The organism is Catellatospora sp. KI3 (assembly GCF_029948125.1).
In the GTDB taxonomy this organism is placed as follows: domain Bacteria; phylum Actinomycetota; class Actinomycetes; order Mycobacteriales; family Micromonosporaceae; genus Catellatospora.
In genome coordinates this window covers 56,527-112,125 of record NZ_JASAMB010000007.1, presented here as the reverse complement: position 1 = coordinate 112,125, position 55,599 = coordinate 56,527, and the positions used below count along the sequence as shown (strand labels likewise).

At 72.6% G+C, this 55,599-nt stretch carries 55 protein-coding genes and 3 pseudogenes (2 of these 58 cut by a window edge); 30 read left to right on the top strand and 28 right to left on the bottom strand.

From position 1 onward, the window contains the following. Positions 1-582 carry the 3' end of a bifunctional diguanylate cyclase/phosphodiesterase gene (locus tag QEZ54_RS13975; protein ID WP_281305009.1) on the top strand. Its footprint begins 1,716 nt before the window's first position, so the window shows 582 of its 2,298 coding nt (coding positions 1,717-2,298); its start codon lies beyond the left edge, outside the window; the stop codon is at positions 580-582. Positions 583-646: 64 nt separating this feature from the next. After that, entirely contained in the window at positions 647-1,144 is a 498-nt protein-coding gene (locus tag QEZ54_RS13970; RefSeq protein ID WP_281305008.1) for a DUF6232 family protein, read from the top strand. Positions 1,145-1,366: 222 nt separating this feature from the next. On the opposite strand, the gene QEZ54_RS13965 is transcribed toward QEZ54_RS13970, so the two are convergent. The 5 genes from QEZ54_RS13965 to QEZ54_RS13945 all read right to left on the bottom strand — a co-directional run bounded on the left by QEZ54_RS13965 (position 1,367) and on the right by QEZ54_RS13945 (position 8,495). Further along, on the bottom strand, positions 1,367-4,114 hold the full coding sequence (locus QEZ54_RS13965) for a PEP/pyruvate-binding domain-containing protein (RefSeq protein WP_281305007.1): 2,748 nt from the start codon (positions 4,112-4,114) through the stop codon (positions 1,367-1,369). Positions 4,115-4,202: 88 nt separating this feature from the next. Next, positions 4,203-5,183, bottom strand: coding sequence for an L-histidine N(alpha)-methyltransferase (egtD, locus tag QEZ54_RS13960; protein WP_281305006.1), 981 nt, complete (start codon positions 5,181-5,183; stop codon positions 4,203-4,205). Next, positions 5,180-5,914, bottom strand: a complete 735-nt coding sequence (gene egtC, locus QEZ54_RS13955) for an ergothioneine biosynthesis protein EgtC (RefSeq protein WP_281305005.1) — start codon at positions 5,912-5,914, stop codon at positions 5,180-5,182. Before egtC ends, egtD begins: the two co-directional genes overlap by 4 nt. Next, positions 5,914-7,233 (bottom strand): ergothioneine biosynthesis protein EgtB, encoded by a 1,320-nt coding sequence (gene egtB, locus QEZ54_RS13950; RefSeq protein ID WP_281305004.1) that lies wholly within the window; start codon positions 7,231-7,233, stop codon positions 5,914-5,916. Before egtB ends, egtC begins: the two co-directional genes overlap by 1 nt. After that, positions 7,230-8,495 carry a glutamate-cysteine ligase family protein gene (locus tag QEZ54_RS13945; protein ID WP_281305003.1) on the bottom strand — a complete coding sequence of 422 codons (1,266 nt, stop codon included), beginning with the start codon at positions 8,493-8,495 and terminating at the stop codon, positions 7,230-7,232. The genes egtB and QEZ54_RS13945 overlap by 4 nt, the downstream gene beginning before the upstream one ends. 308 nt (positions 8,496-8,803) lie before the next feature. On the opposite strand from QEZ54_RS13945, the gene QEZ54_RS13940 reads away from it, so the two are divergent. Further along, entirely contained in the window at positions 8,804-8,986 is a 183-nt protein-coding gene (locus QEZ54_RS13940) for a hypothetical protein (protein WP_281305002.1), read from the top strand. 172 nt (positions 8,987-9,158) lie between these two features. Here the strand turns inward: QEZ54_RS13940 and QEZ54_RS36380 are convergent. The 3 genes and pseudogenes from QEZ54_RS36380 to QEZ54_RS13930 all read right to left on the bottom strand — a co-directional run. Further along, positions 9,159-10,355, bottom strand: a pseudogene (locus QEZ54_RS36380) (chitinase); the annotation flags it as partial. A 690-nt stretch (positions 10,356-11,045) separates the two neighbouring features. Next, a pseudogene (locus QEZ54_RS36375) lies at positions 11,046-11,399 on the bottom strand (carbohydrate binding domain-containing protein); the annotation flags it as partial. Between the two features lie 182 nt (positions 11,400-11,581). Continuing rightward, positions 11,582-12,355, bottom strand: a complete 774-nt coding sequence (locus QEZ54_RS13930) for a hypothetical protein (RefSeq protein WP_281305000.1) — start codon at positions 12,353-12,355, stop codon at positions 11,582-11,584. 254 nt (positions 12,356-12,609) lie between these two features. Between QEZ54_RS13930 and QEZ54_RS13925 the strand changes: the two genes are divergently transcribed. Further along, the gene (locus QEZ54_RS13925; RefSeq protein ID WP_281304999.1) at positions 12,610-13,146 is read left to right on the top strand and encodes a hypothetical protein; all 537 of its coding nucleotides are present in this window, start codon (positions 12,610-12,612) and stop codon (positions 13,144-13,146) included. A gap of 88 nt (positions 13,147-13,234) precedes the next feature. On the opposite strand, the gene QEZ54_RS13920 is transcribed toward QEZ54_RS13925, so the two are convergent. The 4 genes and pseudogenes from QEZ54_RS13920 to QEZ54_RS13905 all read right to left on the bottom strand — a co-directional run bounded on the left by QEZ54_RS13920 (position 13,235) and on the right by QEZ54_RS13905 (position 15,806). Continuing rightward, entirely contained in the window at positions 13,235-14,221 is a 987-nt protein-coding gene (locus tag QEZ54_RS13920) for an aldo/keto reductase (protein ID WP_281304998.1), read from the bottom strand. A gap of 60 nt (positions 14,222-14,281) precedes the next feature. Beyond that, a complete protein-coding gene (locus tag QEZ54_RS13915; RefSeq protein ID WP_281304997.1) occupies positions 14,282-14,779 on the bottom strand; it encodes a GNAT family N-acetyltransferase in 498 nt (165 codons plus the stop codon). 74 nt (positions 14,780-14,853) lie between these two features. Further along, a pseudogene (locus tag QEZ54_RS13910) lies at positions 14,854-14,988 on the bottom strand (cation transport regulator ChaB); the annotation flags it as partial. 83 nt (positions 14,989-15,071) lie between these two features. Beyond that, on the bottom strand, positions 15,072-15,806 hold the full coding sequence (locus QEZ54_RS13905; RefSeq protein WP_281304996.1) for a CBS domain-containing protein: 735 nt from the start codon (positions 15,804-15,806) through the stop codon (positions 15,072-15,074). Positions 15,807-15,947: 141 nt separating this feature from the next. Here QEZ54_RS13905 and QEZ54_RS13900 point away from each other — a divergent pair, with 141 nt between their 5' ends. Continuing rightward, complete coding sequence (locus QEZ54_RS13900) at positions 15,948-16,199, top strand: DUF6158 family protein (protein ID WP_281304995.1); 252 nt, start codon at positions 15,948-15,950, stop codon at positions 16,197-16,199. Here QEZ54_RS13900 and QEZ54_RS13895 read toward each other — a convergent pair. Then, positions 16,180-16,413, bottom strand: coding sequence for a LuxR C-terminal-related transcriptional regulator (locus tag QEZ54_RS13895; protein WP_217396832.1), 234 nt, complete (start codon positions 16,411-16,413; stop codon positions 16,180-16,182). The genes QEZ54_RS13900 and QEZ54_RS13895 overlap by 20 nt on opposite strands. Positions 16,414-17,105: 692 nt before the next feature. On the opposite strand from QEZ54_RS13895, the gene QEZ54_RS13890 reads away from it, so the two are divergent. Then, complete coding sequence (locus QEZ54_RS13890) at positions 17,106-18,362, top strand: cytochrome P450 (protein ID WP_281304994.1); 1,257 nt, start codon at positions 17,106-17,108, stop codon at positions 18,360-18,362. A gap of 12 nt (positions 18,363-18,374) precedes the next feature. Here the strand turns inward: QEZ54_RS13890 and QEZ54_RS13885 are convergent, their stop codons facing one another. Further along, on the bottom strand, positions 18,375-18,608 hold the full coding sequence (locus tag QEZ54_RS13885; protein WP_281304993.1) for a hypothetical protein: 234 nt from the start codon (positions 18,606-18,608) through the stop codon (positions 18,375-18,377). 117 nt (positions 18,609-18,725) lie between these two features. On the opposite strand from QEZ54_RS13885, the gene QEZ54_RS13880 reads away from it, so the two are divergent. Next, positions 18,726-19,553, top strand: coding sequence for a hypothetical protein (locus QEZ54_RS13880; protein ID WP_281304992.1), 828 nt, complete (start codon positions 18,726-18,728; stop codon positions 19,551-19,553). A gap of 220 nt (positions 19,554-19,773) precedes the next feature. Here the strand turns inward: QEZ54_RS13880 and QEZ54_RS13875 are convergent, their stop codons facing one another. Further along, positions 19,774-20,253: a GNAT family N-acetyltransferase gene (locus tag QEZ54_RS13875; RefSeq protein WP_281304991.1), complete on the bottom strand. Its 480-nt coding sequence runs from the start codon at positions 20,251-20,253 to the stop codon at positions 19,774-19,776. Positions 20,254-20,310: 57 nt separating this feature from the next. On the opposite strand from QEZ54_RS13875, the gene QEZ54_RS13870 reads away from it, so the two are divergent. From QEZ54_RS13870 to QEZ54_RS13845, 6 genes are all read left to right on the top strand, one after another. Beyond that, complete coding sequence (locus QEZ54_RS13870; protein ID WP_281304990.1) at positions 20,311-20,556, top strand: DUF5522 domain-containing protein; 246 nt, start codon at positions 20,311-20,313, stop codon at positions 20,554-20,556. Positions 20,557-20,830: 274 nt separating this feature from the next. Then, on the top strand, positions 20,831-21,340 hold the full coding sequence (locus QEZ54_RS13865) for an O-acetyl-ADP-ribose deacetylase (protein ID WP_281304989.1): 510 nt from the start codon (positions 20,831-20,833) through the stop codon (positions 21,338-21,340). 63 nt (positions 21,341-21,403) lie between these two features. After that, positions 21,404-21,760 carry a helix-turn-helix transcriptional regulator gene (locus QEZ54_RS13860; protein ID WP_281304988.1) on the top strand — a complete coding sequence of 119 codons (357 nt, stop codon included), beginning with the start codon at positions 21,404-21,406 and terminating at the stop codon, positions 21,758-21,760. Positions 21,761-21,847: 87 nt separating this feature from the next. Next, positions 21,848-22,210 carry a VOC family protein gene (locus QEZ54_RS13855; protein ID WP_281304987.1) on the top strand — a complete coding sequence of 121 codons (363 nt, stop codon included), beginning with the start codon at positions 21,848-21,850 and terminating at the stop codon, positions 22,208-22,210. 184 nt (positions 22,211-22,394) lie between these two features. Next, positions 22,395-22,757: a YciI family protein gene (locus QEZ54_RS13850; RefSeq protein ID WP_281304986.1), complete on the top strand. Its 363-nt coding sequence runs from the start codon at positions 22,395-22,397 to the stop codon at positions 22,755-22,757. Continuing rightward, positions 22,754-23,989, top strand: coding sequence for a DUF6596 domain-containing protein (locus QEZ54_RS13845; protein WP_281304985.1), 1,236 nt, complete (start codon positions 22,754-22,756; stop codon positions 23,987-23,989). The genes QEZ54_RS13850 and QEZ54_RS13845 overlap by 4 nt, the downstream gene beginning before the upstream one ends. Before the next feature lie 142 nt (positions 23,990-24,131). Here QEZ54_RS13845 and QEZ54_RS13840 read toward each other — a convergent pair whose 3' ends face one another. The 4 genes from QEZ54_RS13840 to QEZ54_RS13825 all read right to left on the bottom strand — a co-directional run bounded on the left by QEZ54_RS13840 (position 24,132) and on the right by QEZ54_RS13825 (position 28,884). Continuing rightward, complete coding sequence (locus QEZ54_RS13840; RefSeq protein WP_281304984.1) at positions 24,132-25,736, bottom strand: glycoside hydrolase family 43 protein; 1,605 nt, start codon at positions 25,734-25,736, stop codon at positions 24,132-24,134. Further along, positions 25,733-26,608: a carbohydrate ABC transporter permease gene (locus QEZ54_RS13835; protein WP_281304983.1), complete on the bottom strand. Its 876-nt coding sequence runs from the start codon at positions 26,606-26,608 to the stop codon at positions 25,733-25,735. Before QEZ54_RS13835 ends, QEZ54_RS13840 begins: the two co-directional genes overlap by 4 nt. Positions 26,609-26,618: 10 nt before the next feature. Further along, positions 26,619-27,518, bottom strand: coding sequence for a sugar ABC transporter permease (locus QEZ54_RS13830; RefSeq protein ID WP_281304982.1), 900 nt, complete (start codon positions 27,516-27,518; stop codon positions 26,619-26,621). A 76-nt stretch (positions 27,519-27,594) separates the two neighbouring features. After that, a complete protein-coding gene (locus QEZ54_RS13825) occupies positions 27,595-28,884 on the bottom strand; it encodes an extracellular solute-binding protein (protein ID WP_281304981.1) in 1,290 nt (429 codons plus the stop codon). Positions 28,885-29,078: 194 nt separating this feature from the next. Here QEZ54_RS13825 and QEZ54_RS13820 point away from each other — a divergent pair, with 194 nt between their 5' ends. Next, a complete protein-coding gene (locus QEZ54_RS13820; RefSeq protein WP_281304980.1) occupies positions 29,079-30,146 on the top strand; it encodes a LacI family DNA-binding transcriptional regulator in 1,068 nt (355 codons plus the stop codon). A gap of 89 nt (positions 30,147-30,235) precedes the next feature. Further along, positions 30,236-33,229: a carbohydrate-binding protein gene (locus QEZ54_RS13815; RefSeq protein WP_281304979.1), complete on the top strand. Its 2,994-nt coding sequence runs from the start codon at positions 30,236-30,238 to the stop codon at positions 33,227-33,229. Between the two features lie 74 nt (positions 33,230-33,303). Here the strand turns inward: QEZ54_RS13815 and QEZ54_RS13810 are convergent, their stop codons facing one another. Next, complete coding sequence (locus QEZ54_RS13810; RefSeq protein ID WP_281304978.1) at positions 33,304-33,504, bottom strand: DUF397 domain-containing protein; 201 nt, start codon at positions 33,502-33,504, stop codon at positions 33,304-33,306. A gap of 19 nt (positions 33,505-33,523) precedes the next feature. Continuing rightward, positions 33,524-34,384, bottom strand: coding sequence for a helix-turn-helix transcriptional regulator (locus QEZ54_RS13805; protein ID WP_281304977.1), 861 nt, complete (start codon positions 34,382-34,384; stop codon positions 33,524-33,526). Positions 34,385-34,456: 72 nt separating this feature from the next. Between QEZ54_RS13805 and QEZ54_RS13800 the strand changes: the two genes are divergently transcribed. Continuing rightward, positions 34,457-35,116: a DUF4253 domain-containing protein gene (locus QEZ54_RS13800; RefSeq protein ID WP_281304976.1), complete on the top strand. Its 660-nt coding sequence runs from the start codon at positions 34,457-34,459 to the stop codon at positions 35,114-35,116. 65 nt (positions 35,117-35,181) lie between these two features. Here the strand turns inward: QEZ54_RS13800 and QEZ54_RS13795 are convergent, their stop codons facing one another. Beyond that, the gene (locus QEZ54_RS13795) at positions 35,182-36,447 is read right to left on the bottom strand and encodes an FAD-dependent oxidoreductase (RefSeq protein WP_281304975.1); all 1,266 of its coding nucleotides are present in this window, start codon (positions 36,445-36,447) and stop codon (positions 35,182-35,184) included. A gap of 105 nt (positions 36,448-36,552) precedes the next feature. Between QEZ54_RS13795 and QEZ54_RS13790 the strand changes: the two genes are divergently transcribed. The 3 genes from QEZ54_RS13790 to QEZ54_RS13780 all read left to right on the top strand — a co-directional run bounded on the left by QEZ54_RS13790 (position 36,553) and on the right by QEZ54_RS13780 (position 39,221). Further along, the gene (locus QEZ54_RS13790; RefSeq protein WP_281304974.1) at positions 36,553-37,119 is read left to right on the top strand and encodes a sigma-70 family RNA polymerase sigma factor; all 567 of its coding nucleotides are present in this window, start codon (positions 36,553-36,555) and stop codon (positions 37,117-37,119) included. Further along, complete coding sequence (locus tag QEZ54_RS13785; RefSeq protein WP_281304973.1) at positions 37,116-38,192, top strand: hypothetical protein; 1,077 nt, start codon at positions 37,116-37,118, stop codon at positions 38,190-38,192. The genes QEZ54_RS13790 and QEZ54_RS13785 overlap by 4 nt, the downstream gene beginning before the upstream one ends. A gap of 105 nt (positions 38,193-38,297) precedes the next feature. Further along, positions 38,298-39,221 (top strand): dienelactone hydrolase family protein, encoded by a 924-nt coding sequence (locus QEZ54_RS13780; protein ID WP_281304972.1) that lies wholly within the window; start codon positions 38,298-38,300, stop codon positions 39,219-39,221. 13 nt (positions 39,222-39,234) lie between these two features. Here the strand turns inward: QEZ54_RS13780 and QEZ54_RS13775 are convergent, their stop codons facing one another. After that, on the bottom strand, positions 39,235-39,510 hold the full coding sequence (locus QEZ54_RS13775; protein ID WP_281304971.1) for an acylphosphatase: 276 nt from the start codon (positions 39,508-39,510) through the stop codon (positions 39,235-39,237). A gap of 23 nt (positions 39,511-39,533) precedes the next feature. Here QEZ54_RS13775 and polX point away from each other — a divergent pair, with 23 nt between their 5' ends. The 4 genes from polX to QEZ54_RS13755 all read left to right on the top strand — a co-directional run bounded on the left by polX (position 39,534) and on the right by QEZ54_RS13755 (position 43,497). Further along, a complete protein-coding gene (gene polX, locus QEZ54_RS13770) occupies positions 39,534-41,261 on the top strand; it encodes a DNA polymerase/3'-5' exonuclease PolX (protein ID WP_281304970.1) in 1,728 nt (575 codons plus the stop codon). A gap of 71 nt (positions 41,262-41,332) precedes the next feature. Continuing rightward, positions 41,333-41,995, top strand: coding sequence for a DUF3105 domain-containing protein (locus tag QEZ54_RS13765; RefSeq protein WP_281304969.1), 663 nt, complete (start codon positions 41,333-41,335; stop codon positions 41,993-41,995). Positions 41,996-42,012: 17 nt separating this feature from the next. Continuing rightward, entirely contained in the window at positions 42,013-42,513 is a 501-nt protein-coding gene (gene def, locus QEZ54_RS13760; RefSeq protein ID WP_348650546.1) for a peptide deformylase, read from the top strand. A gap of 120 nt (positions 42,514-42,633) precedes the next feature. Continuing rightward, entirely contained in the window at positions 42,634-43,497 is an 864-nt protein-coding gene (locus tag QEZ54_RS13755; protein WP_281304967.1) for a hypothetical protein, read from the top strand. 63 nt (positions 43,498-43,560) lie between these two features. Here the strand turns inward: QEZ54_RS13755 and QEZ54_RS13750 are convergent, their stop codons facing one another. After that, positions 43,561-44,790 (bottom strand): ATP-grasp domain-containing protein, encoded by a 1,230-nt coding sequence (locus QEZ54_RS13750; RefSeq protein WP_281304966.1) that lies wholly within the window; start codon positions 44,788-44,790, stop codon positions 43,561-43,563. A gap of 275 nt (positions 44,791-45,065) precedes the next feature. After that, positions 45,066-46,319 carry an SGNH/GDSL hydrolase family protein gene (locus QEZ54_RS13745; protein ID WP_281304965.1) on the bottom strand — a complete coding sequence of 418 codons (1,254 nt, stop codon included), beginning with the start codon at positions 46,317-46,319 and terminating at the stop codon, positions 45,066-45,068. Positions 46,320-46,526: 207 nt separating this feature from the next. On the opposite strand from QEZ54_RS13745, the gene QEZ54_RS13740 reads away from it, so the two are divergent. Further along, positions 46,527-47,102 carry a TIGR03086 family metal-binding protein gene (locus QEZ54_RS13740; protein ID WP_281304964.1) on the top strand — a complete coding sequence of 192 codons (576 nt, stop codon included), beginning with the start codon at positions 46,527-46,529 and terminating at the stop codon, positions 47,100-47,102. Here QEZ54_RS13740 and QEZ54_RS13735 read toward each other — a convergent pair. Beyond that, on the bottom strand, positions 47,063-48,691 hold the full coding sequence (locus QEZ54_RS13735) for an MFS transporter (RefSeq protein ID WP_281304963.1): 1,629 nt from the start codon (positions 48,689-48,691) through the stop codon (positions 47,063-47,065). The two genes, QEZ54_RS13740 and QEZ54_RS13735, sit on opposite strands and share 40 nt — an antisense overlap. Before the next feature lie 126 nt (positions 48,692-48,817). Between QEZ54_RS13735 and QEZ54_RS13730 the strand changes: the two genes are divergently transcribed. After that, complete coding sequence (locus QEZ54_RS13730; RefSeq protein WP_281304962.1) at positions 48,818-49,777, top strand: LysR family transcriptional regulator; 960 nt, start codon at positions 48,818-48,820, stop codon at positions 49,775-49,777. Positions 49,778-49,977: 200 nt separating this feature from the next. Here the strand turns inward: QEZ54_RS13730 and QEZ54_RS13725 are convergent, their stop codons facing one another. Both QEZ54_RS13725 and QEZ54_RS13720 read right to left on the bottom strand, forming a co-directional pair. Further along, positions 49,978-50,781 carry an ATP-grasp domain-containing protein gene (locus QEZ54_RS13725; protein ID WP_281304961.1) on the bottom strand — a complete coding sequence of 268 codons (804 nt, stop codon included), beginning with the start codon at positions 50,779-50,781 and terminating at the stop codon, positions 49,978-49,980. Between the two features lie 70 nt (positions 50,782-50,851). After that, positions 50,852-51,385 carry a PaaI family thioesterase gene (locus QEZ54_RS13720; RefSeq protein WP_281304960.1) on the bottom strand — a complete coding sequence of 178 codons (534 nt, stop codon included), beginning with the start codon at positions 51,383-51,385 and terminating at the stop codon, positions 50,852-50,854. A gap of 54 nt (positions 51,386-51,439) precedes the next feature. Here QEZ54_RS13720 and QEZ54_RS13715 point away from each other — a divergent pair, with 54 nt between their 5' ends. From QEZ54_RS13715 to QEZ54_RS13695, 5 genes are all read left to right on the top strand, one after another. Next, the gene (locus tag QEZ54_RS13715; RefSeq protein ID WP_281304959.1) at positions 51,440-51,913 is read left to right on the top strand and encodes a helix-turn-helix domain-containing protein; all 474 of its coding nucleotides are present in this window, start codon (positions 51,440-51,442) and stop codon (positions 51,911-51,913) included. Between the two features lie 195 nt (positions 51,914-52,108). After that, a complete protein-coding gene (locus tag QEZ54_RS13710; RefSeq protein ID WP_281304958.1) occupies positions 52,109-53,119 on the top strand; it encodes a LacI family DNA-binding transcriptional regulator in 1,011 nt (336 codons plus the stop codon). Between the two features lie 23 nt (positions 53,120-53,142). Then, entirely contained in the window at positions 53,143-54,489 is a 1,347-nt protein-coding gene (locus tag QEZ54_RS13705; RefSeq protein ID WP_281304957.1) for an NAD(P)/FAD-dependent oxidoreductase, read from the top strand. A 20-nt stretch (positions 54,490-54,509) separates the two neighbouring features. Beyond that, entirely contained in the window at positions 54,510-54,926 is a 417-nt protein-coding gene (locus tag QEZ54_RS13700; RefSeq protein WP_281304956.1) for a hypothetical protein, read from the top strand. 30 nt (positions 54,927-54,956) lie between these two features. Then, positions 54,957-55,599, top strand: partial view of a GNAT family N-acetyltransferase gene (locus QEZ54_RS13695; protein ID WP_281304955.1) — the 5' portion only. The gene runs 275 nt beyond the window's last position; 643 of the gene's 918 nt are visible here — the first part of the coding sequence; the start codon lies at positions 54,957-54,959; its stop codon lies off the right edge, out of view.

Genomic DNA, 55,599 nt, shown 5'->3' with positions numbered 1-55,599 from the left:
TGCGCCCAGCTGCACGCCTGGCACCAGCTCCCGCACGGGCGCGGCATCGGGATGAGCGTGAACCTGTCACCGGTGCAGCTGCACCAGCCGCAGGCGGCCGAGCGGACGATCGACATAATCCGCGCCTCCGGGCTGCACCCCACCGACATCTGGCTGGAGATCACCGAGCACAGCTACCTGCGCCACGACGTCACCGACTACGTCACCGCGCTCGGGGTGGCCGGGGTGCACCTGGTGCTGGACGACTTCGGCACGGCGTACTCGAACCTGGCCTACCTCAAGCGGCTGCCGATCGAGATCCTGAAGATCGACAAGTCGTTCGTGAGCGGGGTCGTCGGCGGCGAGCTGGACCTCAGCATCGTGCGGGCGATCCTGGCCATCGCCGACTCGCTCGGCCTGGTCGCCATCGCCGAGGGCATCGAGACCGAGGAGCAGGGCGCCGCGCTGCGGCGGCTGGGCTGCCGCCTGGGGCAGGGCTACCTGCTGTCCCGCCCGCTGCCGCCCGACGCCGCCGCCCGGCTGCTCCAGCCGCGCCTGCCCGCCCCGCCCGCGTACACCGCGGCCACCCCGCCACCCGCCTGATTCATTCACGATCGTCGTGGCGCCCATGCGCCAGGCTGTAGGTGTACCCGGCGCGGAGGCGTTTGTGATCACCTACTATCGCGACGACACAGTGCTCGTGACCTCGTCGTACGTCCACATCGGCGACCGCCGCCTCGCCCTGGCGGACCTGCACTACGTGTGGCACAAGCGGGTCCGCCCCGACTGGCGGGTGCGCGGCCGCACCGCCGGACGCGGCGTCCTCAACCTCCTCATGATCCTCTCCGTCTTCGCCGGGTTCATCCTGCTGGTCGCCTTCGCCGCCGCCGCGTACGGCGAATCCCAGGTCGCCTCGGCCGTCGGCAGGCTGCACGTCCCCCGCAACACGCTGCTCCTGCTCGCCGTGGTGCTGCTGCTGCTCGGCTTCGCCCCCGCGCTCTGGGAGTGGATGCTGCACCGCATCGACGACAGCTACGACCGCGGCGACGCCATCCACGAGATCTGGGCGCAGACCGCCCAGGGCCAGATCCTCCTGCTCCGCCTCGACAACGCCACCCGCTTCGGCCAGATCTACCGCGCCCTCGAACGCGCCCTCGACCGCTGACCCCCACCGCCGCGCGGTAAGGAAGGGCCCCTTCTTATCGCTTTCCGTAGTAGAAGGGCCCCTTCTTAACCACGCCGCCGCGCGACGTGGTGCCCGCCGCCGACCGGGCTGATTGTGCCGCCCGCAGCTAGGGTTCGACGGCGGCGCGGCATGCGTTAAGAAAGGGCCCTTCTACTACACATTGCGATAAGAAGGGACCCTTCCTTACCTCCGGCGGCGGCGTCAGGTGGGGGTGGGGGTGGGGGTGGGGGTGGGGGTGGGGGTGATGGTGGGGGTGATGGTGGGGGTGATGGTGCCGAGGGTGCCGTTGACGGTGATGTGCTGGCCGGTGGTGAGGGTGGCGACGGCGTCGGGGACGCCGACGACGGCGGGGATGCCGTACTCCCGGGCGACCACGGCCCCGTGGGAGTTGGCGCCGCCCATCTCCATGACCAGGCCGCCCGCGGTCAGGAACAGCGGCGTCCAGCCCGGGTCGGTGGACGGGCAGACCAGGATCTCGCCGGGCTCCAGATGCGCCCCGACCGGATCGAGGACCACCCGGGCGGTGCCGGTGACCGTGCCCGCCGAGGCGGGGGTGCCGGTCAGCGACCCGTCGGGCGCGGCCGTGTGCATGCCCGCCTCCGGCTCGGTGCCGTCGGACAGCAGTACGCGCGGGAGGTGGCGGCGGCGGAGTTCCTCGTCGTAGCCCTGCCGGGCGGCCGCGACCGCCTCGCGCAGGTCGGTGCCGCGCAGCCCGGCCCGCGCCTGGGCGAGGTCGAGGAAGTACACGTCCCCGGGCGCCTCGATGCGCCCCTGGGCGCTCAGCTGCTCGCCGACCAGCCCGAGCTGGGCCCGCGCGGCGGCGATGATGCGGACCAGGTAGTACTTGGGCAGCTCCCGTACCCCCGCCAGCGCTCTGGCCCGGCCCAGCAGCCCGCGCACCAGCCGGGCCCGCAGCCGGCCGCGGCGGCGGGCCCGCCCCGCCAGCGTCCCGATCATCGCCTCGGCCTCGGCGGCGCCCTGTGCGAACAGCCGGTCCGGGGACGCCTGCGCGCTGTCCTCGGGGCTCATCCGCAGGTAGTTGGCGAGCACGCCGAGCAGGTAGCGGGGGTCGTCGGACCAGCGGGGCATGCCGAGGTCGATCTCGGCGACGGCGCGGTGGCCGTACCGGCGCAGGAAGTCCCCCAGCTCGCGCTGGGCCAGGTCCGGCAGCGTCCCGGCGGCATAGCGGGCGGCGAGCTCACCGGAGTCGCCGGTACGCAGCACCCGCGCCGACGCCCCGTCGGCGCGCAGCCGCACGGCCACGTGCCACAGCTCCAGGTCCATCTCCGTGGTGACGTTGTGCGGGATGCCCCGCAGCACCGCCTGCACATCCCCGACCTGCGCGTCCGCACCCAGCAGCCGATCGGCCAGCCCGAGCGCGAGGAACCCGGCGCCCGCCACCGGCAGGATCGTGGGCAGCATCGGCGCCGTCTCCTGCAGCAGCCGCTCGATCCAGTCCAGCCGCTGCTCGGCGGTGAGGTCGGCGGGCGCGGCCAGCCGGACGTCGAGCCGCCCGTCGATCCGCTGCACCCGGGCCCGTGCCGCGTCCGGCTTGACCAGGGCGTGCACCAGGTACGGCGGAATCCGGTACCGGAGCGCGACCCGCCCCACCCGGCGCAGGAACGGCAGCCGCGACGGCCGGGTCACCGACAGGCGCGGGTCGGTGAACAGCTCGCGCAGCACCGCCGCCGAGCGCGCCTCCATCACGCCCAGCACCTTCGGGATCAGCGCCTGCCCGACCCGGCTGCGCGCGGCCGTGGTGATGTCGAGGAAGACGCGCCGCCCCGCCTCGGTGAGCAGCGGCGGCCCGGCCAGCGGGTCGGCGACGGCGAAGCCGAACAGGCGCGCGGCACCCGAGCCGATCAGCCGGAACGCGGCCATGCCCGCCGGGGTGACCGGGCGGAACACGCCCTGCGCGACGCTGAAGCAGAAGTAGACGCGCAGGTCGTCCTCGGCCGCGGGGGCGGTCGCGGGCAGCGGGAACAGGGTCGTGATGGGACGGGCCTGGGTCAGCCACAGGACCCCGTCGCCGTCGACGGCCCACTCGGTGTCCTGCGGCGCGCCGTAGTGCGCCTCGACGCGGTCGCCGAGCGCGGCCAGCGCCAGCACCTGCGCGTCGGTGAGGCAGGCGGCGTCGGCCCCGTCGGCCTGCGCGACGTGCTCGGTGCCGCCGCCGGGCAGCGACCGTACGGCCAGGCGCTTGTCGCCCAGGCGCCGGTGCGCGATCGCCGCGTGCGCCGTGTCGACCACGAAGTGGTCGGGGTTGACGGCACCGGACACGACCGCCTCGCCAAGTCCCGGGGCGGCGTCGACGACCGCCTGGCGGCGGCGGCCGGTGACGGGGTTCGCCGTGAACAGCACGCCGGCCACGGCCGAGTCGACCATGAGCTGCACGACCACGGCCAAACGGACCGTCCGGTCCTCGATGCCGTTGCCCGCCCGGTAGACCACGGCCCGGTCGGTCCACAGCGAGGCCCAGCAGCGCCGTACCGCGTCCAGCACCGCCGCCTCGCCGACCACGTTCAGGTAGGTGTCCTGCTGCCCGGCGAAGCTGGCGAAGGGCAGGTCCTCGGCGGTGGCCGACGAGCGGACCGCGACCGGGGCGTCCGCGCCCAGTCGGGCGTACCCCTCGGCCACCGCCGCGGCGATGCCGGGCGGGACCGGCGCGGCCAGCACCGCGGCGCGGGCGCGGGCGGCCAGCGCGGTCAGCGCCGCGACGTCGGTCGGCTCGGCGCGCTCCAGCGCGTCGAACACCCCGCCGAGGTCGGCGGCCTCGGTGGCCTGCCGGTACGCCTCGGTGGTGAGGCAGAAGCCGGGCGGCACCGGCAGCCCGGCCCGGGTCAGCTCGCCCAGGTTGCCCGCCTTGCCGCCGACCGCGGCGAGCATGCCGCCGTCGATGTCGGCGAAGTCGAGGACGAGGGCGGTGGCGGGGGTCAGCGTCGCACTCACCCCATAAGTCAACACCCAATGAAATCCGCGCGCGAGAGGAAGGGGCCCTTCTTTCCGCGCGGCGTACCGGAAGGGCCCCTGGGACGGTTCAGTGGCGGGCGGGGCGTTCGGTGGTGCGGGAGAGGCTGAGGCCGAAGCGCTGCCGCGGGTCGGTCCACCACTGGCGCATGGTGAACCCGGCTGCGGCCAGCTCCGTGGCGACCGTCTGCCGGTCGAACTTCGCCGAGATCTCGGTCCGCAGCTCCTCACCCGGCTTGAACTCGATCTCCAGGTCGAGGGCGGGCAGGTGCACCCGCATCTCGCGCTGGGCCCGCAGCCGCATCTCGATCCAGCGGTGCTGGGCGTCCCACAGCGCCACGTGGTCGAACCCGGTCAGGTCGAAGTCGGCGCCCAGCGAGCGGTTGAGCACCCGCAGCACGTTGGTGTTGAACTCCGCGGTGATGCCCTGCTCGTCGTCGTACGCCGCGACCAGGGTCTGCTCGTCCTTGACCAGGTCGGTGCCGAGCAGCAGCCACTCCCCCGGCTCCAGCGCCCCGCGCAGCTCGCGCAGGAACGCCGCGCGCTCGCCCGGGTCGAGGTTGCCGATGGTGCTGCCCAGGAAGACGACCATCCGGCTGCCCCCGCCCGGGATGCGGTCCAGGTCGCGGGTGAAGTCGCCGACGATCGCGTGCACCTCGATGTCGGGGTAGTCGGCGGCGATGGCCTCGGTCGCGGCCGCCAGCGCCGGCTGCGACACGTCCAGCGGCACGAAGCGGCCCAGGGTGCCGTGGGCGTGCAGCGCGTCCAGCAGCAGCCGGGTCTTGTCCGAGGACCCCGAACCGAGCTCCACCAGCGTCTTGACGCCGGACTCGCGGGCGATGTCGGCCGCGTGCGCGGTCAGGATCTCCCGCTCGGCCCCGGTCGGGTAGTACTCGGGCAGGGCGGTGATGCGTTCGAACAGGTCGCTGCCGTACGCGTCGTAGAAGTACTTCGGCGGCAGCCACTTCGGCGTCGCGGTGAGCCCCGCTCTGGCGTCGGCGCGCAGCTGCTCGGTCAGGTCTTCCGGGGTCAGGTGTACGTCGATCCTCATAGCTCCTCCACCGTGTACGAGGCCGGGTGCGCGACCACCAGTCGGCGGTCGGGTACCCCTACCCAGCCGGAGTCGTCGTCGAACGGTTCCGAGGCCACGATCACCCGTCCGGGGTCGTGGCGCACCGACAGCGCGTGCCCGTACGTCGTCGCGTACGCCCACTCGCCGTCGGTGAGCAGCAGGTTCAGCCGCGACCCGGCGGCAGCGGCGGCCACCTCGGCCACCGTCGCCGCCACCGCCTCGGCGGGCCTGCCGCCCGCGCGCAGCCGCTGCCGCAGCAGCACCCACAGGAACGCCGCGTCGGTCGGGGCGTCCATCGTCATCAGATCGGTCACCGGCAGGCGCTCGGCCAGCTTGGCGACGCTGTCGGGCCAGCCCGCGACGAAGCCGTTGAGGCTGAACCACCAGCCCTCGCCGCCGAACGGTGCGCAGGCGTGGTCGTTGACGACCATGCCCGGGGTGGCGGACCGGACCGCCGCCAGCGCCGCGGTCACGCTGGTCTGCCGCGCGATCGCGCCGAAGTTCTGGTCGCCCCAGATCGGCACGCCGCGCCGGTAGCGGACCGGGCCGGACGGGGTGAACCAGCCGACGCCGAAGCCGTCCACGTTGATCGTCCCGCCGCCGCGCATGTCGCGCGGCGCCCAGGACTGGTGCACCAGGCCGTACGGGGGTTCGACCAGCAGCGCCGACAGCGGCACCGGCGGGCCGAGGTAGACCAGGTGGCGGCACATCAGGCGATCTCCTCCTCGGGCCGGGCGTCGCGGGCGGTGCGGAACCCGCTGAAGATCTGCCGCCGGATCGGGTAGTCCCAGTTGCGGAACGTGCCCCGGCACGCGGCCGCGTCGGTGCCGAACGACCCGCCCCGCAGCACCCGGTACGAGTCTCCGAAGAAGACCTCCGAGTACTCCCGGTACGGGAACGGGGTGAAGCCGGGGTAGCCGCGGAAGGTGGACGACGTCCACTCCCACACGTCGCCGACGAGCTGGTGCACCCCCAGCGGCGACACCCCGGCCGGGTAGGCGCCGACCGGCGCCGGGGCCAGGTGCCGCTGCCCCAGGTTGGCGTGCCGCTCGTCCGGGTCCTCGTCGCCCCACGGGTAGCGGCGCGAGCGCCCGGTGGCCGGGTCGAACCGGGCCGCCTTCTCCCACTCCGCCTCGGTGGGCAGCCGCCGCCCGGCCCAGGCCGCGTACGCCTGCGCCTCGTACCAGCACACGTGCACCACCGGCTCGTCGGCCACGATCGGCTCGCGACGGCCGAACCGGGTGTACGTCCCGTCCACGTGCCAGTGCATCGGCCGGACCAGCCCCGCCTCACGCCGGTGCGCCCAGCCCGCCGGGCTCCACCAGCGCGGGTTGTCGTATCCGCCCGCGTCGATGAACGCCTGGTACTGCGCATTGGTGACCGGGGCCCGGTCGATGAGGAACGCGGGCACGTCGACGGTGTGCGCCGGGCGCTCGTTGTCCAGCGCCCACGCCTCCAGCGAGGTGCCCATGGTGAACGGCCCGCCCGGCACCGCCACCTCGCCCGCGACGGGTCCGGCCGAGGCCGGCGGGGGTACGGCCACCAGCACCGGCTCGCCCTCGCGCAGCTGGTGCGTGGCGAGCATGGTCTCGTCGTGCTGCTGCTCGTGCTGGATGATCATGCCGAAGGCGAAGCCCCGCTCCACCAGCGGACGGCCCTCCAGGTCGACCGAGTCCAGCAGGTCCAGCACCTGGCCGCGGACCGAGCGCACGTATGCGCGCGCCTCGGCCGGCCCGAGCAGCGGCAGCGCGGGACGGTCGCCGCGGGCGTGTTTGAACGCGTCGTACAGGTGGTCGATGTCGGCGCGGACCGGCTCGCGGCCGCCCACGTCGCGCACCAGCCACAGCTCCTCCTGGTTGCCCACGTGGGCCAGGTCCCACACCAGCGGCGACATCAGCGGCGAGTGCTGGCGCACCAGGTCCTCGTCGTCGACGGCGTCGGTGAGCGCGATGCTGCGCTCCCGCGCCCGGTCCAGTCCGGCCGCGGCGTGCTCGCGCAGCCGCTCGGGGCGTACGCCTGCCTGCGTCATCGGATGCCTCCCTGCCGGAGTCGGCGGTCCACCGCGTCGCGCACCGCCCGTACGGTGTCCGGCGGCAGGTCGGTGCCGTCGAGCGCCGCGCGGGCCAGGTCCAGCAGCCTCGGCGCCGCCGCCGCGATCGCCGGGTCGGCCAGCCCGTGCCGGGCCGCCTGCACCCAGCGCCCCGCCGCGGGCGCGGCCAGCTCGGCCGCGGCGTCGACGGTCTCCTCCCGGGTGAACAGCGCCGCCACCACCGCCACCGGCACGGTCCACGCGGTGTCGGCGCCGCTGCCGTCGCCGTCGGACTGCATGTCCAGGTAGCGGACCTCGTAGTAGCCCCGCGCCCGCACCGGCGGGAACACGGTGCTCAGGTGGTAGTCCAGGTCGTCGAGGGTCGGGGGCGGGGTCAGCGCGCCCGCGATCCAGTCGGCGAAGGTCAGCCCCGGCGGGGCGGCCCACGGTCCGGCCGGACGGCGTACGCACAGCACCGGGGTGTCCAGCACCCGCCTGGCCCAGGCCGCGATCAGCTCCTGCTCCGTCCCGGCGTGGCCGTCCAGGCCGGCCGGCGGCCCGTTGCGCGCCGGGTCGGCGGCCAGGCAGGCCCGCAGCCGGGCCGAGGCCCAGCCGGTGTCCACCCCGGCCTGGCGGGACGAGTTCGCGAACGCCGCCACCAGCACCGGCCCGATCGCGTGCAGCGCGTGCCAGCGCGGCCCCGCCCGGCCGGGCAGCCCGGCGTCCAGGCACACCTGCACACTGGCCGTGCCGCACATCCACATCCGCCCGTACGGCCCGAACCGGTCGAAGACCGCCTCCATCGCCGCGTACCTCGGCGTGTCGAGGATCCGCTGCCCGGCGCGGTGCTCGTCGCACCCCCGCCCGGCCAGCACCAGCCCGGCCCGGCCCAGCAGCCCCGCGAGTTCGCGCTGATCGGCGGCCGTATCCGCCAGCAGCGCCGCGAGCGAGTCCGACGGCGCGGACGAGATCTCCACCTGGCCGCCCGGCTCCAGCGTCACCGCCCCGCCGCACCCCAGCGGCGACTGCGGGCTGTCGGCCACCAGGGTCCTCGGCGCGTGCTCCCCCAGCGCCCGCGCCAGGGTCTGTGCGTCCACCGCCCGCGCCGGATCGTCGCGGTGGTGCACCGTCCATTCGAGTTCCACTCCGGTTCCGCGTGGCGGTCCGGTCTTGAAGCACACCTTGGCGACATACCCTTCGGCCTGCGCCCGGTCGGTGACGACGGGAGCCCCCGCCGCCAGCGTCTCCTGCCGCACTTGCATCCACCTCCCTCAACATGTCGAGGTTCCCCGTGGACCCGCAAAACTACCCTCCTCCCTACCCGCTCACCCCCTTTTCACCCCTTCTCCCGCCTCACTCACCCCCACCCCCGTACCCTCCTTTCCGCCGATCATGAACCTTTGGCACGGTTCGACGGCGTGTCGCGGGCACAACCTCATGATCACCGGCGGGCGGCGGGGCGGGCAGACCGGGCAGATGAGTCACGTGAGGTGAAAGGGCGAACGCGGGCGGTCCGGGGACAGCGCGCCGATCGGGCCAACCGCGGTGCCGGTACGCGGACAATGGCCGTATGCAGCCGCAACGACCGGAAGCCTTCGGGGCGGGGACCGACGACGAACCCGACTTCGCCAGCGAGCATGAGCGGACCAGCACCTCGGACGTGGTCTGCGCGGGCGCCGACGCCCACTCCGACCCCGACATCCCGCTCGGCCTGGGCGGCATGGACCTCAAACGCACCCGCCTCCTCGACTGAGGGTGTGGCGCGGGAGCGTGCAGTTTCGGGGAAACTGCACGTAAGACGGCCAAGATTCCTGCACTTTCCCCGAAACTGCACCCACCCACCCACCCACCCACCCACCCACCTACGGCGGCGGCCGCGCCGCCCGGGGTGGGCGACGCGGCCGAGGTGAGCGGGTGGGGCAGGGTCAGGGCAGGGCGTTCAGGAACGGTTCGTGGTTGTTCTGGAACTCCCAGCCGTAGTACTTGTCCCAGTTGATGGACCAGGTCATCAGGCCGCGGAAGTCCGGCATGGTGCCGCCCCGCAGGGTGTACCCGCCGCAGTTCTGGTTCTTCACCAGGCAGTTGACGGCCTGCTGGACGACGGCCGGGCCGACGTACCCGCCGCCCGCGCTGACGGCGGCCGGGGTGCCGAAGGCGATCTGGTCGTCGCGCAGCGCCGGGAACATGTTGGCGGTGTTGCCCGCCACCGGGAACCCGGCCGACAGCATGTCGGTCATCGCGATGTGGAAGTCCGCGGCGCCCATGTTGTGGTACTGGTTGTCCAGGCCCATGATCGGGCCCGAGTTGTAGTCCTGCACGTGCAGCACGGTGATGTCGTTGCGCATCGCGTAGATGACCGGCAGGTACGACCCGGCCCGGGTGTCGCAGCCGTTGCAGGTGCCGCCGTAGAACTGGTAGCCCAGCTGCACGAAGAACGTCTCCGGCGCCATGGTCAGCACGAACCCGGCCCCGTACCGCGCCTTGAGGGACTTCAGCGCCGAGATCAGGTTGACGATGACCGGGGTGGTCGGGTTCTTGAAGTCGCTGTCACCGGCGTTGAAGTACAGCGAGTGGCCCTCGAAGTCGATGTCGAGGCCGTTCAGGCCGTACTTGTCGATGATCGCGCTGACCGAGTTGACGAACGCGTCTCGCGCACCGGTGGTGGTGAGCTGCACCTGCCCGTTGGCGCCGCCGATGGAGATCAGCACCTTCTTGCCCTGGGCCTGCTTGGCCCGGATCGCGGCGATGAAGTCCGCCTCGGACTCCACGTTGGGGCACTCGGCTACCGGGCACTGCTTGAACCGCACGTCGCCGGAGGTGACCGAGGTGGGCTCGGCGAAGGACAGGTTGATGATGTCCCAGGCGGCCGGGACGTCGGCCATGCGCAGGTAGCCCGAGCCGTTGGCGAAGCTGGCGTGCAGGTAGCCGACGAGCGCGTGCTTTGGCAGGCCGGTGTTGACGCAGCCGGTCGTGGTCGCGCTGACCGCGCCGCTCCTGGCCGACTCGCCGCTGCTGTTGTACGCCGCCACCGTGTACGAGTGCGCCGAGCACGTGGCCAGCCCGGAGACCGTCGCGGTGGTGCCGGTGACGGTGGCCTTGACCGTGGTGCCCTCGTACACGCGGTAGCCCGTCGCGCCCGAGGAGGCGTTCCACGACAGCGACACCGACGTGTTCGCGGTGCCGGTCACGGCCAGTCCGGACGGGGTCGGCGGGACGGTGGTGCAGCCGGTCGTGGTCGCGCTGGCCGCACCGCTCTTGGCCGACTCACCGCTGCTGTTGTACGCGGCGACGGTGTACGTGTGGGTCGAGCAGGTCGCCAGGCCGATGGCCGTGGCAGAGGTGCCGGTAGCCGTGGCGACCACGGTGGTGCCCTCGTAGACGCGGTAGCCGGTGGCCCCCGCGGAGGCGTTCCAGGACAGCGAGATGATGCTGTTCGTGGTGCCCGTGGCGGTCAGGCCGGACGGGGTCGCCGGGACGGTGGTGCAGCCCGTGGTGGTGGCGGTGACCGTGCCGCTCTTGGCCGACTCACCGGTGGAGTTGTACGCCGCCACGCTGTACGAGTGCGCCGAGCACGTCGCCAGGCCGGAGACCGTCGCCGAGGTGCCGGTGACCGTCGCCACGACGGTGCTGCCCTCGTACACCCGGTAGCCGGTGACGGTGCCGCTGGACGCGCCCCAGCTCAGGGCGATCGAGCTGTTGGTGACCGTGCCGACCGCCGGGTTGCCGGGGACGCCGGGCACGCCGGTGCCGCCGGGGCCGTCCAGGCTGACGTCGTCGGCGTAGTAGGTGCCCTGGCCGTACCAGCCGTGCAGGTACACCTGGGCGCTGGTCTGCGACGCGCCGGTGGTGAAGTTGACGGTCAGCTGGGTGAAGGCGGTGGCCGACGGGGTCCAGGTGGACGCGCCGCCGGTGACGCCGAGGTACACGTACGCGCCGCGCACCCAGCCGGTCAGCGAGTACGCCGTGTTCGGCTGCACCGCGACGGTCTGCGTGCACTGGGCGTTGTCCGAGCTGGACGCGGCACCCTGAAGGGCCTTGGTGCCGCTGCGGACGGGCGTGGAGACGACGCTGCCGAGACTGCAGGACCACGGCGACAGGCTGCCGGACTCGAATCCGGGGTTGCCGAGCAGATTGGCCGCGGACGCCGGGCTGGCGACCGCGAGCACGCCGCCCGCGACGAGCAGCGCGGCCGCGACGGCGAGCAGACGGGATTTGATGTGCACGGACCCTCCTCCCGGCCCGGTGACCGCGGTCACGGGCGTCTGATGGTGGGCCTAATTATTAATAGACTTAACTGTTAATGTCCATACCAGTTTCATGCCGACCGTGCACACAGGATCCGCGCAGCTCAGAGGGCAAGCGCCCGGGTGGCGACACCGAGTCCGATCACGACGACCGTCGCGGAGGTGAACAGCGGCACCAGCCGCCAGGCGCGATGGCGCAGCAGGGTCCGGCCCCGGCCGTACGCCGACGCGCGCTTGAGCCAGGCCCGCATCCGGGTCAGCAGCAGCCCCAGCCCGACCAGCGTCGCCGCCATGCCCACGCCGTACGCCGCGACCAGCAGCACGCCGAACCAGGCCCGCCCCAGCCCGACCGCGCCGAGCAGCACCACCACCGCCGACGGGCTCGGCACCAGGCCCCCGGCCAGGCCCATCGCGACCACGCCGCGCCCGCGCACCAGCCCCGGCCCGTGATCGTGGTCGTGGTCGTCGTGCGGTCCGTGCCGCAGCACCCGGTAGGCACGGCGCAGCAGCGACACGCCGACCCCGGCGACCAGCAGGCCGCTGACGGCGGTCAGCAGCGCGTACACCCCGTGCGAGGCGAAGTGCAGGCCGCCGGCGAGCACGATGCCCAGCAGCAGCGTGCCCGCGGTGTGCGTCAGCGCCACCGTCGCGGCCAGGGCCACCGCCTGCCGCACCGCCCCGCGCCCCGCCACCAGGTACGTCGCCATCATGACCTTGCCGTGCCCGGGTGCCAGCGCGTGCGCCGCCCCCAGCAGGACCGCCACCAGCAGCGCGAGCGACGCGAAGCCGAGAGTGAGGCGGTGCGCGCCGACCATCGCGGTGAACGCCGCGGTCAGCCCGTCGAGCAGCGCGCCGTGGTCATGCCCCTGCGTCTCCATCGAAACCCCCCCGGCCTCATGCTCCGCGAGGTCAACGGGGGGAACCGGGCACGGACACGGGGCATGCCCGAAGTAGGGCAATTGTCAACTAACCGTCACCCATCGCCGGTTGGCGCGTTGGCAAGAGCGGATCGGGGGAGATATGTCCTGTTCGTGCCGTTATACCGGGGCTGGTCCCGTATCTCGGCCAGGACCGTCGCGTTGACGAGAGTGGTGCCACCAACCGGCCGCCGTTCGAGACGAAGGACGAATTGATGGGTATCACGGGAACGCCGGTCCGCCGCGCCACCTTCGCCGCCGTGGCCACACCGGCCGCCGTGCTGCTCGCGACGGGTGTGTTCGGACTGCTCGCCCCCGGTGACGGCCACGCCGCCGAGCGCGGCAAGCACCACGGCTACGGCTCCCACTCGCCCTCGCCCCGGCCGCCGCACTCCCCCTCGGCCTCACTGTCGCCGGACGACTCGCCGAGCCCGTCGCGGCCGCGGCCCCATTCACCGTCGCCGTCGCTGTCGGCGCACGGCCAGTCGCCGTGGCCGTCGCAGACGCCCCGGGGCAACGACGACGGCGACGACGGGGGCGACGACGATGACGGTCGCGGCCACGACGGCGACAGCGAGGGCGGCGAACTGCCGCGCACCGGCACGTCCGGCCCGTCGACCGGCACGCTGGCCACGATCGGCTCGACGGTGCTGCTCGGCGGAGCGGGCGCCCTGTGGCTGGCCGCCCTGCTCAACCGCCGCGGGGGCGAGCGCCCCCACCCTGCCGGCAGGTCCCCTCGCCCCCGCCGCTGACCGCCGAGCCGCGGTCAAGACCGTTTCAAAGTGCCGGGCAATCGGGGGTCTCAGCGCTCGCATACCCCCGATTGCCCGGCAACTTCAGTCACCAGCGGTGGTGCACCTGCGGGCGGATCAGCTCGTCGTAGATCTCGGTGACGGTGGCCAGCGCCGGCTCCGGCAGCGGCGCCAGGGTCGCGGCGGCCGCGTTCGCCTGCGCCTGCGCCGCGTTGCGCGCGCCGGGGATCACCACGCTCACGCCCGGCTGGTCCACGATCCAGCGCAGCGCGAACTGGGCCGTCGTCGCGCCGTCGGGCACCAGCGGCGCCAGCCGGCGCACCGCGGCCAGGCCGGTGCCGAAGTCGACGCCGGAGAACGTCTCGCCGACGTCGAACGCCTCGCCGTGCCGGTTGTAGTTGCGGTGGTCGTCGGAGCCGAACACGGTGTTCTCGTCGTAGCGCCCGGACAGCAGGCCGCTGGCCAGCGGCACCCGCGCGATGATGGCGACCCCGGCCGCCGCGGCGGCGGGCAGCACCCGCTCCAGCGGCTTGAGCCGCAGCGCGTTGAGGATGATCTGGACCGACGCCACGTTCGGGCGGGCGATCGCGGTCAGTGCCTCGTCGCACGTCTCAACGCTGACGCCGTACGCGGCGATCCGCTTCTCCTCGACCATGGTGTCCAGCGCGTCGAACACCGCGTCGGCGCCGTACACGGCCGTCGGCGGGCAGTGCAGCTGCACCAGGTCGAGCGTGTCCACGCCGAGGTTCTGCCGGGACCGATCGTTCCAGGCCCGGAACGCGTCGAGGCGATAGGCGTCCACGGTCTGCGGCACCCGGCGCCCCATCTTGGTCGCGACCGTCAGACCCCGTCCGGCCCCGCCCTCGCGCAGGAACCGTCCGATCAGCCGCTCGCTGCGGCCGTCGCCGTACACGTCGGCGGTGTCGATGAAGGTGACGCCCGCGTCGACGGCGGCGCCGAGCACCGCCAGGGCGTCGTCTTCGGCGACGTCGCCCCAGTCGGCGCCGAGCTGCCAGGCGCCGAGTCCGATCACACCCACGCTGCGGCCGGTACGGCCGAGAATCCGCTGCTCCACATCGGCAGCCTAGTCGCGGCGGGCGGCGGCCCGGAACCGGAGCGGTGCCGGCCGGGAAACTTACAGCGGCCGGTGCATCACGATGCAGGGGCGACCGAACCGCAGGTCAGGACGCCGGTCGACCTCGGTGTAGCCCAGCGAGGTCCAGAACGCGAACGCCACCGGGTTGTTCTCCAGCACCGCCAGCCGCACCGCCGTACGGCCGCGCCCGCGCAGCAGGTCGTGCACCTCGCGGGCGGCCGCGGTGCCCAGGCCGGTGCCGTGCCGGTCGGCGTCGACCAGCAGCAGCCCGATCCAGGGCAGGCCGTCGCGGGGATGCTCGGCCAGCAGGTTCACCACGGCGGTCGGCGCGCCCCGGTCGGCGCCCACCGCGAACACCTCCACCCCGGGGGTGGCCAGGTCCTCCTCGATCGAGGCCAGCACCTGCGCCTCGGTGAGGTCCGGGCCGAACTCGCCGCTGAGCCGGTGGTAGGCGGCGTTGCCCGCGTAGAGCCGGTGCAGCTGCCCGGCCAGCGGCGCACCGGGCACGAGCTCGGTCGGGGTCAGGGCGGTGAGCATGAGGGCGAACATACGCGGTCGGCGCGGCGGCGCGGGCGCGGCCGCCTGGCGCAGGGGCCAGGACCCGGCGCCGGTCACCGGGGCTCGCGCCGGTTGCGGCGCGACTGGGCGCCGGCGTTCTCGATGGCCCGTACCAGCTCGGCCTTGGTCATCTGCCAGCGGCCGCTGATGTTGAGGCGCTTGGCCACGTTCAGCAGCTGGTCCTTGGTCTCCGTCGAGGTGTACCGCAGCTTGCTGCGCATCTCCCGCTGGATGGGCATGGCTCCCGCTCCCTGCTCGAGGCTGGTGGAGGTCACATCATGTCGAGGGTGCCGTCGCGGGGGCGCTCCGGACCGTCGACCTCGGCGTCGAAGTCGTGCCGCCGCTCGCGCCGGGAGGTGTCGTCCCACTCCGAGGCCAGCTCGTTGACGACGTCGACCACCCCGGGCACGGTACGCACCAGGTGCTCGGCGATCTGCGCGGTGCTGCGGCGGCCGGTGGTGCCGGTCAGCCGGACCACCCCGTCGACCACCTCCGCGTCGATCCGCGGCGGCTGGACGAAGAGCATCCCCTCGATCACGTCGTGCACCACGTCGTGCCGGATCGCCTCATCGGTCCGCCGGTACGTGCGCAGCAGATCGCGCCGCGACACCATCCCGACCAGCCGGTTCCCGGACACCACCGGAAGCCGCTTGAGCTGCTCGTTCTCCATGATCCGGGCAGCCTCGACCACGGAGGCGCCCGGCCGGACCACCACGGCCGGGGTCGTCATCAGGTCCTCGGCGGTCTCGCCCTCGGCCTTGGTCCGCGCCACCGCGCGGCGGCGCCGCTCGAACAGCCGCCGCTGTGGCTCCTCGCCGCCCAGCGCCAGCTTGTGCAGCAGGTCGGCCTCGGAGACCACGCCGAGCACGACGCCGTCCGCGCCGACCACCGGCATCGCGCTGATGCCGTGCTCGGCCAGCAGCTCGACGATCTCCCGGTACTGCGTCCGCGGCGCCACGCTGACCACTGGCGCCGACATCACGTCCGCCACGGTGCGCGCCGCCATCAGGCGCACCCCCTCCCCGTCGGGGTCCGGCATCGCTCACCGGCCTGGCATGTTCTGCCGCACCGGTGGGTACATGACACCTGTGATCGTACCGAGTCCGGCATTAACCGCTACGACGGATCAAAATACCCGGGGTATGACATGACGACGATGCGTACAGCCGACCACAGCGGCGTCCCCGCGGGCGACCTAAGCAACCACGAGCTCGCCCGCGAACTGGCCTCGCTGCACCGCACCCGGCACGACACCTTCGTGCACGGGTCGGACAGCGCCCTGGCCAACCACTCTGAGCGCAGCCGCGAGCTGGAGCGCGAATACCTGCGCCGCTTCCCGGGGCGCGACCCCGACCCGAGACGGCTGCGGCCCGGCGGGGCTACTTCAGCTCGTTCATGAGGATCGACGCCATGTCGATCCAGCCGTAGAAGGTGGCGATCGCGCACAGCGCGCCGCGGTTGGGCGCGCCCACCCGATCCATCAGGGCCCGCAGGTGGCGCTGCATGGTGCGGACGGCGACGTTGAGTTGGGAGGCGATCTGCTCGTCTCCATGGTCGGTGATGATCATTTCGACCATCAGCCGCTCCTCTGCCGAGATTGCCGCTGCGTCCACCGCACCCCTCCCCGCCCACGCCAGGGTCGTCGCCGTCCCGCCGGGCGACACGAGCCGGGTTGAATCTTCCGACCGTCTACTTCCGACGTCAAGTGGGGCGGTCGTCGCCGCGCTTTCTCCCAGCTGCCTGTCAGTTTGAGCGGCGACGCGCCGACCTGCGGCTACCCGCACGCGATCAGCCGAGGGGGCGCGCCGCGCGTCCGCGTCTGACGGCCTCACGACAGCCTGCGACGGATCGATTCTCGACGCTCTCGCACGCTTGGCGCTGCGGGCGGCGTCAGCCGATGGCGCCGACACCCACTGCTTGCCAATCGTCGGTTCAGGCGTCCCGGCTGGGCCGTCCGGCCAACTCGGACCACCCATGCGGGTAAGGATAGTGGCGCGGCCCGCTCAGGTGAACATCGTCGATGCGATCTTGACGGTGTTGTTACCCGTACGGGCGCGCCGATGGCGCGATGGGCGGATCACCACCTGTGTTGGCGTTTTGGCGTCAACTTCCGTTCCGCCACTTCCAGAGGCATGACGCCCGGTCCTAGCCTTTGGTCGTCTGACTGCGCAACGATCCGGCAGGTCCAGCTCAGGGCCGATCCGTGGTTGCTTTGTGCGCATTTTTCGATGGCGATTTGTGATACATCGTGGAGATAAGAGCCATGGGCGCGAATGCATCGACTGTCTTCAATGATTTGCCCACCGTGCCACTGGGACCGCTCTTCTCCGCACAGGTCCGCCGCAACCCGTTCGCGTACTACCGCTCGCTGCACGAACTCGGCGCACCGGTTCTCGCCATCGAGCAGCCCGCGCGCTACCAGTTCCTGCTCTGCGGCTTCGAGGCCGCCAGCCAGGCGCTGCGCGACCCGGCCTTCCAGGTGCTCGACGGCAGCATGATGGCGCAGCCGCCGTCCTGGGAGGAGCGCCGCACGCACGCGGTCTTCAGCCACTCGATGATGTTCACCAACCCGCCGCGGCAGACCCAGATGCGCCGCCTGTTCGCGCACACCTTCACCCCGCGCCGGATCATGGACCTCGAACCGCAGATCGACGACATCTGCGCGGACCTGCTCGACGCGATGGCCCGCCGGGCCGCGGCGGGCGAGCCGGTGGACTTCATGCGCGACTTCGCGTTCCCGATGCCCGCCGCGGTGCTGGGCCGGCTGCTCGGCGTGCCGGACGCGGACCTGCCCTGGTACCGCCCGCGCGCGGCGGAGCTGGCGAAGGTCATCGAACTCGGCGGCGGCACCGAGGAGAACATGCGCCGAGCCGACCGGGCGTCGGAGGAGCTGACCGACTACTTCGCCGAGATGGTGGCGCGTCGGCGGGCCCGGCCCGCCGACGACCTCATCACCGTGCTGATCCAGGCGCAGGCGGCGGAGCAGGACCCGCTCACCGACCGGGAGCTGCTGTCGAACCTGGTCGTGGTCTTCAACGCGGGCTTCGTGACCACCGTGCACCTGCTCGGCAACGGGCTGACCCTGCTGCTGGAGCAGCCCGAGCTCTGGCGGCGGGCCCGGACCGACCGCTCGGTGCTGCCCGGGTATGTCGACGAGATCCTGCGCTGCCAGGGCCCGACCCACTTCGTGGTGCGCCGGGCCGCCACCGACGTCGAGGTCTGCGGCACGCGCGTGCCGGCGGGCAGCGAGGTGCTGGTGCTGCTGGCCGCGGCCAACCGCGACCCGTCCCGGTACGCCGACCCCGACCGGTTCGACCCCCACCGGCCGCAGCGGGCGCACCTCGCCTTCAGCAGCGGCGGGCACTACTGCCTGGGTGCGGCGCTGGCCAAGATGGAAGGTGAGCGCGGCTTGAGCGCGCTGCTCGACCGGTTCCCCGGCATCGGCCTCGCCGTCGAGCCGCCCGTGCCGCACCAGCTGATGCTGCGCGGCCACGAGGAGCTGTGGGTACGGCTGGACGCAGGCGTCCCCGCCGCGCAGTCGGCGGGGTCGCTCGCGCAGTGAACCGGCCGGAACTCAGTGCCCGGTGAAGAGGACTTTGACCCGCTTGCGCCCGTTTTGGACTGACACATCGCCGCGCAGCTGACCAGCCACGTCGTCCGCTGCCGAACGGGAATCCAGGTTGTGCACGGCGTCCTGCTGCTCCGGCCAGCGCAGCTCGTCCCGGCCACCACCATTGGGATCCAACGGACGAATCCGGCTGACGACCACAACCCACTGGCCTGCCGGCTTTCGCCTCCTCCAGAACATGTCTCCTCCGTCTCCCGCGTTCGCCAGTTGCCCACCGTACCTTGGCGCCGTTACACCGGCAGCCCTCGGTCGCCGGGGGTACGGTTGAGGCCGGCCGGCCTCACCGGGGAGGGCATGGTGACGACTCGATTCCCGTCGATCGGCGTCGACGTGCGAACCCAGGACGAGCTGCGCGATCTCATGGCGACGATCCTCGGTGCCGCCGAACCCGTGCAGGTCGACCGGGAACGCTGCGATCACGTGTGGACCTGCCCCTCCGCCGCCCGGGTGGTGGTGCAGGCGCGCGGCGGGCTCATCGCGGGCGTGCTCACCGGCCTCGCGGGCAGCGCACCCACCGTGGCCTGCACCGACGTACGGCTACTGGACGACCGGGTGGCCACGCTGAACCTGCTCGACGAGACCGAGGGCAACCTGCTCTGCTCCGTCGCGGCGCAGTTGGAGGACCACTCGCTGCTGCGGTTGGCCGGCGGGCTGCTGGCACGCGGACAAGTGGTGCTGTCCGTGCTCGCCGACCGGATCACCGCGTACCCGGATCTCAGGTCGTACCAGCAGGAAACGGGCGCGCGGCTGGACCGCGGCCACCTGCTCAGCCAGGAGCTCCGCCGGCCGCCCGCCGCCCCCGGCGACTGGGCGCCGACGGCCGAGGTCGACTTCACCGCCACCGTCCGCCGCGCCGAACTCCGCGTCAACTCGCTGACCGGCACCGCGTTCCACTGGCTGCGCCTCAGCGTCCGGCCCGCACTCGAACTCGACCTCGCCGCGGGCACCGCCGAACTCGCCGCACCGCCCGCGCCCGGCAGCGTCGTCACCGGCCGCGGCCTGCTCACCGGCCGGCTCAACCTGCGCCCCGGCGACCTGCCCCGGCAGCCCGGACCTGCCCGCGCTCTGCTCCGCCGGGTGCGCCACCGGATCACCGCCCGGCTGCCGCACCGCCCCGACGGCTGAACACAGCGAAGGACCTGCCTCACCATGCAGAAGCAGGTCCCACCTGTCACCCTGAAGGTCGTGCCCCGCACGGGTGCGTCGCAGCCAGGACTTCGTGAGCCTCCGGCGCGGAAAGAGCGCCTCGGACGACGCCGGTGACGTCCGATGGCGACATCATCACAGCCGGTCGGCGGCAGCGCCTCACCCGACCGTGCAAGCCTGACTCGGCGGTAAGTGCCCTTCACCTGCGACCGGTGCGCAGCCGCATCCCGGGATGATCGACCGGTCGGAAACCCAGCTCGCGGTACAGCGGCGCCCCGTCCTCGGTCGCGCGCAGATCAACGCTGGTCACGCCCCGTCCGGCGAACCACTCCAGCAGCGCCGACAGGCAGGCCCGGGACAGCCCCCGGCGCCGGTGACCGGGCTCGGTCACCACGTTGGACACGTACCCGGTGCGCCCGCTCGGATCCAGCGGACCGCCCAGCCGCACGTCGATCACGCCGACCGCGCACGCCAGCAGACCCACCCCGTCCGCCCCCGCCACCACGTACGCGGCGAAGTCGCCCGCCGGATCGGCCAGCAGCCGCCGGAGGTTCGCCCCCACCAGCTCCTGCCACGGCCCGTCCGGCACCGGCTCGCCCGCCATCGCGCCGAGCATCACCGTACGCAGCCGCACGATCTCGGCCGCGTCCGCGGCCACCGCCCGCCTCACCTCGATCACGTGCCGACGCTACCCCGGCCGGCCGGCCCCGCCCCCGCGGCGCGGTATCGTCACCGCGTGCGCGCACCCCGGCCTCGACAGACGCTGGCCCCGCGCGGGCTGGACGAGCCGCATCCGAGCAGGCTGCGCGATGACCATCCGGAGCGCGCGGAGATCCTGCGCCGGCACGGCGAGGCACTGGCCGCCGGGCAGCCCGGATACCTCGACCCGGGCAGCGGCCTGTTCGTACTGAGCGCCGCCTTCCTGGCCGACCGCGGCTTCTGCTGCGACCGCGGCTGCCGCCACTGCCCATACACCACCTGACCCACCCCCACGCCACACAAACCGCGCCACACCGACGGACCACGCCAACGTGCCACGCCAACGAGCCACACGCTGCGGTTTTACATCGACGTTGGCCTATTACGTGGAAGATGATCTACAAAAACTCCTCGTAATAGGACAACGTCGATGCGTGGACGGGGCGGACCAGCGGGCGAGTGTGGGCAGAACGGGTGGAACGGTGACTCGTCGGCGGGGCGAGATGCGAGGCGGGCCGGCGGACGGGGGCGGGTGGGGTGGGCGCGGCGGTGGCAGAATGCGGACCGTGGTACGCATCGAGGTGGTTCACGGGGACATCACCGCTGAGCAGGTGGATGCGGTCGTGACCGCCGCCAACGAGTCGCTGCTCGGCGGGGGCGGCGTCGACGGGGCGATCCACCGTGCGGCCGGACCACGGCTGGCGCAGGCGGGCGGGCGCGTCGGCCCGTGCGAGCCGGGCGACGCCATGGCCACTCCCGCCTTCGACCTGGACCCGCCGGTGCGCCACGTGATCCACACGGTCGGCCCGGTATGGGAGGGCGGCGACTACGGCGAGGACGACACCCTCGCCTCCTGCTACCGCCGCAGCCTGGCCGTCGCCGACGAACTCGGCGCCCGCACCGTCGCCTTCCCCGCCATCGCGACCGGACTGTACGGCTTCCCGCCCGAGCGCGCCGCCCGCATCGCCGTGGCCACCCTGCGCACCACCCCGACCGAGGTCACGCACATCCGCCTGGTCGCCTTCGACCGCGAGACCTACGACCTGCTCGCCGCCGAGCTGCGCTGACCCGCCGACCCCCACCGATCCGGCCAAGCGGACCCGACCCCCGAGCCGCTGGCGCTGGCCCGGGTGGCCCGCGTGTCCAAGTTCCACTTCGTGCGCAGCTTCGAGGCGGTGTACGGCGAGACCCCGATCCGCTACCTGACCCGGCGCCGCCTCGAGCGCGCCCAGGACCTGCTGCGCGGCGCCAACCTGACCGTCACCGAGATCTGCATGGCGGTCGGCTTCGCCAGCCTCGGCTCGTTCTCGTCGAGGTTCGCCCAGCTCACCGGCGAGACCCCGACGGCGTACCGCGATCGCTGGGCGGCCCGGGGCGGCCCGCACGTGCCCGGCTGCTACCTGTTCATGCGGGGCGTGGTGGATCTGGCGGGTACCACCGGCGGCCCCGGCGCGCCCGGCGCAATCTCGGAGAAGCAACCGCCCTGAGCTGCGGTTTAGGGTCGAACTTATGATCACGAACATTTCGCTCGTCACGGTTTACTGCCTCGATCAGGACCAGGCCGGGACTTCTACGTGGAGGTGCTCGGGTTCGCCCCGCGTACCGACATCACCATGGGTGAGGGGTTCCGCTGGGTGACCCTGTGCCACCCGAGCCAGCCGGAGCTGGAGGTCACGCTGATGACGCCGGGGCCGCCGCTGGACGCCGACGCGGCCGACTTCGTGCGCCGCCAGCTGGAGCAGGGCAAGATGGGCGGGCTCGGCCTGCGCGTCGACGACTGCCGCCGGACGTACGCCGAGCTGGTCGCCAAGGGGGTGGTGTTCCTGCAGGAGCCCGCCGACCGGCCGTACGGCGTCGAGGCGGTCATGCGCGACAACTCCGGCAACTGGCTGGTCCTGGTCGAACCCCGCGACTTCAAGCCGGACGACTTCGCCTGACGGCCCGACCCTGACGTGCCGGTCGGGTGCGGTTTCGGGGAAACTGCACCCGGCCGGACCCGCATTCCAGCACCTTCCCCGAAACTGCACGAAACAATCTTGCGGGGGTATGTCGAGAGCGAGCGCCCCGCTCCGACCCACCCCCGACGGCGGCCCCCGGCCGCGACGACGAAGGAGTGCGGAGATGAAGTACCTGCTGATCATCCACATGAACCCGGCCAACTGGGAGGCGCTGCCCGCCGAGGTGCGCGAGGCGGTCATGGCCGGGCACGAGGAGTTCATCAAGGAGCTGACCGGCACCGGTGAGCTGCTCGGCTTCGCCGCGCTGGCGGATCCGTCGCAGACGAGGACGGCCCGGGTCCGCGACGGCGAGCTGACCGTCACCGACGGGCCGTACCTGGAGGCCAAGGAGTGGCTGGCGGGTTACTACGCGATCGAGGCAGAGACCCCGGAGCGGGCGTACGAGCTGGCCGGGAAGATCCCCGACGCGAAGTACTTCGCGATCGAGGTGCGCCCGATCATGGCCTCCTCCGGGCTGGAGATGTGACCCGTACCCCCGTCGAGGGCCTGCTGCGCGACCTCGCGCCGCAGGTCCTCGGCATCCTCGTCCGGCGCCACGGCGACTTCGCCGAGTGCGAGGACGCGGTGCAGGAGGCGCTGCTGGCCGCCGCGGTGCAGTGGCCCGCCCACGGGCTGCCCGACCATCCGAAGTCCTGGCTGGTCACGGTCGCCACCCGGCGCCTGGTCGACCAGGTACGCAGCGACGTCGCCCGGCGCCGCCGGGAGGAGTGGGCGTTCGCGGCCACCCCCGCCGACGAGCTGGTCGCCGCCGCGCCCGGTGAGCGGGCCGTGCCCGACTCCGACGACACGCTGACCCTGCTGCTGCTGTGCTGCCACCCGGCGCTGACGGCGGCGTCGCAGGTGGCGCTGACGCTGCGCGCGGTCGGCGGGCTGTCCACCGCCGAGATCGCGCACGCCTTCCTGGTGCCCGAGGCGACGACGGCCCAGCGCGTCAGCCGGGCCAAACAGCGGATCCGGGCCACCGGGGCGCGGTTCGCCGCGCCGCCGCCCGAGGAGCTGCCCGAGCGCATGCGCACGGTGCTCCAGGTGCTGTATCTGATCTTCAACGAGGGCTACACCGCCACCTCCGGGGCGAGCCTGCAGCGCACCGAGCTGACCGCCGAGGCGATCCGGCTGACCCGCGCGCTGCGGCGGCTGCTGCCCGACGACGGCGAGGTGGCCGGGCTGCTGGCGCTGATGCTGCTCACCGACGCGCGGCGGGGCGCCCGCACCGGCCCCGACGGCGAGCTGGTCCCGCTGGCCGAGCAGGACCGCAGCCGCTGGCAGACGATGGCGATCGCCGAGGGCGTGGAGCTGATCACCGCCACGCTGCGGGCGGCGCGGCTGGGGCCGTACCAGCTGCAGGCCGCGATCGCGGCCGTGCACGCCGAGGCGCCGACGGCGGCCGATACCGACTGGCCGCAGATCCTGTCGCTGTACCAGCTGCTGTCGCGGCTGTTCCCGAACCCGATGGTGACGCTGAACCAGGCGGTGGCGCAGGCGATGGTGCACGGGCCGCGGGCGGGGCTGGCGCTGCTGGCGACGCTGGACGGCGACGAACGGGTCGCCCGACACCACCGGCTGTACGCCGTACGCGCGCACCTGTTCGAGCTGGCCGGGGACCCGGCGGCAGCCCGCGGGCAGTACCGACGCGCCGCCCGCGCCACCACCAGCCTGCCCGAGCAGCGCTACCTGGAGTCCCGCGCCGCCCGCCTCTGAACGCGGGAAAGGCGCCCGCCCCGACGCCACCCGCCGGCGCGAACGCCCTCCCACCAGCCCCCACGGCCGTCTTGTGATCGACGCTGGCCTATCCAGAGGCCTGCCCTGGCGTGTTGCTACTCCAGATAGGCCAGCGTCGAAGTCAGGCCGGGGCGTGCGCCCCCGGCTCGGTGTAGCGGGCGAAGTCGAAGTCCGCCGCCATCCCGCCGCCGGTCAGGTCGTGCGCCCACAGGCCCACGAACGCCCCGGTGAACCCCCACACCTGGTACACGCCCGCGGCGTCCACCTCGGCGGCGTGCTCGTCGGACAGCACCCGCGCGTCGAGCACCCCGCCCAGGGGCCGCCACGCCGACGGCTCCAGCGCGTACTCGAAGCGCAGTTCGTCGCGGTCGAGTCCGGCCCGCAGCAGCACCGGCCCGTCCGGCACCGGCACCGGCTCGTGCTCCGGCCGGTGCAGCCGGCCCCGGTCGCAGGCCAGCAGCTCCAGGCACCGCCCGACGCCCTCGCGCCAGGTCAGGTACGCGTAGTACCAGTTGCGGGTGCTGTAGAACGCCCCGACCCCGGCCAGCTGCTGCGGGCTGCGCGGATCGGCCTCCACCGACACGGTGAACGCGCACCGCGGCGCGGTGACCCGCCGCGCCACCAGGCTCTGGTCGAACTTGGACGACGGCGACCGGCCGCCGCGCAGCCGCAGGTGGCCGGGCCGCTCGTGCAGCGTGGCCCAGTCTGGGCCGAACGGGCGGCGCAGCGTGGCCCAGTGCGGGCCGAGCTCGGCGGCGTCGAAGTCGTCGGTCTCGGCCGGGACCGGCCACGGGTGCGCGGGCAGGTCGGGTGCCGGGATCTCCAGCTCGGGCCGTGCTCCGTCGATGCGCGGCCAGCCGTCGCCGGTCCAGGCCACCGGCGCGAACGCGGTCTCCCGGCCGAGGATGCACTCGTCGCGCACCCCGAGCGGCCGCCCGGTCAGGTACGCCAGGTACCAGTCCCCGGCCGGGGTGTCGACGAGGCTGCCGTGCCCGGCCTTCTGCAGCGGCAGCGCCGGATCGTCGGCGGCCAGCAGCGGCGTGGCCGGGTCGACCTCGTACGGTCCGAGCACCGAACGGGACCGGGCCACCGTCACCTGGTGCCCCCACGACGTCCCGCCCTCGGCGGTGAGCAGCAGGTACCAGCCGTCGCGGCGGTAGAGGTGCGGCCCCTCGGTGAAGTTCGCGGCCGTACCGCCGAAGATGTTCACCGGCTCGCCCAGCAGCTTGCCGGTGCCCCGGTCGAACTCCTGCGCGATGATCCCGGCCGACCAGTGGTGGCCGGGCCGCCAGTCGAGGTCGTTGCTGAGCAGCCAGCTGCGCCCGTCGGTGTCGTGGAACAGCGACGGGTCGAAGCCCCGCGCGTGCAGCGGCACCGGGTCCGACCACGGCCCCTCGATCGAGGCCGCGGTCACCACGTAGTTCGGCACGTCCCAGAACCCGCCGGTGTAGCTGGCCACGTTGGTGAAGACCAGGTAGAACACGCCGTCGGCGTAGGACAGGCAGGGCGCCCACACCCCGCCGGAGTCCGGCGTGCCGCTGAGGTCGAGCAGCCGGCCGGAGTCGAGCACCCCGCCCAGCGGCCGCCAGTTGACCAGGTCGCGCGAGTGGTGCAGGCGTACGCCGGGCATCCACTCGAACGTGGACGTGGCCAGGTAGTAGTCCTCGCCCACGCGCAGGATCGACGGGTCGGGGTGGAAGCCGGGCAGCACCGGGTTGCGGATCATCCCTTCACCGCACCGGCCATGATGCCGCCGACGATCTGGCGGGCCAGCAGCAGGAACACGCCGAGCACCGGCAGCACGCCGAGCAGCGCCCCGGTCAGCATCAGCGCGTAGTCGGTGTAGTACCCGCTGGCCAGCACCGACAGCGCCACCTGCACGGTGGGGTTCTCCGGGTTGAGCACGACCAGGGGCCAGAAGAAGTCGTTCCAGGCGCCCATGAACATGAACAGGCCCAGCACGGCCGCGGCCGGGCGGATCGCAGGCAGCGCGACGTGCCAGTACACCCGCACCAGCGAGCAGCCGTCCACGAACGCCGCCTCGACCAGCTCCTTGGGCACCGCCTCCTCGACGGCCTGGCGCATCCAGAACACGCCGAACGCCGACACCAGCGCGGGCACGATCAGCGCCTGCAGGTGGCCGGTCCAGCCGAGGTCGGTGGTGAGCAGGTAGAGCGGGATGATGCCGAGCTGGGTCGGCACCATCATCGTGCCGATGACGGTCACCAGCAGCGCGTTGCGGCCGCGGAACTTCAGCCGGGCGAAGGCGAACCCGGCCATCGACGCGAACAGCACGTTGCCGACGGCGACGGTGGTCGCCACGATCGCCGAGTTGGTCAGGGCCAGCCCGAACTCGGAGCTGTCGAAGACCCGGCTGATGTTGTCGAACAGGTTGCCGCCGGGCACCAGCGGCGGGGTGGCCTCGCCGATGGCGCTGTTGTCGGAGCTGGCGACGACGAAGGTCCAGTACAGCGGGAACGCCGAGGCGGCGATGATCGCCGTGAGCAGCAGGTAGATGAACGGCCGCAGGCGGCCGGACCCGGTCGTCGACGCGCCGCTGCGTCGGCGGTGCGTCTGGGGCAGGGCGGTGGTCGTCATGGCGGGCTCCTCAGCGGCTCGCGACGGCGCGCCGTACCAGCGCGAAGTTGACCAGGGCGATGAGGGCGACCACCAGGAACAGCACCCACGCGATCGTCGCGGCGTAGCCGGCGTCGAAGAGGGTGAAGCCCTTCTCGTAGAGGTACATGGTGATCGTCTGGTACTGCCGGTCGGAGCCGCCGGTGCCGGTGGAGGCGCCCTTGGACTCGAACAGCAGCGGCTCGGCGAACAGCTGCAGGCCGCCGATGGTGGACACGACCGTGGTGAACAGGATGGTCGGGCGGATCATCGGCACGGTCACGGTCCAGAACGCGCGCCAGTTGGACGCGCCGTCCAGGCGGGCCGACTCGTACAGGTCGTTCGGCACCGCCTGCATCGCGGCCAGGTAGATCAGCGCGTTGTAGCCGGTCCAGCGCCAGGTCACGATCAGCGCGATGGCCAGGTGCGAGGACCACACGTCGGCGGGCCAGTCGATCGGGTCGACGCCGGCCAGGCCGAGCAGCCAGTTGACGATGCCGAAGTCGCGGCCGAACACCTGCGCGAACACCAGCGCCACGGCGACCACCGACACCACGTTGGGGATCAGCACGCCCGCGCGCCAGAAGGTGCGCCCGCGCAGCTTCGTGTTCAGCAGCGCGGCCAGGAACAGGGCGAGGATCAGCTGCGGCACGGTGGAGATGACGAACAGGCTGAGCGTGTTGCCCAGCGCGTTCCAGAAGTCGGGGTCGCTGAACAGCTCGGTGTAGTTGGCCAGGCCGGTCCAGTCCCCGGCCCCGTTGATCAGATGCCAGTCGTGCAGCGACATCCAGAGCGTCATCAGCAGCGGGTACGCGCCGAACACGGCGAACACGGCGAAGAAGGGTGCGACGAACAGGTATGGCGTGAGATGCCGGTCGAAACGCCCGCGCATGTCGGCTCCTGTGAGGGGATTTCGGGATGGACGAAAGGGGCGGCACGGCGCGCGGTCGCGCCGTGCCGCCCGGGAATCACTTGCCGAGGGCCTTGGCTGCCTCGGACACCGCCTGCGCCCAGGCGTCGGCGGCGGACTGCTTGCCCTGCTCGACGCGGGCCAGCGCCCGGCCGAAGACCGGCCGCACGTCGGCGTCACGGGTGCCGCGGTAGTTCGGCTGCAGCGACTCGCCCGACTTGGCGTAGATCTCGCCGACCGGCGCGTTGGTGAAGTACTCGTTCTTGAAGCCGAGCACGGCCGGGTTCTTCAGGGTCTCCGGCTGCGAGGGCAGGCTGCCCACGTTCTGGAAGATCTTGGCCTCGGACTCCGGCGAGGTGAGGAACTTCGCCAGCTCGTACGCCTCCTTCGGGTGCTTGCCCTGCTTCGGGACGGTCAGGAAGGACCCGCCCCAGTTGCCGCCGCCGCCGGGGATCTTGGCGATGTCCCACTTGCCGGCGTTCTCCGGGCCGGAGCCGTCCTTGATCAGGCCCAGCATCCAGCTCGGGCACGGCAGCGTGGCGAAGGTGCCCTGCTTGAAGCCGACGTTCCACTGCTGGCTGAACGGGTCGAGCTTGGCCGACATGCCCGGGTTCGCGGCCGCGGCCGCCACCTTGTCGAACGCGCTCTTCACGTTGGCGTTCGTGTCGCCGACGTACGCGTCGGTGGTGTCGAAGTAGCCGAACGGGATCTGGTTCAGCATCGCGGTGTAGATGTTGCCGACGCCGTCGAACCACTTGGCCTTGGTGCCGGAGGCGGCGAACCGGGTGCCGACCCCGAAGTAGTCGTCCCAGCTGGTCCACAGCGCCGATACCTCGTCGCGCGAGGTGGGCAGGCCGGCCGCCTTGAACAGGTCGGAGCGGTAGCACAGGGCCAGGCCGCCCATGTCCGTGCCCAGGCCCATCACGAAGTTGCCGTTGTCGGCCAGGCTCTGCTGCCACTTCCAGGGCAGCCACTGCGACGCCAGGTCCTTGGCGCCGTAGTCGGCCAGGTTGTAGAACTTGTCCTTCGACTGGCGGAACTGGGGCATGTAGCCCTCCTCCACCGCCTCCAGGTCCGCGGTGCCCGCGCCCGCGCCCAGCCGGGTGGCGAGCTGCTTGTGGTGCTGGTCGAACTCGGTGACGCGGGTCTTCACCGTGATGTTCGGGTGGGTCGCCTGGAACTCCTTGATCAGCGGCTCGTAGCCGAAGTCGCTGAAGGTGGCCACGGTGAGCGTGATCTTCTCGCCGTCGGCGCCGTCGTCGGTGCTGCCGCAGCCGGTGACCGCGAGCGCGGCCACCACGAGCCCGGCCGCCAAGCGCGCGCCCTTGCGGGCGAAGACGCTGGACATGCGTTCCTCCTCGATGAACGGGCCCGCCGGGGCCCGGAGTGGGATGTCACGTGGGAAGAGCGCCGCGCAGCGGTTCGGCCCGGAGGGCTTCGGCGGCGGCGCGGTGACAGCAAAGTAGGGGCGGGGGAAACCTGGAAGAAATAAGTTTCGAAACAGGGGGGTCGTTCGACCGAGGTTCTTGCGAAACTGTCGAGATGCCAGCCACCCCGCCCGGCCAGGCGAAACCGCGCACCACGCTGAGCACCATCGCGCGCGAGGCCAACGTCTCGGTGCCGACGGTGTCGAAGGTGCTCAACGGCCACAGCGACATCTCCGCCCAGACCCGCCGCCGCATCGAGGTCCTGCTGACGCGGTACGGGTATCAGCGCCCCCGCGCGCCCCGGCGCAAGAGCCAGCGCGGCGACCTGATCGACCTCGTCATCAACGAACTCGACAGCGCCTGGGGCCTGGAGATCCTCACCGGCGTCGAGCAGGTGGCCGAGGCGGCCGGGCTGGGCCTGGTCGTGTCGGCGGTGCACAACCGGGCGAGCCTGACCCGGCGCTGGCTGGAGGGGCTGATCTCGCGCGGCTCGCAGGGCGCGATCCTGGTGCTGTCGGACCTGTCCGACGAGCAGCGGGCCGAACTGCACCGCCGTACGCTGCCGTTCGTCGTGGTGGACGGGGTCAGCCAGCCGCCGCCGGACGTACCCAGCGTCGGGGCGACCAACTTCGCCGGCGGGTACGCCGCCGCCGACCACCTGATCAAGCTGGGGCACCGCCGCATCGGCGCCATCGGCGGGCCGGAGCAGATGCTGTGCAGCCGCGCCCGGGTCGCCGGGTACCGGGCCGCGCTGGAGTCGGCCGGGCTCACCCCCGACCGCGAGCTGGTCCGGTACGGCAACTTCCAGCACGTCGGCGGCCTGCGCGCGGCCCAGCAGCTGCTCGCCCTGGCCGACCCGCCGACGGCCATCTTCGCGGGCAGCGACCAGCAGGCCACCGGCGTTTACGAGGCGGCACGCCTGTCCGGCCGCCAGATCCCCGACGACCTGAGCGTGGTCGGCTTCGACGACCTGCACTACGCGCAGTGGACCGCGCCGCCGCTGACCACGGTGCGCCAGCCGCTGCACGAGATGGGCGTCAGCGCGGCCCGGCTGCTGCTGCGCCTGGTCAACGGCGAGCACCTGGAGGCGCCCCGGATCGAGCTGGCGACCGAGCTGGTGATCCGCAACAGCACTGCGCAACCCCCGCTGAATGTTTCGAAACTCGGGGACATGACTTCGTAACAGAGCTAGCGTGCCCAGCCATCGACACCTCGGCCGACAGCCACCGTTGGCGGCCGATCCTTTCGCCCCCTTCGAAAGGCATGGCACACATGGGCATCCCGCTCCCCCGCCGGGGCCTGGCCGCGCTCGCATCCGGTGCGGCCGCGGCACTCGCACTGGCCGCCGGGTTGCTGGTCGCGCCGACCGCGGCCAACGCCGCGGTCTCCGGCCGCAACCTCCCGGCCAACGGGCAGATCCGCTTCTTCATGGGCCAGGACAGCACCACGCTGGCCGAGTACAAGTCCCAGGTGCTCGACACCGACGCGACGGCGCCACGTCCCGGCGGGGTCACCCTGTACACCAACATCGTCTTCCCGGACGCCCTGGCGGGCGTCTACACGGGCGTCGACTACGGCTCCGGCCTGGTCGACTTCAACGCCACCCTGGGGCAGTACCCGGGCGCCGCGCTCGCGGTCGGCCTGTACCTGTCCGACACCAAGACCGGCTGCTACAACCAGCCGCTGCGCGCCATCGCGGGCACCGGCGACGCCGACGTCACCTCGCTGACCCCGCAGTACCGGGCCAAGGTCGACGAGCTCGTCACCTGGTTCAAGAACACCGGGCGCGAGGTCTTCCTGCGCATCGGGTACGAGTTCGACGGCCCCTGGAACTGCTACAGCGCCGACTACTACAAGCAGGCGTACCGCTACATCAAGGGCCGCATCGACGCCCTCGGCGCCACCAAGGTCGCCACGGTCTGGCAGTCGGCCGCCTGGCCCCTCAACGAGCACCCGGACCACCCGGAGTGGAACTACGTCATCACCGCGGCCGATCACTACGACGTGTGGTACCCGGGTGACGACGTGGTCGACTGGGTCGGCATGTCGGCCTTCTACGGCAGCACCTACGCCGCCTACCAGTGGTCCTGCAAGGGCGTGGACACCTCGCCGCGCGTGGTGCAGGACCGGGTGCTCGCCTTCGCCCGCGCTCACGGCAAGCCCGTCATGATCGCCGAGTCGTCGCCGCAGGGCTTCACCACCGGCGCCAAGACCGCCAGCTGCATCCTGAACAAGGCCCCGGCCCCGGTCAGCGCCGACACCATCTGGAACACCTGGTACGCCGACTACTTCGGCTACATCGCCGCCAACGCCGACGTGATCCGGGCCGTCGCCTACATCAACACCAACTGGGACAGCCAGACGATGTGGCAGTGCACCGGCAGCGCGGGCACCGCGGGCTGCGCCAACGGCTACTGGGGCGACTCGCGCATCCAGGCCGACGCCACCATCAAGTCCCGTTTCCTGAGCGAACTGCGCAACGCCCGCTGGGTCAACGGCACCGGCGTCGGCACCACCTCCCCGGCCCCGTCCAGCTCGCCCAACCCGAGCCCGTCGGCGTCGCCGAGCCGGTCCGCGTCCCCCTCGCCCAGCCCGTCCGCGTCCCCGTCGCCCAGCCCGACCGGCAGTGGCGGCACCGGCGGCAACCCGTACGGCATCCTCCAGGCCGAGTCGGCGAGCACCCTCTCCAACTCGACGATCGTGACCGACGCGAGCGCCAACGGCGGGGCCAAGGTCCGCGGCAACGCCAACAACGCCTCGCTGACCTGGAGCAACCTCAACCTCGGGTCACCCGCGCCGACGCAGCTCAAGTTCCACTACTCGTCCAACCGGCCCACCAACTCGGCGTTCACCATCGAGGTGCACTCCGGCTCCCCGACCGGCCCGGTCATCGCCTCCCCCGGCGTGCTCGGCACCGGCTCCTGGACCACCTACGCCGACCTCACCTACAACCTCAGCAACGCCCCGACCGGCGTGAACAGCATCTCGGTGGTGTTCAAGTCCAACGACGGGAACCCGGTCGCCGACCTCGACTACGTGACCTTCGTCGGCACCGGCGGCTCGGCCACCACCAGCCCGTCGCCCGTCCCGTCCCCGTCGGCCTCCACCGCGAACCCGACGCCGAGCCCCACGGGCACCGGCGGTGGCGGCGGCACCGGGCAGCGGCTGCTGCTGGCCGGGCAGTCCACCTCCGGCTCGTACTCCGACATGGACAGCGTCGTGGACACCCCCGGCGGCGGCTCGGTCTACTACGAGGTCAAGTCCGGGACCTGGGTCAACACCAACCACCGCGACTACGCCACCCAGCTGGCTCAGCGCGGCCAGGCCATCCAGATCGGCGTGAGCTGGAAGGACAACCCGCCCGGCTTCACCGGCGGCGACGAGAACACCAAGGCGGCCCGCTCCCGCGCGGTCACCCAGGAACTGGCCAACGGGCAGTACGCGTCGCAGTTCACCACCCTCATCAACTTCATCAGGCAGTACCCGGCCGCAACGTTCTACCTGCGCATCGACTACGAGGTCAGCAGCTTCTACCACTGCACGGACAGCAGCTGCGCCTCGTACAAGAACGCCTTCAGCCGCATCCGGAACACGATCGCGAGCCAGGTCACCGCGGGCAACGTCCGCTACGTCTACCACCCGGTGCGCGGCGAGTTCGAGGCGCTCTACCCCGGTGACGCGGCCGTCGACTGGGTCGGGGTCTCGATCTTCGCGCACGAGCTGTGCCTGCCGATCTACGACAACGGCTACCTGTACAACGGCACCCCGCCGCAGAACTACGACACCAGCACGTCGCAGTGCCGCAACGCGTACCTCGCCAAGGACGCCAACGGCAACGACACGGCGGTCTGGACCAGCTTCAACCACGACGGCAACGTGCTGAAGATGATGAAGTTCGCCAAGGAGCACGCCAAGCCGATGATCGTGTCGGAGTCCGGGATGATGAACTTCACCGCCGACGGCTCGGACACCCGGGGCCTGGAGCCGGTCGCGGGCAACCTGTGGATGCAGCGCCTGTTCAGCCTGCTGTCCTACAACGGCCCGATCCCGAACCTGTCCGGCACCTACGACCTGTCCAATGTCATCCAGGCGGTCACCTACATCAACCTGGACTTCCGGTACGGCTGGGACGGCGTGAACGACGGCACCTTCGACTTCCCGGCCAACTCGACCTGGTTCGCCGACGGCCGCCTCAGCCAGTACACCACCGCCCGCACCACCTTCTGCGCCGGACTGACCACCGCCAACTTCCGTTCCCGCTGCTAGCCCGCCCGGAGTGAGGAAGGGTCCCTTCTTATCGCAATGCGATGCAGAAGGGGCCCTTCTTCACTGTCCATCGCCTACGGCAGGTCGAACCGGCCCGCCTTCACCTGTGCCACGAAGGCGGCCCAGGCTTCGGCGTCGAACACCAGCACCGGCCCGGCCGCGTCCTTGGAGTCCCGTACGCCCACCGCCGCCACGGTCAGCGCGACCTCCACGCAGTTGTTCTCGAAATCGCTGCGGCTGCTCTTGCGCCAGGCAGCCTGGGACAGTTCAAGCACGTCCCGCCTCCAACCCTGTTCAGATTTCCTTGGCCATGTCGCCGATGAATGCCCGGGACCCGACGTCGCTCAACGCGGCCGCGCGCAGGTGGTTGAAGGCCACCCGGCACCGGTCCACTTCGGACTGCTCCTCCCAGAAGACCGCGCCGACCAGGTTCTCGGTATGCGCCACCGGGTTGTCGAGCGGATCGGGGAAGTCGAAGACCACGAAGCCGGAGCCCATGCCGAAGTGCACCCCCGCCGCGAACGGGATCACCTGCACCGTGACGTTGGGCAGCTCGCCGATCTCCAGCAGGTGCGCCAGCTGCGCCCGCATGACGTCCGGGGCGCCGACCCGGTGCCGCAGCACGGCCTCGTCGAGGATGAACCACGCGTCGGGCGGATCGGTGCGGCGGAGCACCTGCTGGCGGGCCATCCGCAGCTCCAGCCTGCGCTGGACCGTGTCGGCGGGCGGCGTCGGCCGCACGCCGGTGAACAGCTCGCGCGCGTACGGCTCGGCCTGCAGCAGCCCCGGCACGAAGTGCGCCTCGTAGTTCTGGATCGAGCTGGCCTCGGCCTCCAGGCCGACGAAGGTCTTCATCGTCTCGGAGACCACGTCGTTGTAGGCGTACCACCAGCCGCGCTGGCGGGCGTCGCGGGCCAGCTGCACCAGCCGCTCGGCCTCCGGGCCGGTCACCCGGTAGACCTCCAGCAGCTCGCGCACGTCACCGGGGCGGATCCCGAGCCGGCCGCTCTCGATCCGGCTGATCCGGCTGCCGGTGCAGCCCAGCTCCCGGCCGACCTCGTCACAGGTCATCCGGGCCGCCTCGCGCAGCCGGTGCAGTTCGCCGCACAGGCGGCGGCGGCGCACGGTGGGGCTCTTGGCGCTGACCACGGGCATCCCTCCCGCACTCCAGTCTCATGCCGCAACCGTCCGAACCCAAGTCAATCGATCGGCCATCTTCTAATTGGAATGTTGCCAAACCGCAGGACGCCAATCAACAATGTGGATGTTCGAGCCGCCCCGCGGTTCGGGGGCGGCCAGGACGAACCCCTGCGGCGACTGCTGGCGGCGCAGCCGCAGGCGACGCGGGGTTGCGTCGGGATACGGCTCCCGTCGCGCGGCCGGTCGGCGGGTGCGGGCAAGGGGCACGCACCACCCCGACCGGCCATCCAGCGCCCGGCCGCGCGCCTGTCGGCCCAGGCGCCTACGCTGCCCGCATGCCGACCGGAGCACCCTGCCCGACGACCTCCGCCAGCTGCTGCGCGACGACCCGGAGCGCGACCGCCGCACCCTGTCCGTGCCGCTGCCGGCCGGACGCCCGGTGACCTCGCGGTACGGCGGCGACCCGGCGTACTGGCTCAGCGACGAACCGCCCGCGCCCGGCCTCTGGGCCCGGCTGCGCGCCGACCGGCACAGGAGCAGCGGTTCGGGGCCCGGGTGGTCACCGTCGGGTCCGGCACGCTCGGACTCAGCGTCGCCGCCCCGCCCGGCACCGAGCAGGAGGCGCTGGCCGTGGCAGCCGAGCACTTCGCCTGCTGCTCGGAGCTCGTATACCAGGACGGCGGCACCATCGGCACCTACGCCGACGAGATCCGCACCCGCACCTCGTGGCGCTTCTGGTGGGACTGACGGGTTAAGAAGGGGCCCTTCCACCACGTAAAGCGATAAGAAGGGTCCCTTCCTTCGGGCTGGGCTCAGGTGAGCGCGGCGGAGAGGGGGACCTCCGGGTCGGACAGTCGCGCTGGGTCGACGGACTTGCCCGCCCACCCCGCCCGAACCAGGGCCTTCAGGTCGTCCTGCACGTCCCACACGTTGATGTTCATCGCGGCCAGCACGCACCCGCCGCGCAGCCAGAACGCGATCACCTCGGGCGCCTTGCCGTCCACCACGGCCGGGTCGCCGCGGAACACCACCCGGTCGTAGTCGCCCGGCCCGGCCCAGCCGCAGTACTCCATGCCCAGGTCGTACTGGTCGGTGAAGAAGTACGGCACCGGGTCGTAGGCGACCTCCTGCCCCAGCATCGCCTTCGCCGCGGCCTGGCCGCCGTCGACGGCGTTGGACCAGTGCTCGACGCGCAGCCGCCGGTCCAGCATCGGGTGGTACGAGTTGGCCACGTCGCCGCAGGCGAACACGTCCGGGTCGCTGGTGCGCAGCGACGCGTCGGCCAGCACGCCGTTGTCGACGTCCAGCCCCGCGTGCTCGGCCAGCTCGGTGCGCGGCCGGATGCCGACGCCCACGGCGACCAGGTCGGTGCCGAGCTCGGTGCCGTCGTCCAGGACCGCGCTGCGGACCCGGCCGTCGAGGGTGCCGAACTCGCGTACGCCGGTGCCGAAGTGGAACTCGACGCCGTTGGCGGCGTGCAGGTCGCGGAAGAGGGCGGCCAGCTCGTCGCCGAGCACCCGGCGCAGCGGCGCGCTGTCGGTCTCGACCACGGTGACCGGGCAGCCGCGGCTGCGGGCGGCCGCGGCCACCTCCAGCCCGATCCAGCCCCCGCCGACGACCAGCACCTGCGGGGACGGGTCGGCGGTCAGCGCGGCGCGCAGGTTGTCGGAGTCGCCGAAGCTGCGCAGGTAGAGCACGCCGTCCTCATCCGCGCCCGGAGTGTCCAGCGTGCGTACGGCCGAGCCGGTGGCCAGCAGGAGGCGGTCGTAGCGGTACTGGTCGCCGCCGTCGAGGGTGACCGTGTGCGCCTGCGGGTGCAGGGCCACCACCCGGCGGCCGGTCATCAGCTCGATGCGCTGCTGCTCGTACCACGCGGGTTCGTGGACGTACGCCTGCTCGCGCGGGTCGTTGCCGAGCAGGTAGCCCTTGGACAGCGGCGGCCGCTCGTACGGCGGCTCCTGCTCCTGTCCGATCAGCAGCACCCGGCCGGTGAACCCCTCGGCCCGCAGCGTCTCGGCCGCCTTCGCCCCGGCCAGCGAGGCGCCGACGATGATGAATACCCGCTCGTCCGCACTCATGCCCTCCAGCCTGCCGCACTGAGGGCGACCCGGCCACCCGAACGCTTGCTCTGCGCACTCGCGGCCGGCCGGGAACATGGAGCCCGGCTGCGGGCAAGAAGGAGCATGAGTGTGCTGACGACCGACTCCGGTCCGCCCGAGGTGGCCGAGCCACCGCCCGACCCCGCCGACGTCGGGGCGGTCTTCGACCGGTACGCCCGGGACCTGCTGCGCTACGCCACCCAGCGGGTCGGCGAGCAGGCGGCCGAGGACGTGGTCGCGCAGACGTTCCTGGTGGCGTACGAGCAGCGGCACCGCTTCGACCCCGCCCGGGGCGACCTGCTGCCCTGGCTGTACGGCATCTGCACCAACCTGCTGCGCCGCCAGCGCCGCACCGAGGTGCGCAACCTGCGCCTGCTGGCCGCGGCCGCCGCCCGCACCGAGCACGTGGAGGCGCCCGACGCCCGCGGTTCCGAGCGGGTCGACGCGCAGCGGTCGGTGGCCCGGGTGGCGCGGGCACTGGCCGGGCTGCCCCGGCGCCAGCGCGACGTGCTGCTGCTGTTCGCCGTCGCCGAACTGGAGTACGCCGAGATCGCCGCGGCGCTCGGCATCCCGCTCGGCTCGGTGCGGTCCGCGCTGCACCGCGCCCGTACCAAGATCAAATCTGCGCTCGCCGCCGGAGGACCCCGATGACCCGCACCGACCCCGACCTGCACGCCGTCCGCGACCTGCCGCCCGGCCTGGCCGACCCCACCGACGCCTCGGTCTCCCGTACCTGGTACCTGCTCTCGGCCCGGCAGACCGCCGCGCAGGCCGGCAGCCGCCACCCGCTGCTGCGCCTGCTGCTCCCGATCGTCGCCGCCGCGCTCGTGGGCGTGGTGACCGTGACCGCCGTCAACCTCGCCGGCCCGGGCGGCGTCGACTTCGCCGCCCCGCAGATCGGCACGATCAGCGCGTCGCACCAGCCGCTGCCCGCCGAGCACGCCACGCACGACCCGAGCCTCACCCGTACCACCCCGGAGGCGATCGCCGCCCTGGAGGCGCTCGCGCACACCGCCGAGCAGGGCACTGCCATCGTCACGCTCGCCCCGGGCCAGCTCATCCACGTCCAGACCAACGGCTGGGCCGCACACGTCTCGGAGGGCACGGGTCAGGTGAAGTACCAGCCGCGCAGCATCTGGTACGACCCCGAGGGCATGGTCCCGCTGCGGCTGCTGGCGGGCGACCGGGACATGTTCGGCGGACCGCGCAGCGACCTGGAGGCCGAGCAGGCCCAGGCCCGGCAGTTCCTGGCCGAGCACGGGCCCAGCGTGCTCATGCCGACGCCGCAGTGGCTCGCCTCGCTGCCGACCGACCCCGCGCAGCTGCTGGCCCGACTGCGCGGCGACGTCACCGGCAACGACTCCTGGGCCGTGGACCACCAGGTGTGGGACTACATGTCGCAGGTGTACGCGGAGTGCGACATCCTGCTGGCCCCGCAGGTGCGGGCGGCGCTGCTGCGGGCGTACGCGGGGATGGACGGGCTGACCGCCGGCGAGGTGATGGTCGACGACACCCGGCTGGTCGCGATCCGGCAGACCGACCGGGGCACGGCGTACGAGATCCTGTTCGACCCGGTCACCGCCTGGGCGGTCGGCCGCCGGACGATCGACGTCTCCGGCACCCTGAACCTGACCTCCGCCGGCTCGACCCCGGTCTTCAACCCCCTGGTCGCGTACCACGCCACCTGGACCCAGACCATCGTCTCCTCCACCGACGAAAGCTGACCCCCGTCCACCCCCGAGGGGGTGGTGGATTCGTGTGGGGGTGGTCGAGGTGGCGTGGCGGGGGTGGGGCGGGGTTTCGGGGAGACTCGGGGGTGGGGGTGTGCGATGACGGGGTTCGAGGGTTACCTGCGGGACGAGGTCGTGACGGACTACGCCGACGGGCTGATCGACCGGCGGGAGGCGCTGCGGCGGCTCGGCCTGCTCGGCGTCGGCGTGGCGGTCGCCGCACCGCTGCTCGCGGCGTGCGACGCCCAGCGCGGCGCCACCGGCGACCCCAGCCCGTCAGCCAGCGCCGACGCCACCCTGGTGGCCGCGCCGGGCAACCAGCCCGCCGGGCCCACTCCCCTGCCCACCCAGGAGATCACCTTTCCCGGCCCGGACGGACGGCGGCTCACCGGCGCCTGGGCCGCCGCCGCCCAGCCGCGCGGCACCGTACTGGTGATCCACGAGAACAAGGGCCTGACCCCGCACATCGCCTCGGTCGCCGGGCGGCTGGCGGCCGACGGATTCTCCGCGCTGGCGATCGACCTGCTGTCGGAGGAGGGCGGGACCGCGGCGTTCCCGGATCCGGCGCGGGCGACCGCGGCCCTGAACGCCGCGCCGATGGAGCGCAAGCTCGGCGACCTGAAGGCGGGCCTGACCGAGCTGCTGCGCCGCGAGCCGCAGCGCCGGCCGGGCGCGGTCGGCTTCTGCTTCGGCGGGGGTATGACCTGGTCCCTGCTGGCCTCCGCCGAGCCCCGCCTGTACGCGGCCGCGCCGTTCTACGGCCCGTTCCCGGAGGGCGCGGACCTGGCCGGGTCACCGCACGCGGCGGTGCTGGCGGTCTACGGCGAGCGCGACGCGCGCGTCGACGCCACCCGCGAGCAGGCCGAGCAGGCGCTGCGTGCGGCGGGGCTGACGCACCGGGTGGTCACCTATCCGGGCGCCGACCACGCGTTCTTCAACGACACCGGCCCGCGCTACGACCCGGCGGCCGCCGCGCAGGCGTACACGCAGCTCACCGGGTGGTTCGGCGAGCATCTGGGGTGAGTCGGGCGGCCGGTCAGGCGGTGGGGCGGATGTCGAAGCCGGTCAGGCCCTCGACGGGTTCGTCGTAGACGTCGACACCGTCGACGATGGCCAGTTCGGGGCCGACGCGGGCCCAGGCGACCAGGTCGGCGACGGCGTCGGGCTCGCCCTCGAAGACCGCTTCGACGGTACGGTCGGGGCGGTTGCGCACCCAGCCGGCGACTCCGGTCGCCCGTGCGGTGCGGCGGCAGGTGTCGCGGTAGTAGACGCCCTGCACCTCGCCCGAGATCACAACCCGTTTGCGGATCATGTACAGACCGTAGACTGGTCGGCATGGCCCGGTCCAACGAGGTGGTCGCGTCGCTGCTGCAGGAGTACGCGGACCTGATCTCGATCACCGGCGGGGACGCCTTCCGGGCGCGGACGTACGAGAAGGCCGCCCGCGGCGTGGCCGGGCACGGCGCCGACCTGTCCACCCTCGACGCCGAGGGCCTGGCCCAGATCCCCGGGGTCGGCAGGTCCATCGCCGACAAGATCATCGAGCACCGCGCCGACGGCCGCATCGCCGCCCTGGAGGAGCTGCGCGCGAAGGTCCCCGCCGGTGTACGCGAGCTGATGGACATCCCCGGCCTCGGCCCGGCGAAGGCCATGACCCTGTACCACGAGCTGGGCGTGGCCTCGGTCGACGAGCTGCTGCACGCCATCGACGCCGGCCGCCTGTCCGGCCTGCGCGGGTTCGGCGCCAGGACGGCCGAGAACATCCGCCACGGCATCGACGTGCTGCGCCAGGGCGGGGGCCGGGTGCTGATCTCGACCGCACTGGAGACCGCCGAGGCGGTGGTGGCGGCGCTCAAGCAGGTCCCCGGCTGCGTGGACTGCGCGTACGCGGGGTCGCTGCGGCGGCACCGGGACAGCATCGGCGACGTCGACGTCCTGGCCGCGGCGGCCGACAGCGCCCCGCTGATGGCCGCCTTCAGGGAACTGCCGCTGGTCGGCGAGGTGATCGCGAGCGGGCCGACGAAGACCTCCATCCGCACCACCACCGGCCTGCAGGTCGACCTGCGGGTGGTCCCCGCCGAGTCCTGGGGCGCGGCGCTGCAGTACTTCACCGGCTCGAAGGCGCACAACATCCGGGTGCGCGAGCTGGCCGTCCGCCAGGGCCTCAAACTCTCCGAGTACGGCCTGTTCCGCGCCGAGGACGACGAGCTGATCGTGTCGCGTACCGAGGAGGAGGTCTACCAGCGCCTCGGCCTGCCCTGGATCCCGCCGACGCTGCGCGAGGACCGCGGCGAGGTGGCCGCCGCCCGCGACGGCACCCTGCCGGAGCTGGTCACCGAGGCCGACCTCAAGGGCGACCTGCACACCCATACCGACCTCACCGACGGCGTCGCCACGCTGGCGCAGATGATCGCCGCGGCGCGCGAGCGCGGCTACCGCTACTACGCGGTCACCGACCATGCCAAGAACATGGCGATGCAGCGGATGACCGACGCGAAGATGCTGGCGCAGCGCCGCCGGCTGCGGGAACTGGCCGAGCCCGGCCGGATGGCGCTGCTGCACGGCACCGAGCTGAACATCGACCCGGTCGGCGCGGTGGACTGGGACGCGGACTTCCTCGCCGGGTTCGACCTCTGCGTCGCCTCGGTGCACTCGCACTTCACGCAGACGCCCGCCGAGTTGACCGCCCGGTTCGTGGCGGCGTGCGAGAACCCGTACGTCAACATCATCGGCCACCCGACCACCCGCCAGATCGGCGGCCGCCCCGGCGTCGAACCCGACTGGGACGCGGTCTTCGACGCCGCGGCCGCCACCGGCACCGCCCTGGAGGTCAACTCGTTCCCGGACCGGCTCGACCTGCCCGACGAGCTGATCTGGCGGGCGCGCGGCCGGGGCGCCAAGTTCGCGATCGACTCCGACGCCCACTCCACGGTGCACCTGGCCAACCTGCGGTTCGGCGTCGGCATCGCCCAGCGCGGCTGGCTCACCCCGGCTGACGTGATCAACACCTGGCCGCTGACCAGGCTGCGCAAGTTCATCGCGGACAAGCGCCGCCACGCCTGACCGCCCGCCGCGGGCGCCGCCTCGGTAGGATCGGCCGCGTCGATGTGAGCCGAGTTCAGGGTGGGTCGGTCATGGTGGAGAACGCGCCGCGCAAGTCGTCGGTGCCGGTGTGGGCCTACGTGGTCGGCGCGCTGGTGCTGCTGGTGTGCCTGTGCGGGGTGGCCGGCACCGTCGGCTTCTTCGTGCTGCGGGACAAGGTCGAGGACGCCGTCGCGACCGACCCGGCCGTGGCCCGGAGCTCTGACCCGACGCTGCCGTGGCAGCAGCAGCTTGCCAGGATCAACGGCGTCAAGGTGTACGCCCCCGACACGCTCTCGCGCAACCACGTGGCCGAGGACGCGGCCGTGTACCCGCAGTCGCCGCCGGTCGGCGGGGACCACGCCCAGGTGTGGCAGAACTGCCAGGGCGCGGTGTACCAGGTGCCGGTCCCGGACGCGCGGGCCGTGCACAGCCTGGAGCACGGCGCGGTGTGGCTCGCCTACCGGCCGGATCTGGACGCGGCGCAGGTCAAGACGCTGTCGGACAAGGTCGCCGGGCGCGACTACCTGCTGATGAGCCCGTACCAGGGGCTCGACGCGGCGGTGTCGGTGCAGGCGTGGGGCTACCAGCTCAAGGTCGACTCCGCCGACGACCCGCGGATCGACGCCTTCATCACCGCGGCGCGCATCAACGCCGGGCCGGAGCCGGGCGCCCCGTGCGCGGGCGGCACGACCGAGACCGGGCCGGTCAAGTGACCGGCACCGCCCGCGCCATCACCAGGTACGGCACCCCGGTGCTGCACCAGGCCACCGCCCCGGTGACCGAGTTCGGCGCCGAGCTGCGCGCCCTGGTCGCCGACATGTTCGCCAGCATGTACGCCGCCAACGGCGTGGGCCTGGCCGCCAACCAGATCGGGGTCGACGCCCGCGTCTTCGTCATGGACTGCCCCGACACCGAGGGCGGACCGAACGTGGTCGCCCACGTGGTCAACCCGGTGCTGGAGCTGCCGCCCCCGCCGCGCGACCTGCTGGTCAAGGCCGAGGGCTGCCTGTCGGTGCCGGGCCAGAGCGCCGAGCTGGCCCGGACCGCCTGGGCGGTGGTGACCGGCGTCGACATGCACGGGGAGCCGGTCCGCCTCGAGGGCGTCGGGCTGATCGCCCGCTGCCTCCAGCACGAATGCGACCATCTCGACGGAACGGTCTATGTGGACCGTTTGACCGCGAAAGAACGCAAGAAGGTGCTGGACGCGGCCGGTCTGCCCGCCCCGGAGTAATAAGATCGTCAATTCTTGACAGTTTTCCGCCAACCTGGATAGATGTATTTATTGTTAACGCAGGTTCAGGCGACCCTGCGTAGGACGATTCATCTGTTCACAGCCTGAGCGGAGCCTGCCTTGCTGCGTGCGTACTTCGGACGCCACAAGTCCGCGTCCACGTGGGCGCGGACGATCCTGCACGAGGTGGCGTACGCGCTGAACCTCGACATCGTCACGATCCACGTGCCGGAGCAGTGGGCGCCCTACCCCAGCCTCGGCGACTTCGTACGCGCCACCAAGCCGGGCATCCTGATCCTGACCAACTCCATGCCGGAGTGGATCGACAGCCTGCCCGAGATGCGGGCGTTCCACCTGATCCGCGACCCGCGCGACATCGTCGTGTCCGGCTACTTCAGCCACCTCAACAGCCACCCCGAGGTGGTCGGCGGCATCCCCTGGCCGGAGCTGGTCGAGCACCGGCGCAACCTGCGCCGGCTCGACGAGAAGGAGGGCATGCTCGCCGAGCTCGAGTTCAGCCGGATGTTCCTGGAGCCCATGGCGGGCTGGACCTACGACCGCCCCGGGGTGCTGGAGACGAAGATGGAGGATCTCACCACCGACCCGGTGAAGGTGTGGACCACCATCCTCAGCCACCTGGACCTGCTCACCCCGGACGGCTCCGGCGAGGAGAAGGCGCGCATGGCGGCCGTCCGGTGGAACCTCGCCGCCCGGCGCCGCACGCCCAGGCTGATGGCGTACCCCCGCATGGTCCTGCCCCGCCTCCCGATCGACCGGCTGCCCGGCGCCTACGTGGCCGACACCAACGCGCGCTTCTCCTTCGCCCGGCTGGCCAAGGGGCGCGAGCGCGGCCAGGAGGACGTGCACAGCCACTACCGCCGGGGCGTGGCCGGCGACTGGCGCAACCACTTCGACGACACCCACCTGGCGGCCTTCCGCGCCCGCTACGGCGACCTCGTCGAACGCCTCGGCTACGACTGGTGACCCCGGCAAGGAAGGGCCCCTTCCTATCGCTCTACGTGGTGGAAGGGCCCCTTCCCAACCCCGTCAGCGGTTGACCCGCAGCGCGGCCGCGGCGGCGTCCAGGGCGTCGCGGCACTCCTGCGCGGTCTGCGCGACCGCGGTGGCGTAGGCGATACGGCCGTTCACCGTGCCCCCGGGCGGCGCCGAGCGCACGTCACCGGGCACGGCCAGCAGCGCGGTCAGGTCGACGGCGGGCGGCAGCCCGGCGGGGTCGAACCCGATCGAGTCGATGCGGGTGTCGTCGTGCTCGGGGTAGAAGAAGCGCACCGCCGCGACCAGCTTCCGGTCGGGCACGACGTCCGGCGCCCGGCCGGTCGCCGCGGCCGCCGCGGCCAGCGCGACGTCGACCCCGGTCGCGCGCAGCCCCAGGTACGGGATCATCCCGCCGCCCAGCCGCCCGTTGACCTCGATGATCCGCGCCCCGCGCGACGACAGCTTGATCTCGGTATGGGTCACCCCGTCGGTGAAGCCCAGCGCCGCGTGCGCCCCGCGCAGCAGGTCCACGATCTCCGGGTCCCGCAGCAGCGGGTCGTCGCCGTGCACGAAGTGCCCCACCTCGATGCAGTACGGCGGATGCCCGATCTCCTTGCGCCCCACGCACAGCGGCGTCAGCTCGCCCCGGTACACCACCGCGTCGACGCTGATCTCCTCGCCGTCGGCGTACTCCTCCAGCAGCACCACCGGCCGCCACTCGGGCCGCCCGATATAGCGCTGGCCACTGGTGAACGCCCATCCCGCGGGCAGGTCCCCGGGCCGCTCCACCTTGATCACGCCGGCGCTGAGGGCCAGGTCGCTGGGCTTGAGGATCACCGGGTACCCGAACCGCTCCGCGACCTGCTCCGCCTCGGCCAGGCTCGCCACCCGCCGCGAACGCGGCTGCGCCACGCCTGCGGCGTCCAGCGCCAGCCGGGTCTGGTGCTTGTCGCGGCAGCGGCCGATCGCGGCCGGGTCGCCGACCAGGCCGAGTTCGCGGGCCAGTGCGGCGGTCTGCGGGGTGCGCGCCTCGTCCCAGGTCAGCACGCCCGCGATCGGCTCGCGGGCGGCGAGCGCGCGGGCCGCCTCGACCATCGGCGCCAGGTCGAACATGGACGCGAACCCGGTCACGCCGGTGACGTACGCGTGCTCCCAGGAGGCGCTGCCGGTGACGAACAGGTGCACCCGGTAGCGGCTCGCGAGCGAGCGCAGCAGGTACTCCCGGAACTCCTGCTTGCCGCTGCCGAGTACGAGCAGCAGCGGGCGGTCGTCGGCCGACATAGACGAACTCCTCTTATTCGATAGAACCCCGAATAGCGGTGAGCCCCGCCGCGGAATCCGCGACGGGGCTCACCGAACAGGCCCTAGGGCCGCACTCCCAGCTCAGAGAGCAGCAACCTCGCGAGCAGCCTCGATCTCACGGGCGACCTCACGGGCGACCTCGCGCTGCGCAACCTCCATGACGAACTCCTTCCATCAGGTGGGACCGTAGGCATAGCCTCACGTGCGGCTATGGCAGGTGTCAAGAGCTTCCATGTTTCGATACAAAAGCTTGCTCAGGAAAGCAACCACAGCGGTACGAAGTCGGCCATTGCCTGGTAACCGGTGTCGTTGGGGTGGATGTGGTCACCACTGTCCCACTCGGACCGCAGCTTGGTCGGGGCAGCCGGATCACGCAGCAGCTGGTCGAAGTCGATCAGTCCGGCGAAGTCGCCCTCGTGCGCCCGCAGCCACGCGTTGACGGTCTGCCGGTTCGCCTCCTTCTCCGCCGTCCACGACGAGAAGCCCTCGAACGGGGTGATGGTGCAGACCACGACGTCGATCCCGGCCTCGTCGATCTGGGTCGTCAGCTGGCGCAGCCCGTCCAGGATGCGGTCCGGGGTCTCGTTGTGGATCTGCAGGTCGTTGATGCCCAGCACCACCACCGCGGTCTGCACGCCGGTCTGGCTCAGCACGTCGCGCTGCAGCCGGGCCAGGCCGTTGAGGCCCAGCTCCGGGAAGCCGATCTCACTGCCGTCGTGGATGACCGTGTTGCCGGCCAGCCCCGCGTTGAGCACGCCCCACTCGCTGTGCGAGGAGTGCTGCGCGAGCGTCCGGGCCGCCAGGCGGTCGGTCCAGCGGGCGTTGCCGTTGAGCGTCGAGGCGGTGCCGTCGGTGATCGAGTCGCCGAGCACCACCACCGAGCCGCTCGCCTTGCGGCTGAGCACGTCCACGCCGCTGAGGTAGAACCACGAGTTGCGGGTCAGGGTCAGCGTCGCGCCGGTCGCCTCGGCGGCCGTGTCGCCGGCACCGAACCAGGTGGCCTGGCGCGAGGTCAGGTGGAACGTGGCAGGGCCGGTCGCGACCGGCAGGTAGATGCTCACCACCAGGTCCGACAGCTCGGCCACCGGCAGCGTCAGCGGGTCGCTGAGCACCTGGCCGCCCTTGGGCACGGTCACCGCGGCGTCCCCGTTGAAGGTCAGCTCCTGCACCGAGGCCGGCAGGATGTCGGTGAGCGTGGCGGTGGCCGCGTCGGGGCGGGCCAGGGTGGCGTGGCCGACGGTCAGCGGCGCGGTGCCGAAGGTGTTCGACAGCCGGATCCGGATCGCGTCGCCGCCGACCGAGGTGTGCACGATCATGCGGATGGTCTGGTTGTTGAAGCCCGCGCCGGACTGGCCGCCGCCGGCCGCGGTCGGGGCCGCGGACCAGGTCCCGACCCATTCGCCCTTCGGCTTGGCGGTCGCAGCGCCACCCGGACCGGCCAGCAGGAGCAGGGTGGCCGCCAGCGTGGCGGCGGCGACCAGCGCGCGCCGCGGGGAGGGGTGTCTCACTTCGTTACCTCCTTGGGCGCTCCGTCGCACCGGCGCGCCCGTCGTGATTGGGCCCGAGAGCATGGCGCACCAAGTTACGTAGAGGCGTTTGCATCAGTCAACATCTGATCAGTCAGCTTATTGGACCGTCCTATGTGCTCGGACAGACAGGAAAGAAATGGCTGCCAGGGGTGTCCGGGAACCGGTCTCGGGAATAAGGTGCGATACATGGACCTTCGTGACCTGGACCGGCGTGCCCTGGACGCAGCCGGTGCCGTCATCGCCCGGGTGAGGCGCGCCGACCTCGCCCGGCCCACTCCCTGCGGCGACTGGACCCTGGGACAGCTGCTCGGCCACATGATCGGCCACAACCGAGGCTTCGCCGCGGCGGCCGCGGGCCGCCCGGTCGGCGCCGAGGTCTGGGACGACCTGACCCCGCCCAGCGACCCGCGCCGCGCGTACACCGAGTCGGCGTCCCTGGTCACCAAGGCGTTCGGCGCGCGCACCCTGCTCGACCGCAAGATCGAGGTGTTCGGCTACGGCACCTTCACCGCCGCCACCGTGCTCGGCATGCACTTCGTCGACTTCCTGGTGCACGGCTGGGACGTGGCCCGGACCATCGGCGCCGCCGGCACCATCGACCCCGGGCTGGCGAACTCGGCGATGACCGTGGCCAGGCGGTGGCCCACCGACCGGCCGAGCAAGGCGTTCGGGCTCATGGTCGAGCCCGCCCCTGACGCGCCGGTCGGCGACCGGCTGGTGGCCTACCTCGGCCGGCGCCCGGACTGGCCGGGCGGCAGCTGAGCCGGGGCGGTCGGCGGCCGCACCGCGTCGGCCAGGTCCGCCGCGGTGTGCTCGAGGGCGGCGAGGTTGGCCCGCACCGTGGCCGCGCGCCGGGCCACGGCGTCGAGCTCGGCGCGGTGGACCTCCTCGACCGCCTCGCTCACCGCGGGCACCTCCAGCGCCGCCACGTGCTTCAGCGCCTCCGCCGGAGTGATCGGGTAGGTCGGCGCGAGCCTGCGCCTGCCGCGCCGTGCCGTCACCGTCCAGCCGCCCCCGGCGTAGGCCAGGGTCACCGACACCGGCACCGCCGGTCCGGTGTCGGTCAGCCCGATCCGGCGGCCGATCTCCACCATGTACTCCTGCCACAGCGGCACGGGTGGCAGCTCGGTGCCGGGCCGGGTCGCGGGCAGGTCGTTCAGCTGGCGCCACAGCCGCCAGCCGAAGATCGGGGTCAGCGTCGCGGTGAAGTACACCGCCGCGGCCAGCAGCAGGCCCCCGCTCAGCCCGAGCGTCTCCACCGACCAGGCCCCCACCATGCCGCCCAGCGGGATGCCGCCGAAGGTGATCGCGCCGGTCAGCCCGAACACGCGCGCCTGCATCCCGCGCGGCACCCGCTCGAACATGAGCAGGCCGTACGTCGGGTTGATGGAGCTCATGGCGATCCCGGCCACGAACGACACCACCAGCGCCACCCGCAGGTCGTCGCTGAGCGCCAGCACCAGGAAGCGCGGCGAGCCGCCGATGAAGTAGCCGAGCACCAGCGTCGCGTACCGCGGCAGCCTGGTCACCAGCGCCGCGAACGCCACGCCGCCCGCGATCGCGCCGAGGGCGAACGACCCGCCGAGCCAGCCCAGCGCCAGCGGCGAGTCCAGGTGCTCGCGCACCCACATGGGCACGAACACCACCGCGCTGGCCTGGTTGAACAGGTTGGTCACGAACATCATCCCGACCAGGCTGCGCACCAGCCGCTCCTGGCGGACGAAGTTCCAGCCCGCGCGCAGGCTCGCGAAGTACGACTCCTTCTCAGCGGCGGGCTTGTTCTGCGCGTCGGTCAGCCGCACCAGCACCGTGACGACGGCCGCGCACGCGGCGAAGGTCGCGGCGTCGGCCCAGATCGCGCCGACCGGGCCCAGCCAGGCGATGAGCACCCCGGCCACGGCCGCCCCGATCAGCATGGCCACCCGGCTCAGCGCGGCGAACACCGCGGTCACCCGGGCCATCGACGTGCCCGACTGCTCCACCACCGGCGGCAGCAGCACCCGTTTCGACTTGTCGCCGACGCCCCGCAGCGCGCCGGTGACCGCGATCAGGGCCACCAGCACCCAGAAGTCGTCCGCGCCGAACGCCGCGATGCCGGCCACGCTCAGCGCGCTGCCCAGATCCACCAGGATCGACACCTGGCGCACACCGTACCGGTCGGCCAGCGGCGTGCCGAAGATCCCGGCCAGGATGTACGGCACCGCCTCGGCGAAGCCGACGATGCCGACCCGCGCCGGATCGTTCGTGGTGACCAGCACCAGCCAGGGAATGGCCAGAAAGGACATCCGCGACCCGACCGACGACACCAGTTCGGCTCCGAGCAGGCCGAAGAGCGCGACTTTGCGCCTCATGGCCACCTCCGCCTCGTCGCCCGGTCGCAGCGCCACCCTACCCGCGCGGTTCGATCACGATCCATCGTGCGTTCCGGCCGATCGTGGACGCTTTTGCGACAACGGTTGCCGACTTAGCATCACCGGGTGAGGTTGGAGCTGCGGCACCTGCGGGTCGTCTGCGCGATAGCCGACGCGGGCAGCGTCACCAAGGCCGCCGCGTCGCTGGGCCTGGCCGCGCCCGCGCTGACCACCCAGCTGCAGCGCATCGAGCGTACGCTCGGCGGCCAGCTGTTCGTCCGCGACCGCCGCGGCGCGCACCCGACCCCGCTGGGCGAGCTCGTGCTGGCCCGCGCCCGGGTGCTGCTGCCCGCGATGCAGGGGCTGCAGGACGAGGCGGTGCAGTTCGCCGGTACGGGCGGCGGCGCACCCGGCGACGGGCTCGGCAGCTACCGAATCGGCGCGGTCAACGGACCGCTCATCGGCGGCATGGTCCGACGCCTGGCCGCGGCGCAGCCGCACGCCCAGCTGCACACCCATCCGTCCTGGTCGGCCGCGGAGCTGGCGAGCATGCTCGGCGACGGGCGGCTGGACTTCGCGCTGATCGGCACCTGCGGCGAGGCGCAACCGCCGGACAGCCGCCTGACCTGGCACACCGTCGCCGTCGCCCCCGTCTTCGTGCTGCTGCCGGAGCAACACCCGTACGCGCGGGCCGCCGAGGTGGAGCTGGCCGCGCTGGCCGGGGCCCGCTGGACGGCCACGCCCGGCGACGGCTGCCTGGCCGACTGCTTCGCCGCCGCCTGCACCCGGGCCGGGTTCACGCCGAGCCCGATCCACGAGAACGACGTCGGCGGCGTCACCGACCTGGTCCGCGGCGGCGGCCTGGTGGCGCTGTGCCAGCCGACGTTCCGCGAGGTCGCCGGGGTGCGCGCGGTGCCGCTGGCGGGCACCCCGCTGCGCTGGCGGCACCTGATCGGCTGGCATCCGGAGGCTCCGGCGGCCGTGGCGGCACCCAAGCTCATCGAGTACGCCGCAGAGGCATACGACGACGCGATCCAGCTCAGCCCCGGCTACCGCGCCTGGCTAACCCGCCAACCCACCCCCTGACCCCGCACAGCCACCCCACCCCACCCCCACCCCGCCCGCTCCCGCCCCGCCTTGAATCGACGCTGGCCTATCCAGAGGACGATTTCGCGAAAACCGTCTTCTGGATAGGCCAGCATCGATGCTAAGTGCGGGCGGGCGGGCGGGCGTGCGGGCGGGCGGGCGTGCGGGCGGGCGGCGACACGCCGCGCACCGCCGCTCGGTCAGTGCACGACCTCCGGGAGGGTGCGCAGGTAGCGCTCGTCGGCGGGAAGCACCGCGGCACGGGGCCCGCCGGAGCGGAGCACCGTCTCCAGCGCCAGGTCCGGGTCGGCGGCGTAGTGGCCGCTCGCCCAGGCCGCGTTGGCCTCGATCACCGCCCACTCCGGCCGCCCGGTACGCGGGTCGGCGATCAGCCCCACGTCGACCACCACCGCACTGGGCAGCGCCGGCATCCCGGGCGCGAGCAGGGCCGCCGCGAAGTCGATCGCCTCCGCGCAGCGCGGATCGTCACCCGCCGCGTCCACCTCGCCCGCCACCGCGTACCGGGTGGCCGTGACGACGGCACCGTCCAGCACGAACAGCCGGAACTCGGCCAGGAACAGGACGATGTCGCTGACCAGCACCGGAAGGTCGCCGTCGGCGACGTCCGGGCCGGGCAGGGCGGCGCCGTCCGGGTACACCCGGGCGGGGAAGCTCTTGTCCTCCGGCGGCTTCACGAACGCGGCCCGCCGCAGCCCGCGCGCCCGCTCCAGGGTGGTGAACGCGATCTCGCGCCGGACCACCTCGCGCGGCAGCCGGGCCAGCCAGTCCCCATCGGGTTCGAGCAGTCCGAGGCCGAGTTCGGCGCCGACGGCGTCGGCGAACAGCGGTCCGGCGTACAGGTGCACGCCCTGCGCCTCAGCCAGGTCGCCCGGCACCCGCCACTCGCGCAGCGTCTCGACTCTCATCCCGCGCCGTCGCGCGGCGTCCGCGCAGGCCAGTCCGCTCTCGGTCACCCGAGGCGCCAGCACCAGTACCCCCGTCACGCCCGCATGCTGTCACACCGGGCCCACCCCGCACCGCCCCGTTTCCACGCCGGACGGCTCCGCGGCTCGGTCAGGCCGTGCCGGGCAGGTCGAAGATCAGGCAGGTCGAGGTCGCGTGCGCGATCAGCCGGCCGCGCTCGTCGGTCAGGTGCGCCTGGGCCAGCGCGGTACGCCGTCCCCGCGAGATCACCGTGCCCTCGCAGCGCAGCATGCCGGACTCGACCGTCGCCGGGCGCAGGAACCTGGTGTTCAGGTCCAGCGAGGTGTATCCGGTGTTCGCGGGCAGCGTGGTGTGCACCGCGCAGGCGGCCGCCGTGTCCAGCAGCGTGGACAGGATGCCGCCGTGCAGCGTGCCCAGCGGGTTGTAGTGGAACTCCTGCGCCCGCATGGTCACCACGATCCGGCCCTCTTCGGCCTCGATGCCGTCCATGCCGAGCAGGTGCATCACCGGCGGCGCGGGCAGCTCGCCCCGGCTCATCGCGCGCAGCAGCTCCAGGCCGCTGCGGCCGTCCGTCTCGGGCAGGCCGACCGCCGGGTCCTCCCAGGTGAACGTGCGGCTGCGGGTGGTGTCGGCGGTCGGCGCGAGGCGCCGGGACTGGGTCATGGACCCAGCCTCACCCGACTGGCTGAGTCTGTCAACAAGACTTAGCCTGGTGAGGTGAGACCTTCCGCACTCGACTGGTCGACCGAGAACTGCACCGTCGGCCGGGCCCTGGCCGTGCTCGGCGAACGCTGGACCCTGGTGGTGCTGCGCGAGGTCTTCAACGGGGTACGCCGCTTCGACGACATGCGCGCGCACACCGACATCCCGCGCCAGGTGCTGGCCAACCGGCTGGCCCGCCTCGTCGGCGAGGGCATCCTGCGCCGCGAGCCCTACCGCGAACCCGGCGAGCGGGAGCGCCACGAGTACCGGCTCACCGAGAAGGGGTTCGACCTGTATCCGGTGCTCGTCGCCGTACGCGAGTGGGGCGACCGCTACCTGGCCGACCCGCAGGGCCCACCGGTGGAGATGACCCACCGCGACTGCGGCGCCCTCGTCCACGCCACCCTGACCTGCGCCGACGGCCACCCCGTCACCTCACCGCGCCGCATCGCCACCCGCCCCGGCCCCGGCGCCATCCCCCGCCCCTGACGCCGGAACGCGGGCGAGGTCGTGCCCGGATCTTGCCGGAGAGCGCTCTCGCACATACTCCTCTATCGCTTGTGTACGATGTGAAGTGCCGTTTATCGTCGTGTTATCCGGACGTGCCGGGCGCCTTCGGACTGAAAGCGCTCTCACTGCCACCGGTCGAGCGGCAGTCGGCACCCGACAGGCGAAGGAAGCGGCATGCAACCCACACGCGAGCGCCCCACCCTCGAAGCCGTGGCCCGCGTGGCCGGCGTGTCGCGGGCGACGGTGTCGCGCGTGGTCAACGGCTCCCCCAAGGTCGCCGAGCCGATCCGGGCCGCGGTCCAGCGCGCCGTCGCCGAGCTCGGCTACATCCCGAACCCGGCCGCCCGGAGCCTGGTCACCCAGCGCACCGACTCGGTCGCGCTGGTGCTGCCCGAGGCGGCGGGCCGGGTCTTCTCCGACGACCCGTTCTTCCCGAGCATCATCCACGGCGTCAGCCAGGAGCTCGACACGGCGGACAAGCAGCTCGTGCTGATGATGACCAACACCGTCGCCGGGTACGAGCGCGTCGAGCGCTACACCACCGCCCGCCACGTCGACGGGGTCCTGTTCGCCTCCACGCACGGCGCCGACCCGCTGCCGGGGCAGCTGGCCCGCCTCGGCATCCCGGTCGTGGTCACCGGCCGCCCGCTGGGCCGCTCCACGGTGCCGTATGTGGACGTCGACCACGTCGGCGGCGTCCGGGCCGCGGTGCGGCACCTGCTCGACGCCGGGCGCACCCGCATCGCCACCATCGCCGGGCCGCAGGACATGATCGCCGGGATCGACCGGCTGGCCGGCTACCGGGCGGAGCTGGCCGGGTCGGACCGGCGCTCGATCGTGGCCGTCGGCGACTTCACCCGCGAGTCCGGCCAGCAGGCCATGCGGCAGCTGCTGGAGGACGATCCGCTGCTGGACGCGGTCTTCGTCGCCTCGGACCTGATGGCGCACGGCGCGCTGGCCACGCTGCGCGCGATGGGCCGCCGGGTGCCCGAGGACGTGGCCGTGGTCGGCTTCGACGACTTCGAGATCTCCCGCTACAGCGACCCGCCGCTCACGACCGTACGCCAGCCGATCCTGGATCTGGGTCGTGAGCTGGCCCGCCAGCTGCTGCGCGCGATCGCCGGCGAGGAGGCAGCCCCGGCCACCATCCTGCCCACCGAACTCGTGGTACGCGCTTCTGCCTGACCGAAGTCGGGTATACGTGGACCATGGCTGACGACTTCGACATCATCGTGCTCGGGCTGGGCGTCGGCGGCGAGGAGGTCGGCGGGAAGCTCGCCGACGCCGGGCTGCGCGTGCTGGGCATCGAGAACCGGCTGGTCGGCGGGGAGTGCCCGTACTGGGGGTGCATTCCGAGCAAGATGATGATCCGCGCCTCGGGGCTGCTGACCGAGGGCCGGCGGATCGACGGCATGGCCGGGCACGCCGAGGTGTTCCCCGACTGGGCGCCGGTGGCGCTGCGCATCCGCGACGAGGCCACCGACTCGTGGGACGACAAGGTGGCCGTCGACCGGTTCACCAACCGCGGCGGCACGTTCCTGCGCGGCACCGGGCGGCTGACCGGCCCGCGCCAGGTCGAGGTCGACGGGGTGACGTACCGGGCGAGCCGGGGCGTGGTCGTGGCGACCGGCACCGCACCGGTGATCCCGCCGATCCCGGGGCTGGCCGACACCACGTTCTGGACCAACCGGGAGGCGATCGAGGCCGACACGCTGCCCGGGTCGCTGACCGTGATAGGCGGCGGGGCGATCGGGCTGGAGCTGGCGCAGATGTTCGCCCGGTTCGGCGTCGGCGTCTGCGTGATCGAGTCCGGTGAGCGGCTGCTGGGGATGGAGGAGCCGGAGGCGTCGGAGCTGGTCGAGCAGGTGCTGCGGCGCGACGGCGCGCAGGTGCACAAGGGCGCGCGGGTGGAGCGGGTCGACGGCATGACCGTGCACCTGGCCGACGGCACCGCGATCACCAACGAGAAGCTGCTGGTCGCCACGGGGCGCACCGCCCAGCTGGGGCGGCTCGGGCTGGAGACGGTCGGGCTCGACCCGGACGCGCGGGCGATCGCCGCCGACGGGCACATGCGCGCCGGGGACGGGCTCTGGGCCGTCGGCGACGTCACCGGGCACGGCGCGTTCACCCACATGTCGATGTACCAGGCCGGGATCGCCGTCCGCGACATCCTGGGCCAGGCGGGGCCGCCCGCCGACTACCGGGCCCAGCCCCGGGTCACCTTCACCGACCCCGAGATCGGCGCGGTCGGCCTGACCGAGGCGCAGGCCCGGCACCAGGGCATCCACGTGAAGACCGCGGTGAGCCCGCTGCCGCAGTCCAGCCGCGGCTTCATCCACAAGGCGGGCAACGACGGCTTCATCAAACTGGTCGCCGACGCCGACCGCGACGTGCTGGTCGGGGCGACCTCGGCCGGTCCGAGCGGCGGCGAGGTGCTGGGCGCGCTGACGGTCGCGGTGCACGCGCAGGTGCCGCTGGAGATGCTGCGGCACATGATCTACGCGTACCCGACGTTCCACCGGGCCATCGAGGACGCGGTACACCGGCTGGACTGAGCTACGGCAGACTGCGGGGCATGCGGATACCGGTGGGTTGGGCGCGGGCGGGGCTCGCGGCGGGTGCGGCGGTGCTGGCCTGGTGGGGGCTGTGGGCGTACGCCGCACCCGCGCACTTCTTCGACGTCTTCCCCGGGTTCGGGCAGCACTGGACGGCGGCGTACCCGCCGTTCAACGAGCACCTGACCGCCGACCTCGGGGCGACCTTCCTGACGCTGGCGGTGCTGCTGGCGGTGCCCGCGGTGCGCTACCGGCGGGCCACCGCCCGGCTGGCGCTGCTCGGCGTGCTCGTCTTCGACACCCTGCACCTGGTCTTCCACACCGTCCGGCACGGCACGCTCGACACCGGGCCGCTGCTGGCGAGCCTGGTGCTGTTGGCCGGCGGCGTGCTGCTGCCGCTGGTCATGCTGCCACTGCTGCCGCCGGACCCGGCCTAAACCGCTTGCCCCGGCTGCTACACAGAAGCCATGGGGCAGACGGTGGTACGAGCGTGCACTGTGGACGACGCCGACCTGGAGTTCCTGGCGCGGCTGCGCGCGGCGGTGTTCCCGTACCGGGTGCAGTCGGTGGCCTCGCAGCGCAACGTGTTCCGCACCGTGCCGGAGCGGGCCAGGTTCACGGTGCTGCTGGCCGAGCGCGGCGGGGTCCGGGTCGGCATGGCGCGGGCCATGCTCGACTACGGCACCTCCGAGCCGGGGGCGGCCAGCGTCATCGTGAGCGTGCTCCCGGAGCACCAGGGCCTCGGCGTCGGCACCACGCTGCTGTCCGCCGCCGAGGCGCACCTGCGCTCGGTCGGCGGCACGCAGGCGCGCGGCTGGTGCCCGGACCGGCCGGAGTCGCTGGCCTGGGTGCGGCGCCACGGGTACGAGCCGGGCCGCGTCATGCGCTACAGCATGGTCGATCCGCGCACGGTGCCGCCGGTCCCGCCGCTGCCCGCAGGGGTGCGCCTGGCCGGCGCCGCCGAGGTGGGCCCGCGCGCGGTGTACGAGATCGACGCGGCCACGACCCTGGACGAACCCGGCGACACGGTCACCGACCTGATGCCGTACGAGGAATGGCTGGCCATGCACTGGCACGACCCGGACCACCACCCCGAACTCGGCACCGTGG

What these genes read in the sequence shown, in the direction of transcription:
- egtD (WP_281305006.1), bottom strand. Translation starts at nt 5,183, where the DNA reads ATGAGGATCGACGTACACCTGACCCCGGAAGACCTGACCGAGCAGCTG.
- egtC (WP_281305005.1), bottom strand. Translation starts at nt 5,914, where the DNA reads ATGTGCCGCCACCTGGTCTACCTCGGCCCGCCGGTGCCGCTGTCGGCG.
- egtB (WP_281305004.1), bottom strand. Translation starts at nt 7,233, where the DNA reads ATGACGCAGGCAGGCGTACGCCCCGAGCGGCTGCGCGAGCACGCCGCG.
- QEZ54_RS13945 (WP_281305003.1), bottom strand. Translation starts at nt 8,495, where the DNA reads ATGCAAGTGCGGCAGGAGACGCTGGCGGCGGGGGCTCCCGTCGTCACC.
- QEZ54_RS13940 (WP_281305002.1), top strand. Translation starts at nt 8,804, where the DNA reads ATGCAGCCGCAACGACCGGAAGCCTTCGGGGCGGGGACCGACGACGAA.
- QEZ54_RS13930 (WP_281305000.1), bottom strand. Translation starts at nt 12,355, where the DNA reads ATGGAGACGCAGGGGCATGACCACGGCGCGCTGCTCGACGGGCTGACC.
- QEZ54_RS13925 (WP_281304999.1), top strand. Translation starts at nt 12,610, where the DNA reads ATGGGTATCACGGGAACGCCGGTCCGCCGCGCCACCTTCGCCGCCGTG.
- QEZ54_RS13915 (WP_281304997.1), bottom strand. Translation starts at nt 14,779, where the DNA reads ATGCTCACCGCCCTGACCCCGACCGAGCTCGTGCCCGGTGCGCCGCTG.
- QEZ54_RS13905 (WP_281304996.1), bottom strand. Translation starts at nt 15,806, where the DNA reads ATGGCGGCGCGCACCGTGGCGGACGTGATGTCGGCGCCAGTGGTCAGC.
- QEZ54_RS13900 (WP_281304995.1), top strand. Translation starts at nt 15,948, where the DNA reads ATGACGACGATGCGTACAGCCGACCACAGCGGCGTCCCCGCGGGCGAC.
- QEZ54_RS13885 (WP_281304993.1), bottom strand. Translation starts at nt 18,608, where the DNA reads ATGTTCTGGAGGAGGCGAAAGCCGGCAGGCCAGTGGGTTGTGGTCGTC.
- QEZ54_RS13865 (WP_281304989.1), top strand. Translation starts at nt 20,831, where the DNA reads ATGCGGACCGTGGTACGCATCGAGGTGGTTCACGGGGACATCACCGCT.
- QEZ54_RS13850 (WP_281304986.1), top strand. Translation starts at nt 22,395, where the DNA reads ATGAAGTACCTGCTGATCATCCACATGAACCCGGCCAACTGGGAGGCG.
- QEZ54_RS13840 (WP_281304984.1), bottom strand. Translation starts at nt 25,736, where the DNA reads ATGATCCGCAACCCGGTGCTGCCCGGCTTCCACCCCGACCCGTCGATC.
- QEZ54_RS13835 (WP_281304983.1), bottom strand. Translation starts at nt 26,608, where the DNA reads ATGACGACCACCGCCCTGCCCCAGACGCACCGCCGACGCAGCGGCGCG.
- QEZ54_RS13830 (WP_281304982.1), bottom strand. Translation starts at nt 27,518, where the DNA reads ATGCGCGGGCGTTTCGACCGGCATCTCACGCCATACCTGTTCGTCGCA.
- QEZ54_RS13825 (WP_281304981.1), bottom strand. Translation starts at nt 28,884, where the DNA reads ATGTCCAGCGTCTTCGCCCGCAAGGGCGCGCGCTTGGCGGCCGGGCTC.
- QEZ54_RS13820 (WP_281304980.1), top strand. Translation starts at nt 29,079, where the DNA reads ATGCCAGCCACCCCGCCCGGCCAGGCGAAACCGCGCACCACGCTGAGC.
- QEZ54_RS13815 (WP_281304979.1), top strand. Translation starts at nt 30,236, where the DNA reads ATGGGCATCCCGCTCCCCCGCCGGGGCCTGGCCGCGCTCGCATCCGGT.
- QEZ54_RS13805 (WP_281304977.1), bottom strand. Translation starts at nt 34,384, where the DNA reads ATGCCCGTGGTCAGCGCCAAGAGCCCCACCGTGCGCCGCCGCCGCCTG.
- QEZ54_RS13800 (WP_281304976.1), top strand. Translation starts at nt 34,457, where the DNA reads ATGTTGCCAAACCGCAGGACGCCAATCAACAATGTGGATGTTCGAGCC.
- QEZ54_RS13795 (WP_281304975.1), bottom strand. Translation starts at nt 36,447, where the DNA reads ATGAGTGCGGACGAGCGGGTATTCATCATCGTCGGCGCCTCGCTGGCC.
- QEZ54_RS13790 (WP_281304974.1), top strand. Translation starts at nt 36,553, where the DNA reads ATGAGTGTGCTGACGACCGACTCCGGTCCGCCCGAGGTGGCCGAGCCA.
- QEZ54_RS13785 (WP_281304973.1), top strand. Translation starts at nt 37,116, where the DNA reads ATGACCCGCACCGACCCCGACCTGCACGCCGTCCGCGACCTGCCGCCC.
- QEZ54_RS13780 (WP_281304972.1), top strand. Translation starts at nt 38,298, where the DNA reads ATGACGGGGTTCGAGGGTTACCTGCGGGACGAGGTCGTGACGGACTAC.
- QEZ54_RS13775 (WP_281304971.1), bottom strand. Translation starts at nt 39,510, where the DNA reads ATGATCCGCAAACGGGTTGTGATCTCGGGCGAGGTGCAGGGCGTCTAC.
- polX (WP_281304970.1), top strand. Translation starts at nt 39,534, where the DNA reads ATGGCCCGGTCCAACGAGGTGGTCGCGTCGCTGCTGCAGGAGTACGCG.
- QEZ54_RS13765 (WP_281304969.1), top strand. Translation starts at nt 41,333, where the DNA reads ATGGTGGAGAACGCGCCGCGCAAGTCGTCGGTGCCGGTGTGGGCCTAC.
- QEZ54_RS13750 (WP_281304966.1), bottom strand. Translation starts at nt 44,790, where the DNA reads ATGTCGGCCGACGACCGCCCGCTGCTGCTCGTACTCGGCAGCGGCAAG.
- QEZ54_RS13740 (WP_281304964.1), top strand. Translation starts at nt 46,527, where the DNA reads ATGGACCTTCGTGACCTGGACCGGCGTGCCCTGGACGCAGCCGGTGCC.
- QEZ54_RS13735 (WP_281304963.1), bottom strand. Translation starts at nt 48,691, where the DNA reads ATGAGGCGCAAAGTCGCGCTCTTCGGCCTGCTCGGAGCCGAACTGGTG.
- QEZ54_RS13720 (WP_281304960.1), bottom strand. Translation starts at nt 51,385, where the DNA reads ATGACCCAGTCCCGGCGCCTCGCGCCGACCGCCGACACCACCCGCAGC.
- QEZ54_RS13710 (WP_281304958.1), top strand. Translation starts at nt 52,109, where the DNA reads ATGCAACCCACACGCGAGCGCCCCACCCTCGAAGCCGTGGCCCGCGTG.
- QEZ54_RS13705 (WP_281304957.1), top strand. Translation starts at nt 53,143, where the DNA reads ATGGCTGACGACTTCGACATCATCGTGCTCGGGCTGGGCGTCGGCGGC.
- QEZ54_RS13700 (WP_281304956.1), top strand. Translation starts at nt 54,510, where the DNA reads ATGCGGATACCGGTGGGTTGGGCGCGGGCGGGGCTCGCGGCGGGTGCG.